Annotated in this window: 63 protein-coding genes (2 of these 63 only partly in view); 29 read left to right on the top strand and 34 right to left on the bottom strand. The window is 59.5% G+C overall.

Annotated features, from left to right (window positions below; genetic code table 11):
* Window positions 1–85, bottom strand: partial view of a DUF6434 domain-containing protein gene (locus tag AC57B6_RS12050; protein ID WP_082094474.1) — the 5' end (the start) only. 119 nt of this gene lie to the left of the window's left edge; the window shows 85 of its 204 coding nt (coding positions 1–85); its start codon is at window positions 83–85; the stop codon falls past the left edge of the window.
* A 344-nt stretch (window positions 86–429) separates the two neighbouring features.
* On the bottom strand, window positions 430–1062 hold the full coding sequence (yfcF, locus tag AC57B6_RS12045; RefSeq protein ID WP_082094561.1) for a glutathione transferase: 633 nt from the start codon (window positions 1060–1062) through the stop codon (window positions 430–432).
* Between the two features lie 361 nt (window positions 1063–1423).
* On the opposite strand from yfcF, the gene AC57B6_RS12040 reads away from it, so the two are divergent.
* On the top strand, window positions 1424–2005 hold the full coding sequence (locus AC57B6_RS12040) for a cysteine hydrolase family protein (protein ID WP_216752483.1): 582 nt from the start codon (window positions 1424–1426) through the stop codon (window positions 2003–2005).
* A 126-nt stretch (window positions 2006–2131) separates the two neighbouring features.
* Window positions 2132–2440, top strand: coding sequence for a DUF4148 domain-containing protein (locus AC57B6_RS12035; protein ID WP_408328603.1), 309 nt, complete (start codon window positions 2132–2134; stop codon window positions 2438–2440).
* A gap of 73 nt (window positions 2441–2513) precedes the next feature.
* Here AC57B6_RS12035 and AC57B6_RS12030 read toward each other — a convergent pair whose 3' ends face one another.
* Complete coding sequence (locus AC57B6_RS12030; RefSeq protein WP_496421411.1) at window positions 2514–2966, bottom strand: GNAT family N-acetyltransferase; 453 nt, start codon at window positions 2964–2966, stop codon at window positions 2514–2516.
* A 137-nt stretch (window positions 2967–3103) separates the two neighbouring features.
* Here AC57B6_RS12030 and AC57B6_RS12025 point away from each other — a divergent pair, with 137 nt between their 5' ends.
* Complete coding sequence (locus tag AC57B6_RS12025) at window positions 3104–3538, top strand: RidA family protein (RefSeq protein ID WP_496421410.1); 435 nt, start codon at window positions 3104–3106, stop codon at window positions 3536–3538.
* A gap of 39 nt (window positions 3539–3577) precedes the next feature.
* Here the strand turns inward: AC57B6_RS12025 and AC57B6_RS12020 are convergent, their stop codons facing one another.
* Together AC57B6_RS12020 and AC57B6_RS12015 are read right to left on the bottom strand one after the other, a co-directional pair.
* Window positions 3578–3934, bottom strand: coding sequence for a cupin domain-containing protein (locus AC57B6_RS12020; RefSeq protein ID WP_028195770.1), 357 nt, complete (start codon window positions 3932–3934; stop codon window positions 3578–3580).
* 162 nt (window positions 3935–4096) lie between these two features.
* Window positions 4097–4654 carry a sugar O-acetyltransferase gene (locus AC57B6_RS12015; protein ID WP_178370671.1) on the bottom strand — a complete coding sequence of 186 codons (558 nt, stop codon included), beginning with the start codon at window positions 4652–4654 and terminating at the stop codon, window positions 4097–4099.
* A gap of 86 nt (window positions 4655–4740) precedes the next feature.
* Between AC57B6_RS12015 and AC57B6_RS12010 the strand changes: the two genes are divergently transcribed.
* Window positions 4741–5382 (top strand): MAPEG family protein, encoded by a 642-nt coding sequence (locus AC57B6_RS12010; RefSeq protein ID WP_496421409.1) that lies wholly within the window; start codon window positions 4741–4743, stop codon window positions 5380–5382.
* A gap of 46 nt (window positions 5383–5428) precedes the next feature.
* Here AC57B6_RS12010 and AC57B6_RS12005 read toward each other — a convergent pair whose 3' ends face one another.
* Window positions 5429–6733 carry an adenylosuccinate synthase gene (locus AC57B6_RS12005; RefSeq protein ID WP_496421408.1) on the bottom strand — a complete coding sequence of 435 codons (1305 nt, stop codon included), beginning with the start codon at window positions 6731–6733 and terminating at the stop codon, window positions 5429–5431.
* Between the two features lie 142 nt (window positions 6734–6875).
* On the opposite strand from AC57B6_RS12005, the gene gcvA reads away from it, so the two are divergent.
* Window positions 6876–7775 carry a transcriptional regulator GcvA gene (gcvA, locus tag AC57B6_RS12000; RefSeq protein WP_028195773.1) on the top strand — a complete coding sequence of 300 codons (900 nt, stop codon included), beginning with the start codon at window positions 6876–6878 and terminating at the stop codon, window positions 7773–7775.
* A gap of 107 nt (window positions 7776–7882) precedes the next feature.
* Here gcvA and AC57B6_RS11995 read toward each other — a convergent pair whose 3' ends face one another.
* A complete protein-coding gene (locus AC57B6_RS11995; protein ID WP_106355806.1) occupies window positions 7883–8767 on the bottom strand; it encodes a LysR family transcriptional regulator in 885 nt (294 codons plus the stop codon).
* Window positions 8768–8894: 127 nt separating this feature from the next.
* Between AC57B6_RS11995 and argC the strand changes: the two genes are divergently transcribed.
* Window positions 8895–9830, top strand: coding sequence for an N-acetyl-gamma-glutamyl-phosphate reductase (gene argC / locus AC57B6_RS11990; RefSeq protein ID WP_496421407.1), 936 nt, complete (start codon window positions 8895–8897; stop codon window positions 9828–9830).
* A gap of 365 nt (window positions 9831–10195) precedes the next feature.
* On the opposite strand, the gene AC57B6_RS11985 is transcribed toward argC, so the two are convergent.
* Window positions 10196–10702, bottom strand: a complete 507-nt coding sequence (locus AC57B6_RS11985) for an NUDIX domain-containing protein (RefSeq protein ID WP_046573175.1) — start codon at window positions 10700–10702, stop codon at window positions 10196–10198.
* Window positions 10703–10970: 268 nt separating this feature from the next.
* Between AC57B6_RS11985 and AC57B6_RS11980 the strand changes: the two genes are divergently transcribed.
* The gene (locus AC57B6_RS11980; protein WP_496421406.1) at window positions 10971–11534 is read left to right on the top strand and encodes an isochorismatase family protein; all 564 of its coding nucleotides are present in this window, start codon (window positions 10971–10973) and stop codon (window positions 11532–11534) included.
* Between the two features lie 89 nt (window positions 11535–11623).
* Here the strand turns inward: AC57B6_RS11980 and AC57B6_RS11975 are convergent, their stop codons facing one another.
* The gene (locus AC57B6_RS11975) at window positions 11624–12385 is read right to left on the bottom strand and encodes a glucose 1-dehydrogenase (protein ID WP_046572220.1); all 762 of its coding nucleotides are present in this window, start codon (window positions 12383–12385) and stop codon (window positions 11624–11626) included.
* A 78-nt stretch (window positions 12386–12463) separates the two neighbouring features.
* The gene (locus AC57B6_RS11970) at window positions 12464–13678 is read right to left on the bottom strand and encodes an MFS transporter (RefSeq protein ID WP_496421405.1); all 1215 of its coding nucleotides are present in this window, start codon (window positions 13676–13678) and stop codon (window positions 12464–12466) included.
* A 135-nt stretch (window positions 13679–13813) separates the two neighbouring features.
* Here AC57B6_RS11970 and AC57B6_RS11965 point away from each other — a divergent pair, with 135 nt between their 5' ends.
* Window positions 13814–14815 carry a LysR substrate-binding domain-containing protein gene (locus AC57B6_RS11965; RefSeq protein ID WP_496421404.1) on the top strand — a complete coding sequence of 334 codons (1002 nt, stop codon included), beginning with the start codon at window positions 13814–13816 and terminating at the stop codon, window positions 14813–14815.
* A gap of 28 nt (window positions 14816–14843) precedes the next feature.
* Here the strand turns inward: AC57B6_RS11965 and AC57B6_RS11960 are convergent, their stop codons facing one another.
* A complete protein-coding gene (locus AC57B6_RS11960; protein WP_496421403.1) occupies window positions 14844–15677 on the bottom strand; it encodes an oxidoreductase in 834 nt (277 codons plus the stop codon).
* A gap of 94 nt (window positions 15678–15771) precedes the next feature.
* On the opposite strand from AC57B6_RS11960, the gene AC57B6_RS11955 reads away from it, so the two are divergent.
* On the top strand, window positions 15772–16743 hold the full coding sequence (locus tag AC57B6_RS11955) for an AraC family transcriptional regulator (protein WP_496421402.1): 972 nt from the start codon (window positions 15772–15774) through the stop codon (window positions 16741–16743).
* Window positions 16744–17013: 270 nt separating this feature from the next.
* On the opposite strand, the gene AC57B6_RS11950 is transcribed toward AC57B6_RS11955, so the two are convergent.
* The 4 genes from AC57B6_RS11950 to AC57B6_RS11935 all read right to left on the bottom strand — a co-directional run bounded on the left by AC57B6_RS11950 (window position 17014) and on the right by AC57B6_RS11935 (window position 20711).
* Entirely contained in the window at window positions 17014–18384 is a 1371-nt protein-coding gene (locus tag AC57B6_RS11950) for an MFS transporter (protein ID WP_496421401.1), read from the bottom strand.
* Between the two features lie 155 nt (window positions 18385–18539).
* Window positions 18540–19151, bottom strand: coding sequence for a pyridoxamine 5'-phosphate oxidase family protein (locus tag AC57B6_RS11945; RefSeq protein ID WP_216752468.1), 612 nt, complete (start codon window positions 19149–19151; stop codon window positions 18540–18542).
* Window positions 19152–19318: 167 nt separating this feature from the next.
* Window positions 19319–19783, bottom strand: coding sequence for a RidA family protein (locus AC57B6_RS11940; protein ID WP_496421400.1), 465 nt, complete (start codon window positions 19781–19783; stop codon window positions 19319–19321).
* A 142-nt stretch (window positions 19784–19925) separates the two neighbouring features.
* Window positions 19926–20711: an AraC family transcriptional regulator gene (locus AC57B6_RS11935; protein ID WP_496421399.1), complete on the bottom strand. Its 786-nt coding sequence runs from the start codon at window positions 20709–20711 to the stop codon at window positions 19926–19928.
* A 128-nt stretch (window positions 20712–20839) separates the two neighbouring features.
* Here AC57B6_RS11935 and AC57B6_RS11930 point away from each other — a divergent pair, with 128 nt between their 5' ends.
* Entirely contained in the window at window positions 20840–21694 is an 855-nt protein-coding gene (locus tag AC57B6_RS11930) for an alpha/beta hydrolase (protein ID WP_028195787.1), read from the top strand.
* Window positions 21695–21974: 280 nt separating this feature from the next.
* Here the strand turns inward: AC57B6_RS11930 and AC57B6_RS11925 are convergent, their stop codons facing one another.
* The gene (locus AC57B6_RS11925; protein ID WP_496421398.1) at window positions 21975–22481 is read right to left on the bottom strand and encodes a GNAT family N-acetyltransferase; all 507 of its coding nucleotides are present in this window, start codon (window positions 22479–22481) and stop codon (window positions 21975–21977) included.
* 300 nt (window positions 22482–22781) lie between these two features.
* Here AC57B6_RS11925 and AC57B6_RS11920 point away from each other — a divergent pair, with 300 nt between their 5' ends.
* Window positions 22782–23315, top strand: a complete 534-nt coding sequence (locus AC57B6_RS11920; protein ID WP_496421397.1) for a cysteine hydrolase family protein — start codon at window positions 22782–22784, stop codon at window positions 23313–23315.
* Between the two features lie 266 nt (window positions 23316–23581).
* Complete coding sequence (locus tag AC57B6_RS11915) at window positions 23582–24247, top strand: glutathione S-transferase family protein (protein WP_496421396.1); 666 nt, start codon at window positions 23582–23584, stop codon at window positions 24245–24247.
* Between the two features lie 367 nt (window positions 24248–24614).
* On the opposite strand, the gene AC57B6_RS11910 is transcribed toward AC57B6_RS11915, so the two are convergent.
* A complete protein-coding gene (locus AC57B6_RS11910) occupies window positions 24615–25508 on the bottom strand; it encodes a LysR substrate-binding domain-containing protein (RefSeq protein WP_496421395.1) in 894 nt (297 codons plus the stop codon).
* Window positions 25509–25673: 165 nt separating this feature from the next.
* On the opposite strand from AC57B6_RS11910, the gene AC57B6_RS11905 reads away from it, so the two are divergent.
* The 4 genes from AC57B6_RS11905 to AC57B6_RS11890 are packed head-to-tail and all read left to right on the top strand — an operon-like array spanning window position 25674 to window position 27927.
* Window positions 25674–26213, top strand: coding sequence for a hypothetical protein (locus AC57B6_RS11905; protein ID WP_028195791.1), 540 nt, complete (start codon window positions 25674–25676; stop codon window positions 26211–26213).
* Between the two features lie 13 nt (window positions 26214–26226).
* The gene (locus tag AC57B6_RS11900) at window positions 26227–26553 is read left to right on the top strand and encodes a hypothetical protein (RefSeq protein ID WP_106355780.1); all 327 of its coding nucleotides are present in this window, start codon (window positions 26227–26229) and stop codon (window positions 26551–26553) included.
* Window positions 26554–26574: 21 nt separating this feature from the next.
* The gene (locus AC57B6_RS11895) at window positions 26575–27420 is read left to right on the top strand and encodes an MBL fold metallo-hydrolase (RefSeq protein ID WP_496421394.1); all 846 of its coding nucleotides are present in this window, start codon (window positions 26575–26577) and stop codon (window positions 27418–27420) included.
* Between the two features lie 30 nt (window positions 27421–27450).
* Window positions 27451–27927: a GFA family protein gene (locus AC57B6_RS11890; RefSeq protein ID WP_278497950.1), complete on the top strand. Its 477-nt coding sequence runs from the start codon at window positions 27451–27453 to the stop codon at window positions 27925–27927.
* Between the two features lie 16 nt (window positions 27928–27943).
* Here AC57B6_RS11890 and AC57B6_RS11885 read toward each other — a convergent pair whose 3' ends face one another.
* Entirely contained in the window at window positions 27944–28237 is a 294-nt protein-coding gene (locus AC57B6_RS11885) for a hypothetical protein (RefSeq protein WP_178370658.1), read from the bottom strand.
* A 401-nt stretch (window positions 28238–28638) separates the two neighbouring features.
* On the opposite strand from AC57B6_RS11885, the gene AC57B6_RS11880 reads away from it, so the two are divergent.
* Window positions 28639–28851 carry a hypothetical protein gene (locus tag AC57B6_RS11880; RefSeq protein ID WP_496421393.1) on the top strand — a complete coding sequence of 71 codons (213 nt, stop codon included), beginning with the start codon at window positions 28639–28641 and terminating at the stop codon, window positions 28849–28851.
* Between the two features lie 327 nt (window positions 28852–29178).
* On the opposite strand, the gene AC57B6_RS11875 is transcribed toward AC57B6_RS11880, so the two are convergent.
* From AC57B6_RS11875 to AC57B6_RS11865, 3 genes are all read right to left on the bottom strand, one after another.
* Window positions 29179–29553: a VOC family protein gene (locus AC57B6_RS11875; protein ID WP_106355771.1), complete on the bottom strand. Its 375-nt coding sequence runs from the start codon at window positions 29551–29553 to the stop codon at window positions 29179–29181.
* A gap of 32 nt (window positions 29554–29585) precedes the next feature.
* Window positions 29586–30305, bottom strand: a complete 720-nt coding sequence (locus AC57B6_RS11870) for a helix-turn-helix transcriptional regulator (protein WP_496421392.1) — start codon at window positions 30303–30305, stop codon at window positions 29586–29588.
* Window positions 30306–30631: 326 nt separating this feature from the next.
* Window positions 30632–31516, bottom strand: coding sequence for an SDR family oxidoreductase (locus tag AC57B6_RS11865; RefSeq protein ID WP_496421391.1), 885 nt, complete (start codon window positions 31514–31516; stop codon window positions 30632–30634).
* A 54-nt stretch (window positions 31517–31570) separates the two neighbouring features.
* Between AC57B6_RS11865 and AC57B6_RS11860 the strand changes: the two genes are divergently transcribed.
* Complete coding sequence (locus tag AC57B6_RS11860) at window positions 31571–32041, top strand: winged helix-turn-helix transcriptional regulator (RefSeq protein ID WP_496421390.1); 471 nt, start codon at window positions 31571–31573, stop codon at window positions 32039–32041.
* On the opposite strand, the gene AC57B6_RS11855 is transcribed toward AC57B6_RS11860, so the two are convergent.
* Complete coding sequence (locus tag AC57B6_RS11855; protein WP_444514147.1) at window positions 31995–32834, bottom strand: helix-turn-helix transcriptional regulator; 840 nt, start codon at window positions 32832–32834, stop codon at window positions 31995–31997. The two genes, AC57B6_RS11860 and AC57B6_RS11855, sit on opposite strands and share 47 nt — an antisense overlap.
* Before the next feature lie 115 nt (window positions 32835–32949).
* Here AC57B6_RS11855 and AC57B6_RS11850 point away from each other — a divergent pair, with 115 nt between their 5' ends.
* Window positions 32950–34029 carry a zinc-binding dehydrogenase gene (locus AC57B6_RS11850; RefSeq protein WP_030099437.1) on the top strand — a complete coding sequence of 360 codons (1080 nt, stop codon included), beginning with the start codon at window positions 32950–32952 and terminating at the stop codon, window positions 34027–34029.
* 139 nt (window positions 34030–34168) lie between these two features.
* On the opposite strand, the gene AC57B6_RS11845 is transcribed toward AC57B6_RS11850, so the two are convergent.
* The 4 genes from AC57B6_RS11845 to AC57B6_RS11830 form a co-directional block, all read right to left on the bottom strand.
* Window positions 34169–34858 carry a type 1 glutamine amidotransferase domain-containing protein gene (locus AC57B6_RS11845; RefSeq protein WP_046572204.1) on the bottom strand — a complete coding sequence of 230 codons (690 nt, stop codon included), beginning with the start codon at window positions 34856–34858 and terminating at the stop codon, window positions 34169–34171.
* Window positions 34859–34924: 66 nt separating this feature from the next.
* Window positions 34925–35392 carry a MerR family transcriptional regulator gene (locus AC57B6_RS11840; RefSeq protein ID WP_281662910.1) on the bottom strand — a complete coding sequence of 156 codons (468 nt, stop codon included), beginning with the start codon at window positions 35390–35392 and terminating at the stop codon, window positions 34925–34927.
* Window positions 35393–35476: 84 nt separating this feature from the next.
* Complete coding sequence (locus AC57B6_RS11835; protein ID WP_406869171.1) at window positions 35477–36376, bottom strand: acetoacetate decarboxylase; 900 nt, start codon at window positions 36374–36376, stop codon at window positions 35477–35479.
* 176 nt (window positions 36377–36552) lie between these two features.
* Window positions 36553–36990: a MerR family transcriptional regulator gene (locus AC57B6_RS11830; protein WP_030099433.1), complete on the bottom strand. Its 438-nt coding sequence runs from the start codon at window positions 36988–36990 to the stop codon at window positions 36553–36555.
* 175 nt (window positions 36991–37165) lie between these two features.
* Between AC57B6_RS11830 and AC57B6_RS11825 the strand changes: the two genes are divergently transcribed.
* The 3 genes from AC57B6_RS11825 (at window position 37166) to AC57B6_RS11815 (ending at window position 40521) form a co-directional block, all read left to right on the top strand.
* Window positions 37166–37999 carry an alpha/beta fold hydrolase gene (locus AC57B6_RS11825; RefSeq protein WP_028195806.1) on the top strand — a complete coding sequence of 278 codons (834 nt, stop codon included), beginning with the start codon at window positions 37166–37168 and terminating at the stop codon, window positions 37997–37999.
* 163 nt (window positions 38000–38162) lie between these two features.
* Window positions 38163–39395, top strand: coding sequence for an NADH:flavin oxidoreductase/NADH oxidase family protein (locus AC57B6_RS11820; RefSeq protein WP_183797198.1), 1233 nt, complete (start codon window positions 38163–38165; stop codon window positions 39393–39395).
* A gap of 238 nt (window positions 39396–39633) precedes the next feature.
* On the top strand, window positions 39634–40521 hold the full coding sequence (locus tag AC57B6_RS11815) for an SDR family oxidoreductase (protein WP_496421389.1): 888 nt from the start codon (window positions 39634–39636) through the stop codon (window positions 40519–40521).
* Here AC57B6_RS11815 and AC57B6_RS11810 read toward each other — a convergent pair.
* The 5 genes from AC57B6_RS11810 to AC57B6_RS11790 all read right to left on the bottom strand — a co-directional run bounded on the left by AC57B6_RS11810 (window position 40499) and on the right by AC57B6_RS11790 (window position 45150).
* Entirely contained in the window at window positions 40499–40708 is a 210-nt protein-coding gene (locus AC57B6_RS11810) for a hypothetical protein (RefSeq protein ID WP_496421388.1), read from the bottom strand. The genes AC57B6_RS11815 and AC57B6_RS11810 overlap by 23 nt on opposite strands.
* 209 nt (window positions 40709–40917) lie before the next feature.
* Window positions 40918–41925: a hypothetical protein gene (locus AC57B6_RS11805; RefSeq protein WP_496421387.1), complete on the bottom strand. Its 1008-nt coding sequence runs from the start codon at window positions 41923–41925 to the stop codon at window positions 40918–40920.
* Between the two features lie 273 nt (window positions 41926–42198).
* A complete protein-coding gene (locus AC57B6_RS11800) occupies window positions 42199–43686 on the bottom strand; it encodes an FAD-dependent monooxygenase (protein WP_496421386.1) in 1488 nt (495 codons plus the stop codon).
* Between the two features lie 193 nt (window positions 43687–43879).
* The gene (locus AC57B6_RS11795) at window positions 43880–44224 is read right to left on the bottom strand and encodes a DoxX family protein (RefSeq protein ID WP_106355754.1); all 345 of its coding nucleotides are present in this window, start codon (window positions 44222–44224) and stop codon (window positions 43880–43882) included.
* Between the two features lie 2 nt (window positions 44225–44226).
* The gene (locus tag AC57B6_RS11790; RefSeq protein WP_496421385.1) at window positions 44227–45150 is read right to left on the bottom strand and encodes an NAD-dependent epimerase/dehydratase family protein; all 924 of its coding nucleotides are present in this window, start codon (window positions 45148–45150) and stop codon (window positions 44227–44229) included.
* A 129-nt stretch (window positions 45151–45279) separates the two neighbouring features.
* Here AC57B6_RS11790 and AC57B6_RS11785 point away from each other — a divergent pair, with 129 nt between their 5' ends.
* A complete protein-coding gene (locus AC57B6_RS11785) occupies window positions 45280–45885 on the top strand; it encodes a TetR/AcrR family transcriptional regulator (RefSeq protein WP_028195812.1) in 606 nt (201 codons plus the stop codon).
* Window positions 45886–45957: 72 nt separating this feature from the next.
* Window positions 45958–46803 (top strand): MBL fold metallo-hydrolase, encoded by an 846-nt coding sequence (locus AC57B6_RS11780; RefSeq protein ID WP_028195813.1) that lies wholly within the window; start codon window positions 45958–45960, stop codon window positions 46801–46803.
* A 61-nt stretch (window positions 46804–46864) separates the two neighbouring features.
* On the opposite strand, the gene AC57B6_RS11775 is transcribed toward AC57B6_RS11780, so the two are convergent.
* On the bottom strand, window positions 46865–47764 hold the full coding sequence (locus AC57B6_RS11775) for a LysR family transcriptional regulator (RefSeq protein WP_406869157.1): 900 nt from the start codon (window positions 47762–47764) through the stop codon (window positions 46865–46867).
* 233 nt (window positions 47765–47997) lie between these two features.
* On the opposite strand from AC57B6_RS11775, the gene AC57B6_RS11770 reads away from it, so the two are divergent.
* Together AC57B6_RS11770 and AC57B6_RS11765 are read left to right on the top strand one after the other, a co-directional pair.
* Entirely contained in the window at window positions 47998–48762 is a 765-nt protein-coding gene (locus AC57B6_RS11770; protein ID WP_030099423.1) for an SDR family oxidoreductase, read from the top strand.
* Window positions 48763–48835: 73 nt separating this feature from the next.
* Window positions 48836–49627 (top strand): SDR family NAD(P)-dependent oxidoreductase, encoded by a 792-nt coding sequence (locus tag AC57B6_RS11765; protein ID WP_496421435.1) that lies wholly within the window; start codon window positions 48836–48838, stop codon window positions 49625–49627.
* 557 nt (window positions 49628–50184) lie between these two features.
* Here AC57B6_RS11765 and AC57B6_RS11760 read toward each other — a convergent pair.
* Window positions 50185–50796 (bottom strand): ATP phosphoribosyltransferase regulatory subunit, encoded by a 612-nt coding sequence (locus AC57B6_RS11760; RefSeq protein ID WP_496421384.1) that lies wholly within the window; start codon window positions 50794–50796, stop codon window positions 50185–50187.
* A 342-nt stretch (window positions 50797–51138) separates the two neighbouring features.
* Window positions 51139–52080, bottom strand: a complete 942-nt coding sequence (locus AC57B6_RS11755) for a LysR family transcriptional regulator (protein WP_496421383.1) — start codon at window positions 52078–52080, stop codon at window positions 51139–51141.
* A gap of 57 nt (window positions 52081–52137) precedes the next feature.
* Between AC57B6_RS11755 and AC57B6_RS11750 the strand changes: the two genes are divergently transcribed.
* The 3 genes from AC57B6_RS11750 to AC57B6_RS11740 form a co-directional block, all read left to right on the top strand.
* Complete coding sequence (locus tag AC57B6_RS11750) at window positions 52138–52728, top strand: hypothetical protein (RefSeq protein ID WP_496421382.1); 591 nt, start codon at window positions 52138–52140, stop codon at window positions 52726–52728.
* Window positions 52729–52998: 270 nt separating this feature from the next.
* Complete coding sequence (locus tag AC57B6_RS11745) at window positions 52999–53799, top strand: SDR family oxidoreductase (RefSeq protein WP_496421434.1); 801 nt, start codon at window positions 52999–53001, stop codon at window positions 53797–53799.
* Window positions 53792–53928: the start of a glycoside hydrolase family 15 protein gene (locus AC57B6_RS11740; protein WP_496421381.1), read on the top strand. It continues 1735 nt past the right edge of the window; the window shows 137 of its 1872 coding nt (coding positions 1–137); it begins with the start codon at window positions 53792–53794; the stop codon falls past the right edge of the window. Before AC57B6_RS11745 ends, AC57B6_RS11740 begins: the two co-directional genes overlap by 8 nt.

Here is a 53928-nt window from a genome sequence, read left to right as displayed (position 1 = left end):
AACGACGTACATTCTGAGTATTTCTGTAGTTCTTGTCGACCAGTGTGGTCCGCGTTATATGCCCGGAATGCCAATCGAAGTTCATCTGGATTCTCCATTCGGTGTCGCTGCATGACTACGAGTCGAGGCGTTGATCATCAACGCCAATACAGATCTTGTGGACGCCTATCCACTGCGCGCGGAAGACTATGCACGCATTGTCGCCGCTGCCGCCCGGCGCGACGCCGGCGTATTCGTCGCGACCCTGTCTCCGCCGCTGGCTGAAAGTTTGAGGAATCGCGGCACGCGAGCGCTGTCTCAAGCAGAATGCACGCGAATCGTGGAAAGGTACGAAGAAGGCTATGCCGACCGACGCTTCACGAATTTCCTTCTTGATGACGCGGCACTCATACCGATACAGACTAGCTCGCCGCAAAAATTTTTGCCCATTCAAAGGGGAGGACGATCCAACTTAACCCATCTTTGCACGGGCGCTCTTTCCCATTGACGCTTAGCGTAATCAACTAACCTGGCAGGTACCGCATCGCCATTCATGATGAGGCGATTCAGCATTAACGCCAGATCGGTATCCGCGATGCTCCACGCCCCGAAGAGATTCTCCGCACCTCGGGGAAGCAAGATTTCAGCCGCATAAAACAGCTTCTGTGCCGCAGCCTCGGCTGCAGGAGTAAGCGCTGCACCCTGTGCCCCATAGAACACAACCTCCGTCGAACGCTCCTGCCGGATGGGCATCAGGTCACTGCGAAGCCATGCTTGCACCTGGCGTGCCCTGGCCCTAAGAAATTTATCTTGTGGATAGACGGGCGTTTCCGGAAATGCATCGTCGAGGTATTCAGTGATTGCCGACGACTCCGACAAGCTAAAGTTGCCATGCACCAACGTGGGAATGCGCTGCGTCAAGGATTTGGCTGCATAACCCGCTTCATGATTGGCATCAGTGCCGAGATCTACTGTAAATAGATCAAACGGCAATCGCTTTTCGGTAAGCGCAACGAAAACCGACATGGCGTAGGGACTTGCAAACTGAGTATCGGCGTATAGACAAAGACGATTTTCCTGCAAGACGCTCTCCTGCGTGTTCAGGTTCGTACGGAGCCTTGATGATATACGCTGAATGACGGCTTTCGGCTGCCAGGGTTGCAGCAAAACAAAATACTTCTCCGGCGATGCTTTGCATGAAGTCGGTCCCTCTAAATCCGCGGAACAGCGATCCCGGCGCCGCTAATAACCTACGTTGCCCCTAACAGAATGGGAGCATCCCGCGCGCTTGTTTATGGCCGGCTAACCGTCGTGACGACATGAAGTATTATTTCCACCGCAGCGAAGCGTCGTTTTGACCGCGGATGCTTCGCTACGCTCAGCGTACGCTCAGCGCTCTGTGGTTGAGAATATGAATCGCGTGTCGAAGAAAGGAGACGGTTAAATGGAGGCAGTAGCGTTGCCAGCGGCAATCACGCCGGCGCACACCGCGCTTATCGTCATGCATTATCAGACCGACATTCTCGGGCTCTTTCCGTCGGTCGCACCCGCGTTGCTCGCCAATACGCGCAAACTATGCGACGCCGCGCGGGCCAAAGGTGTCAGCGTCTATTTCGCCAACCTCCGGTTCAGCCCGGGCTATCCGGAAGTCAGCCCATTGAACAAGAATGGGCAGGGAATCAGGCAACTCGGCCTCTTTGTCGATGACCGAATCTCGCCCGAGTTGGGTCGGCAGGCCCATGAACCGGTCATCATCGCGCATCGCGCCAGCGTGTTCTTCGGCACCGACCTGCAGGTACGGCTTTCCGCACAAGGTATCGATTCGTTGATTATGGTTGGGATTGCGTCGACCGGCGTCATGCTGTCGTCGGTGGCTTATGCGAGCGACGCAGACTTCCGACTGTTCACGGTCAAGGATTGCTGCTACGACCCGGATCAGGTGGTGCATGAACATCTGTTTTCCACCGCATTCGATTCGCGCACCACGGTGCTGTCGCTCGCTGATGCTTTGCAGTTGCTCGCCTAGACGCCCGACGTCTGCTCCGGCGCATACCTGGGCTCGTGGAGTGACCTGGGGTTCGCCGGTTCAGCAGACCGCGTCTGGCCGTTTGCCGCTGTTGTTTTGTGTCGCTTGAATGGAGTGAGACGTAATATGAAGAACCAACCGCGAAAGTGGCTGAGGCTTTCTCCGTTGCTTATATTGCTCGCTGGCTGCGCGGCGGGTGGCGTGCCGCAAAGCACGGCGCATTTGAGTACATTGCAATGCCGCGACCTGGCCGCACTCAGGAACAATGCGCCTCCGACCCCGGAGCGAAATCGCAGCGAACTGGCGGCTCTAAGGCAAGCGGGCTATGACCCGTCAAGGTGGTACGACCCATACTATCCGGGGGATCTGCAGGCGGCACAGCGCCAGGTCGACCGCTGGTTCCAGGCGGAATGCCAGCAGGTGCCACCGGCTTGACGTTAAGCTCGCCGGATCGCGAACACAAACCGGACATCTGGTCACGCCGAACACCGGCAGACATCAGCAACGATCAGTCCAGATGCTTAACCATGAAGACCCGTTTCAAGCCTTTTTCCTCGGCCCGGTGCGTCTCGGTATAGCCGATGCGAGAGTACAGCGCGATATTTTCCGTCATGGTCTCGTGAGTGTAGAGCCGGATGACACGGTAACCTGCCGCTCTCGCTGAGCGCTCGGCAAACTCCAGCAGGCGGCGCCCTATTCCCGTCCCCTTGGCGGAAGGTGCCACGGCTACGTTGTCCAGCAGCATCGCATCCTGTTCCGGGATGAGCACAACAATGCCTTGTATCGTACCTTCCAGATCGACAACATAGACGCTGCCCTTGTCGATCAGGAATTCATAGTCATCCAGCATCGGTCCCGGCGGCCGTCCAATACGACGGATATAAGGCGAGTAGGCATCTCGAATGATTTCCTCGATAGCTTGACGGTCGGCCAGAATGGCAGGGCGGGGATCGGGATGCATATAGTGTCTCGCATGTATTCGGCTGAAGGCATGGCCGCGAATATAGTAGCGCCAAACTGCCGCCATTGCGGCCAATCGGCACTCGCATCCTGGGTGGGGCATCATTTCTACGGACAACTAGCCATAGGAGTTCAGCAATGGTAAATGCAGTGAACCCGACTCATGTCTGGTCGCCGTTCGGCGCATTCTCAATGGCCGTCATCCAGGGCGATGGCCAGATCGTCCACCTGAAGGGGCAGGTGTCACTCGATCGCCACGGGCAAGTCGTCGGGCAAAACGACATGCGGGCGCAGGTACGCAAGGTTCTGGAGAATATTCGTGACGTTCTGGCGCCGATGGGCGGGCAAATGGCAGATGTGATTTCGCTGGTTCACTATGCAACGGACATCGAGGCCTTCATGACCACAGGAGACATCCGGCAAGAGTTTTTTGCCGCGCCCTATCCAGTCACAACGACCGTCCAGATCGCACGTCTATATCGGCAGGAACTGGTGATCGAGATCGCGGCAATCGCTGAAATTCCTCGCTCGCGGTTTCGTCACCCCGAGCAGGACCGACCAGGCGCTACGTGAGCAGCCGCTTTGAGTGGCCGCCACTAGCCGACGGCCAACTCAGGACGATGCTGGCCAACCCCGCGGGGCTTCACACCTGACGGTAGTCGCATCGGTCTTCTCGACCGTCAGATTAACCGAGCGTGCACCGCGCGGCCGCGTGCGATGGCGCATACCTGCAGGCACAGTAAGCAACTGGCCGGACAACAGGTCGACCGATCCATCGTCGAAGTCGATGGTGAGCACGCCTTCGATAACCAGAAATGTTTCATCCGAATCGGGATGCAGGTGCCAGAAATATGGCCCGTCCATGACGCTCAAATGAACGTCGTGGTCGTTCACGCTCGTCAGAATCTGATTTGAATAACCCTGGAGCGTGCCACCCGCGACCGCACCAACGTCGACCGGTTGGATCATGCCGTCTCCCTCAAGTTAGGTTGGACCGCCGCTACACAGCGCGAGCGTGCCCTGCCCCAAGCATAGCCCGGTCTTAAAGCGTTCACCAAAGCAGAAATTCTCGCGAGTATGTGAGCCAAATTAACCGGTCGTTTCGCATAGTGCGCCTCAACAGACGCCCCCTTAGCCAGCAATCGAACGAATGACCCGCGCTGGATTGCCCCCAACAAGCTTATTCGGGGGAACGTCTTTGGTGACGACCGACCCGGCCGCGACGACCGAATTCTCGCCGACCGTTACGCCGCCGATAATGGTCGCCCCCGCCGCGATCCACACACCCTTTCCGATCACAATGGGAGCGCCGATGGTGACGGAGCGTCGCTGCGAGGGATCAAGGGGATGACCCGCCGTGATGATGCTTACGTTCGGCCCGATCATCACATCGTCTGCGATGTCGAGGCCGCCAAGGTCATAGAATGTGCAGTTCTGATTGATGAAGACATTCCGGCCGACGCGGATTTCGTCTCCGCCGGCCGTATAAAACGGCGGGATCAGCAAAAAGCTCTCGTCGACCTTTTTGCCAATCAGTTCGCTGAACAAGGCCCGAACTTCGTCCGCGTCGTTGAACGTCAAACGGTTAAGTCTGGCGGTGAGCGCCGTTGCCCGTTTGACGTTTGCCACCATGGCCGCCGATTCCGGCGTCCTGCCGTAAATTACCCTGGTGCGATCGTCTTTCTGCATTCGTCAGTTTCCTTGGGTTGCAGCCGTATCATCGGCCACGGCAATGACACAATATCGCTGCACGAAAACGCCTGGAGGAAACATCCATGACCGCCCCGGTTCATCCCGCGTCCGACTTTCGCCGGCAGCGTACCGTCGGCATTGCCGGCATCGCGATCGCCTCGCTGTTGGCCTCCGGGCTCTGGCTCGCTGTCGATCATTTTATGTCGCCGCTGCCGGGCATGGACACCCTCGGCGCGCGGATGCTGCTGACGCTGAAATGCTGCTGTGCCGCAGTGTTGTTCTGTCTGGTGACAGGCGTGGAAGCCGTGGCGCACGAACGATTGACCTCGCCCGCGTTCGATCCGCTGGTGGGCTTCGAGACACGCAGGTTACGCATCAATCAACGGTACCTGCAGAACACCGTGGAGCAGATCATCGTGTTTGCGGCGGCGCTGTTTGGCCTGGCCGCCTACTGCCCCGACGGCTCATCCATGCGCGCCGTCGTGGCGACGACCATGCTATGGATCATCGCGCGCGGCGCGTTCTGGATCGGCTATCACCACAGCGCAGCGCTGCGCGGGCTTGGGGCTCCGGGCATGGCGATCAGCATGATCGTGCTGCTTTATGTGACGAGCCGGTTTGGGTATGAGATCGCGGGGACAGCGGGGGCGATTGCGCCACTCGTTGTCTTTTTCGCGATCGAGGCGGTATTGTTCTGGGGCACTCGACCGCTAAAAGAAAGTTGATTCAATAGAGTCCGGCAAGCCGATCGAATTCGCTGGCGTGAGTCGATCAGATTGCCATGCCGTCCGTTTCCGCAAACGGAGATCGCAAGACAATCGCGTCGTCACGCTCAGGGCCCGTAGTGACCACTGACACCGGAATACCCACCTCCTGCTGAATCGCTTCAATCAGCGCCGCGGCCTGGCGCGGCAGATCGCCATAAGAGCGGATACCCCGGGTCGAACCGTCCCAACCCTCAAAACGCCTGAGAACCGGCTGCAGGCGTTGCTGCCCGGCGTTGGTGGACGGCATGTAGTCGATGCGCTTCCCGTCGAGTTCATAGCCTACGCACACGTAGATCGAATCGAAGCCATCGAGCACATCGAGCTTGGTCAGCGCCAGCAGGCTGATGCCGGCGACCTTGCAGCTGTGCCGCAGTTGCACTGTGTCCAGCCAACCGCAGCGACGCGGGCGGCCGGTGTTGACGCCATACTCGCCGCCGCGCTGCCGGAGCACCTCGCCGAGCGTTCCGTCGACTTCAGACGTGAACGGGCCTTCGCCAACACGCGTTGCATAGACCTTGCTGACGCCAAGCACCTGCCCAAGGTACGAGGGCGCGATGCCGGTGCCACTGGCCGCGCCAGCGGCGACAGTGCTCGACGACGTCACATACGGGTAGCTGCCCCAGTCCACGTCGAGCATCACGGCTTGCGAGCCCTCGAACAGCGTGCGCTTGCCCGAGGCATGCGCGTTGTCGAGTTGCTCCCAGACGCGTCCCACGAAGGGCAAGATTCTCGGCGCCATGGCAAGCAGATCGCTCAACATCGGGTCCCGCTGGAAAGGCTCCAGACCGAGGCCGCGGAACCACGCGTTATGGTGTTCAAGCAGTGCATCGAGCTTTTCGGCGAACAGTTCGGGTTCTGCGAGATCGCAAACGCGCAAGCCTCGGCGCCCAACCTTGTCTTCATATGCCGGACCGATACCGCGTAGCGTGGTGCCGATCGGCCTGGCGCGCAAGCGTTCCTGAGCGGCGTCGATCGCACGGTGGAGCGGCAGGACAAGCGTAGCCGTCTCGGCGATCTGCAACACCTCGGGCGTTACGCGAATGCCCAGCGCGGCCATGCGGTCGATCTCCGCAAGCAGCGCCTCCGGGTCAAGGGCAACACCGTTGCCGATCAGACCAGGCTTGCCGCGCACGATACCGCTGGGAAGCAGCGCCAGTTTGTACGTCTGACCGTCCACCACAAGCGTATGCCCGGCGTTGTGGCCACCGTTGTAGCGGGCAACGATGTCCGCCTTCTCGGCAAGCCAATCCACAATCCGGCCTTTCCCCTCATCGCCCCACTGCGCGCCAACCACAACAACATTCGACATACGGTAGTCTTCCTGGTGACTTAATTGAACAGATCGAGAGCCCGATCCGGTGCCAACCAGGTGAATATAGGGGACTACAGTGCTCACGAAAATGCATATAAACTCATCATGCTTGTCAGGAAAAATCACATAGAGATCGGCCATGCCACGTCGTCTGCCGCCATTAAACGCACTGCGCGTCTTCGAAGCCGCCGCCAGGCTCGAGAGCTTTTCAGCCGCCGCCGACGAGCTGTGCGTCACGCACGGGGCCGTTAGCCGGCAAGTAGCGCAATTGGAAACCTGGCTCGGACACAACCTGTTTGAACGCCGCGGCCGAAGGGTCGTACTGACCGCACCGGGGCGCACTTATCTGTCAGAGATATCGGCGGCGCTCGACCGCATCGCGCTGGCCACCAATGAACAGCTCCGGGTCACGCGGCAGCAGATCATCAGGGTGAATGCGCCGACTACTTTCGCGTTGCGATGGCTATTGCCGCAGCTTTCCAACTTCCAGTTGACCAATCCGTCGGTGGAAGTCCGGCTGACTACTTCGGCTGAACCGATCGAAAGGCTACGCGACGAATGCGATGTGGCGATTCGCGGCGGCGAGCAGAAACCGGCAGGGTACGTAGTTAGCGAATTCCTGTCGGAAGTCCGCTTGCCGGTGTGCTCACCCAAGGTGTTGGAGTCTCATCCGATACGCCATGTGTCGGACCTCGCGCATCACACCCTGCTGCACACGGCAACCTATCCGGGCCTTTGGGCCGAATGGCTCGCGGCGTGCGGCAACCCTCAGCTTGCCGCCCGTCATTCGCAGCAGCTGGATCACTTTTATTTGACCCTGCAGGCCGCTATTGACGGCTTAGGTATTGCGATGGGCCCGACCGCGCTTGTAGCGCTCGATGTCGAGGAGGGCCGTCTCGTGTTTCCGTTCGACGGGCCGGCCTTGCCTGCATGGCGCTACTGCAGCTACGTCCACAATGCACGCCTTGAGGACCCCGCCATCAATACCTTTCTGACATGGCTGCGCGAACTGGGGCAGCGTTTCTCACGCAATGCGTAGCGTAGACGCGTACGCGCAAGTCTCGACGCGACTGGGTTACCCGCCTCAACGTCATATCGTCCCAGCGACAACGAACCCAAGCGAACCGAAGCGGCAAATGGCAACGCCTACGCCAATCGCAGCCCCCACAACACATCCAGTACGTGTTGCGTGGAACGCTCAACGTGTCCCGCACGATGCGCAATGCCGAGCCGGCGCCACAACGCCGGGCGCAGCGGACGCATGACAATGCGCCTGTCGGGCAATGGCGTCGTAGCCTCGTGTGGCAACAGCGCTGCGCCGTAACCTGCCGCTACCAAACTCTTGATCGCGTCGTTGTAGTTGAGCTGAATGCGCGGCACAGGATGGTGCCCTCCGGTCGCGAACCACTCCGTGGTCAGACGCGAGAGGCGCGTGGTCGCGTCATTGAGGATGAGAGGCTGAGCGGCGAGCCATTCAGGCGTGACGCGGGCGGGACAGCGCCAATGGGCCGGCACAAAGGCCATTACAGGGTCGCGGCGCCAAGGCTTGATCACGAGCCCGGCCACCGGAGGCTGAGGCAGCGCGACCAGCCCAACATCCAGCGTGCCGTCCACTAATCGTGACAGCGTTTCATGCGACGTGAGCACCGCAATCTGAATGTCGATAGCAGGATGGTGCTGGCGCAGCACCTCAAGCGCTTGTGGCAACAGATGCGCGATCACACCGGTCGACGCACCGAGCCGCGCGCGCCCTTCGAGTCCCTCTACCTGCCGTTGAATATCGTCTAACGCCTGCTCCGCGTCCGCCAGCAGCCGACGCGCGCGCTCCACCAGCACCTCTCCTATCGCCGACGGCTTTACATGTCCGCGCTTGCGTGACAGGAGTGGAGCCCCAATGCGGTCTTCGAGTTCAGCGATGTGGAGGCTGACGGTTGGCGGCGCCAGATGCAATGCACGCGCCGCATCGGCAAATGAGCCATGGTCGGTAATGGCGACCAGGGTGCGCAAGCGGTCCAGACTGATCTCTCGCATGTCGGCGTCCAGATTCAGAAAAACTGAATGTCCACGTTATGAAATTCAACTTTCTCTATTCTAACCGTGCATGGAACATAGGGGCTCGCGCTACTTACTACAACCCAGTCACCGAAGGATTTCACGCATGAGCTCACCCGTTGTTTTCATCGACGGCGACCAAGGCACCACCGGGTTGCAAATCCACGAACGGCTGCGCAACCGGAACGATCTGAAACTGCTCACGCTTCCCGCCGCGGAACGCAAAGATCCGCGGCGTCGCGCAGAGGCCATCAACGCCTGCGACATCGCCATCCTCTGCTTGCCTGACGCCGCCGCACGCGAGGCGGTGGACGCCATCGTTAATCCCGCCGTGAGAGTCATCGACGCAAGTTCCGCCCACCGCACGCAGCCGGGCTGGACATACGGCTTTCCGGAAATGGCGGCGGGACAGGCTGAGCGCATTGCGAACGCACGCCGGGTGACCAATCCCGGTTGCTATCCGACCGGCGCAATTGGCTTGCTGCGTCCGCTGTTGCAGGCCGGGCTCATTCCTAGCAGCTACCCCGTCAGCATTCATGCGGTGTCCGGCTACTCCGGACGTGGGCGCGCCGGCGTGGAAGAGCACGAGGGGCACGATGCCGTCAACGCGTCTTCATACCTGGTGTATGGCCTGGAACTCGCGCACAAGCACACCCCGGAGATCCAGCAGCACGCCGGGCTCATGCAGCGCCCGATCTTCGTCCCTGCGTACGGTTCGTTCCGCCAGGGCATCGTGCTGACAGTGCCCCTGGATTTACGGCTGCTGGCCCCCGGCGTGGATGGCGCTACGTTACACGCGTGCCTTGCACGCCACTATGCCGAGGCGGCTCATGTACATGTCTTGCCGCTGCACGAATCGTGCGCCTTGAAGCAACTGGATCCGCAAGCGTTGAACGGTACTAACGATATGCGCCTAAGCGTGTTTCCTAACATGGAGCACGGGCACGTCCTGTTGTCCGCGGTTTTCGATAATCTCGGTAAAGGCGCATCCGGCGCAGCGGTTCAGAACCTGAACCTGATGCTCACGCAGCAATCTCGATGAGTTTGAATCCGCCGGTGTTGCCTGCGGTCCACTTGAATGATCAACGCTGAGCATGGCGCTGGCTCTGCTCTGATAAGGACTGTACATGCCCGGTCGCTATCGTACCTGGAACGGGTGTCCACGGCAGTGCGCATACGCTTAAAGCGATGCCCGCTCCAGAAACTTCCTGATCTCGAGAGAGTAGGCGCCAGGATGTGAGAACCGGAACATGTGGCCGGTGCGCGGCATGATGACTTCCTGCGAACCCTTTATGCCCTTCAGGAGAATTCCCGCGGCCTCTTCGCCGATCAGCCTGTCTTCCTCGGGAGTGAGGATCAGCGTGGGGACGTCGATCTTCTTCAGCAGCGCTGTATAGTCAGGCCCAACTAACGGCAGAGATCTTTGCGGAGATACGCCGCGACCGGCTCAGTCAGCGCGATGCCGTGCAATTCCTCCGGCGATGCCAGACGCGCGGCGACAATCTCACGATTATCGAGCCGCAGCTCGGGCATGCAATCGAGGTGCAGTTCAAAGAAGTGCACCTGGTCTCGTCTTCCGTCCCAGGAGCCGCAGACGGTGCCCGCGGGGCGCAATGGGTGCGACGGGTGCGACGGGTGCGACGGGAGACCAATCTCCTCCTCCATTTCGCGCTGCGCGGCAGCATCGGGTGTTTCACCGGGCCGGACACTGCCGCCGGGCAAATTCCATTCGGCCCGGTACGATGACTTCACCAGCAACAGCGCCCGCCCGACGTAGATCGCTACTAGCGCTCCCTCGTGGCGAGGCCGCCGGAGGTGCCACCACGCGCGAGCAAGCCGGAATCCGAGGCGAAGCACCACGCGCCAGACATAGTCGATAAGCGTAGCCGGCTGCACTCGCTCAGGGCTCGGCATGAGGTCTCTCCTTTCTTTCATGGTCAGAGATGGTCAGAGGTCTTCCGGCGCGCCGCCAAAGCGGCCGTTCACAATATGTCACCCGCCAGCGTCGGGCGAACGTTCAGCTATCATGCTCCGAGCTTCCGGTTGCAAACTATATAGTCTCCGCTGCCGGTGTTTCCAGATCAATCGCCGCCCGTCCTTCGCCACTCTCTTGCTTGAAGCCGTCGTCTTACCGGCAGCAGATCCGGCTAAGATACTTTCTTTTTCCGGAAGCTACCTGCTCATGACTACGTTAGCCGATCGCCCCAACACCGCGCTTGTCGTTATCGACCTTCAGAATGAAGTCGTCGCGAAAGCATATCGGCGTGATGAGGTGCTCGACACAGTCAACACGCTCATTGCGCGGGCGCGCAGCGCCAAGGTGCCGGTCGTCTGGATCCGTCACGCCGACGAAGGTCTGAAAGCCGGTAGCGAAGCGTGGCAGATCGTTGCCGAACTGGTTCCGGCAGCGGGGGAAGCGATCGTCGAGAAAAGTTATCGCGATGCGTTTGAAGCCACCGATCTCGAACAGGTGCTATCGAGCCTGAGCGTGGGCAAACTCATCGTGACGGGTGCACAGACGGACATGTGCGTCCGCTCGACACTGCATGGCGCAATCGTACGCGGCTATGACGCGCTTCTGGTCGGCGATGCCCATACGACTGAAGACCTGACACAATGGGGCGCGCCGCCGCCGGATGCCGTCATCAGGCACACCAATCTGTACTGGAGCAATCAGCGGGCACCGGGCCGCACTGGCGGGGTCATCGAGAGCAAAGACGTCGATTTCGCATCCGGTAGTTGCTAAGGGCGAGTGATGACGTCGTAGGTCGCGGGTGCGTTCACGCACAGTGTCCACGACAGCGTTTCGGGAAGTTCAGCGCCGCATCCTGTCGCTCACTTGCCGCCAGTGACATCGAGGAAGGTGCCGGTGATGAAGGACGCCTCGGCGCTTGCCAACCATAGAATCGCCTGCGCAACCTCTTCAGGTTGACCGCCTCGCCCCATCGGGATCGAGTCTTTGACGCGATCGACTCGTCCCGGCTCTCCGCCGCTAGCATGCATGTCGGTGTAGATATGCCCAGGGCGAATGCAGTTGACGCGTATGCCATCCCGCGCGACTTCCTTGGCGAAGCCGATGGTGAATGTCTCGAGCGCCCCCTTCGAGGCCGCATAGTCGACATATTCGTTTGGACTGCCAAGCCGTGCCGATGCCGACGAGATGTTGATCACCACGCCGCCGCGGCCATTGTAACGACGCGACATCCGCTTCACCGCCTGCTGTGCGCAGAGGATAGGGCCTATCGCGTTGACCGCGAAGACACGCTGCATCCGCTCGAATTCGAGATCCTCCAGCCGGGACTGCCGCGCAATTATCGCGGCGTTATTCACGAGCACATCGATCCGGCCGAACGTCTGGTCGATCGCGGCGAATAGCTGAGCGACCTGCTCGGGATCTGCGCTGTCTGCGCGCACCGGTAAAGCCCGGCGCCCGGCAGCTTCCACATCGGCCGCCACCGCAAGGGCAGCGGATTCGTCGGAGACGAAGCTTATCGCTACGTCGTAACCCTGTGCGGCAGCAAGCCGTGCAGTCGCCGCCCCTACGCCGCGGCTTCCACCCGTTATCAGAATCAACGGCGCCTGCGGAACAGTGTTCATCTGGTGAGTCTCCACGTGATGGTGAAAAAAATGCATCCTGGGCGAGCCGAATAACAGCGGAGTGCGTCGCTGGCGAGCTCACGTCGTGCGCAGACGAGGACGAAGGGCAAGCGCCAGGGGGAAGATGGTCAGCGCTGTGATCGCAGTCGCAATGGTGGCACCGTCTACGCCGATTCGATCGCCCAGAAAACCGTAAACAATCGGAGAAAGTGCCCCCGAAGCAATGGTACCCGTATAAAAGAGCGCAAACGCTCGCTCGGTACGCTCGACCGAAGTCAGTTCAGGCACCGTGCCATAAAGAACAGACGATGTGCCGTTGAGCATCACGCCAAGCAGTGGCAACAAGATCATGGCGGGCGCCAGTGGCAGGTAAATCACGGCAAGGATCAATGCTGCCGTGCCGCCTTCGGTTGCGAGCACAGTGCCGATCACCCCCACGCGCGCGCCGAGCCAGCCACAAACAAACTTGCCGGCGGCGCCACCGATGAAGACGAGTGCGAGCGCCGTGCCCATCATCGGTTGCGAGATGCCTTTCGTTTTCAGGAGGAATGGCAGGAAGGTCAACAACCCCATGCGCACGGCTGTGTCGAGTACGCCGATCGTGAACAGCAGTGAGAAGCCCGATCGCGAACCGTTGCTGTTCCGGCTCGACGTTTCCTCCAGAGAAGACTCGTCTCTCGGTATCGATGGGAGAAAAAGTGCAATCACGACTGCGACTAAAACGCCGATCGTCGACACGGCCCAAAGCGCATGGCGCCACGGCATGATGGTAATCAGAAGCGAGATAGCCGCGGGAAGCGCGGATTTGCCGAGGTCGCCTGAGAAATTGTAGATGCTGAGCGGCCCTCGAGCGTTGCGTCCATACGCGCGTGAGACCGCGCCTGAAGCCAGCGGATGTTGCGTGCTCGAGCCGCTTCCCGAGATGGCGAGCGCAACGCATAAGCCCAGCAGGCTTCCAGACAGGCCTGCGACGGCATAGCCCAGCGCGGCCAGAAAGGTGCCGAAAGCCAGCGTCGCGCGCGTGCCCAATGTGCGCGCGAGGCGTCCAGCGGGTAATTGCAGCGTCGCCATCGTGCCCGCATAGATGCCGCGCAACATGGCCAAGGCACCGAAACTGAGTCCAAAGTCCGCCTGCCAAACGGGAAGCAACGCGTAGATCATGTCGGTGTACCCGTCGTGCAGCGCGTGCGCCGTACACGAGAGCCACAATACGCGCGTGCGTGATACGGAGGTCGACTGACCGGGTCCGTCGGCTATGCCTGTCGTTGGGGAGGAGAAGGAGAAAAGTCTCATGGTTCAACTGAATCGCAGAAGCGCAGGCCTTGACGAAAGCTTGAGCATTTGTTGCGGGACACCCATAGTCTAGGTTCGTCAAGAACGCGCCACAACTGACGTAAAATTGAGTCAGCCGGGAGAAAAAGTCACCATATGGACACAGACAAACGAGCGGGGAAAGACGCGGAAAAGTTGCCTCCCTTAAATGCGTTGCGGCACTTTGAGGCGGTCGCCCGCCTGGGGAGTTTCGCGGCTGCGGCGAGCGACCTGCACGTCACGCACTGGGCGGTCGGCAAACAGATTCGCTTGCTGGAAGACTGGTTCGGCGTTCCGCTCTTTGAGCGCCGTTCACGCGGCGTCGTTCCTACTGACGAAGGCGCTGCTCTGCTCAACGACGTCAAAGGTGCATTTGCGCGCCTGGGCAGTTCGGTTACCCGGCTGCGTCAGGAATCCATTACGCGCCGTATCACCGGAGTGGTGCGCGTAAATGCGCTGGCAAGCTTCTCTTTATGCTGGCTAATACCGCGCCTGGCGGATTTCCGGGCTCGCTACCCAGACATTGATGTGCGGCTCTCCACAACCTCACGCAAGTTGCGCTATGTCGGCGGTGCATTTGACGTCGGCGTGCGGTCGGGACCCGAGGAGGCGACAGGCCTCGTGTCAACGACGCTGATGCCCGATTTGCGCCTGCCCGCCTGCAATCCAGCGGTGCTGCTAAGCCACCCGATCAGGACGGTCGCCGACCTGCGAAATCACACGCTCCTTCATTCCACGAGCACGCGCACTGCCTGGTCCGACTGGTTACGGGGGGCCGGTGCGCCAGGCCTGCAGGGTGCCCATCATCTCGACTTCGACCACGTTTTTCTCCAGCTGGGCGCAGCGGCCGAAGGCCTCGGCGTGACATTGGCGTCGCTGCCACTTATCGAGCGCGAGATCGCAACCGGGCGTCTCGTGTGCCCGATATCGGAGCCGGTGTTGCGCGGACCGGACTACACCTTGGTCGTGAATACCGATCGCGCGGACGATGACGCCGTCCTTGCATTCAAAGAATGGATCATGGCAACGGCGGCGCAAAATCCGGTAGAACCGGCTCGCAGTGAACCTGCACAAAAAACTCGCCGAGCCAAACCGCACACGACCCGATCGCAGCGCTAGTTGCGATTGCGCCCGACTCCAGCGGTCTTCAGCCATCGGTTGAGACCGTGACAGACTCCCAGTCGCGGATCTCATTTTCCAATGCGGACAACTTACCTCTCACGAGCCCGAGTGCATCGCTACCGAGTAAAAGATGCGTGGGTGGGCAATCCGCGGCGATTGCGGCGAGCATCGCGCGTGCCGCCTTTTGAGGATCGCCCAGTTGCTTGCCGCTCTTCTCCTCACGCGCTGTGCGAATGGGGTCGAAGATAGCGTCGTAATCCGCAATCGAACGGGGTGTTCGCGTCATCGAACGACCCGCCCAATCGGTGCGGAACGAGCCGGGTGCGACGGCTGTGACGGCGATGCCGAAAGGCTTGACCTCTTTGCCGAGCGCCTCGGAAATGCCCTCCAGCGCGAACTTGCTTCCGCAGTAGTACGTGATGCCCGGCATGGTGATGTAGCCGCCCATCGACGTGATATTCAGAATGTGGCCACGTCTGCGTTCGCGCATGAAGGGCAGCACGGCTTTCATCATGGCGACAGCGCCGAACACATTCACATCGAACTGTCTACGCATCTCGGACAAAGGCGATTCTTCCATGATGCCTTCGTGTCCGTAACCGGCGTTGTTGACCAGAACGTCAACCGGTCCGACGGTCGCCTCAATCTCCGCCACGATGCCGCCAACGGCGTCGAAGTCGGTCACGTCAAGTACACGTCCAAAAGCCGCGTTCGCAGACAGCGCCTCGAAATCATGCTTTGCCTGCGCACTTCTCACTGTACCGACGACTTTGTGTCCCGCCGCCAACGCCTCGGCTGCAAGCGCACGGCCGAAACCGCTGCTGACGCCAGTGATAAGTAGAGTTTTGCCGGATGCCATTGAAGCCTCTCCCGAATGTTGTCTGGAAAGTGCATACTAGTCTCAATGACGGGGCTGTCTAAGCCATATTTCGCTATTTTTCTTGCCTAAAACTATGAACGCAAAACGGGCCATCACGGATAATCCGGATCTTTCCGCGGCAACCCGGAAACGCATGGTTGCACTGCTCCTCGCGTTGGCGCCCGACGAGGGCTACAACCTCACGGCGCTGCCGGGCGTGCGCATCTTGCGGTCAAACCGACCTCTGGCACGCACACCGGTTCTCTACGATCCCGGTATCGTGATCGTTTGTCAGGGGCGCAAGCGGGGTTATTTCGGCAACCGGCTTTATCTCTACGACGAACGTCACTACCTGGCCGTAGCCGCGCCCGTTCCGTTCAGCATGGAAACCGAGGCCACCCGGCAGCGCCCGCTGCTTGCGCTGTACCTCCACCTCGATTTCACGTTGGCCGCCGAGCTGGCCGGGCAGATCGACCGTGAAGGCGTAGCGGAACACGTGCAGGCGCCTCAAAGCATGATGTCGACACCGATGGATGACGCGATGCAGGCGTCCGTGCTGCGTTTCCTTGAAGCGATGCATCGGCCGCTTGAAGCCGCTGTATTGGGCCCTGGCCTGCTACGCGAACTTTATTTCCGTGTGCTCACCGGAAAGCAGGGAAGCTCGATGCGCGAAGCTTTGGCGATGCGAGGCCAGTTCGGCCGGATAGGCAGATCGCTACGCCTCATCCACGCCGGCTACGCGCAGCCGCTGGACGTGACGCAGTTGGCAGGAGAAGCGGGAATGAGCGTTCCGAGCTTCCATAGCCACTTCAAGGCAATCACACACGTTTCTCCGATGCAGTACGTGAAGTCAACCCGCTTGCATCAGGCTCGCCTGTTGATGATCCGCGAGGAGTTGACTGCAGACGCCGCGAGCCACGCGGTAGGTTACACGAGCGCATCCCAGTTCAACCGGGAGTTCAAGCGGCTTTTTGGCTTGACGCCGGCGGCGGAGACGAAGCGTATGCGCGAGAGCTTCGCCATTCCGGCAGCGTTCGACGATGCGACGTACGTTTCATCACACTGAGCGTGACACGCTTTGCTCCCGGGGGTAGCACCGACAGTTGACGAGCGATAGTTTCGACGACCTGCTCAACCGAAACGTTAGCTGTGTCGACCACCAGATGCTCGGATTCCCACCCATCATATTGGCGTTCAAGCACGCTCCGCCATGTCGGCAGCGTGTGACCAGGGATATCTGCCCGTCGTCCCTCGACCCTAAGACGGTGCGCCGTCGCATCGGAACAGATCAGTTCGCTCTCGAAGATGCGGACACCGGCTTCGAGAGCCAAGTTTGCTAACCGGACACGTTCTCCAGCGTGCTGCCGCGAGTTTCAATCCCAAAGCGCGTCACCACGAGCGCCGCCACCAGAAAACAGAGGGCACCGAAAACGAATACACCATCATTCTTCCAGACTGGAAGGGTCAGGCCGACCACCGTCGGTCCAATCAGCGCACCAAGCCGTCCAATGAATGAGGCGAAGCCGCACCCCGAAGCCCTCGCTCTCGACGGGTACAACTCGGGCGTGTAGGTGTAGAGCACGGCCCACATGCCAAACGTGAAGAATTGCATCAGTGCGCCGACTGCGATCAGCGCAGACGGGCTCGGACTGAGATGCGCAATGCGGCCAAATGCGAAGATCATCACCGCGGCGCCCACCAGCGTGATGACGCATGTCGGTTTGCGTCCCCATCGCTCGACCGCCCAGGCGGCCCATAGAAAGCCGGGCACGCCGCCTAGCGATACATAGACGGTGAACAGAACCGACTTCGTCACGGCGAGTCCCGATTGTTGAAGGAGCGCGCCCAGCCAGGTGTTCAATCCATAGAATCCAAGAAGTGAAAAGAACCACAACGAACCGACCGTCAGCGTTCTGCTCCGATAAGCCTTCGACCACAACACCTTGAGGCCCTGCTCGCTACGCAACTCGATAGCGACCGGATTAGTCGCCGGCAAACTTTTCAATTGCAGGCGCGACATCACCGATTGCTCGATTCGCGCGACGATTTCCGCCGCCTCCACGTGACGCCCTCGCGATTCAAGCCAGCGCGGCGATTCGGGAACATAGCGGCGGACCACGAACAGAAAGACCGCCGGCATCGATTCGATCAGGAACAAGGTTCTCCAGCCGTGCGCGCCCAGTACATAGTATGAAAGCAGTCCGGCACAGACAAACGCCAGCGGCCAGTTTCCATCCATCATTGCGAGGTAGCGGCCCCGCGACTTTGCCGGAATGAATTCCGACAGCATGGTCTGCGCGAGCGGGAGCTCCATCCCCATTCCAATGCCGAGAACCAGCCGGAAGATACCCAATGAGGTCGCATGCGTAGCGGTCGAGCACAGATAGCTGCCCACGCCCCACACGATCATGCTGATCTGAAACACCGGCTTGCGGCCGAACCGGTCGGCGGCGGCTCCTGAACACAATGCGCCCAGCGCCATCCCGGCGAAGCTGGCGCTACCCAGCATTCCAGCCTGCGCGCTGCTCAGGCCAAACTCGCTCTTGATGGAGCCGAGAACAAAGGTCATCGTGGCGAGGTCGACGTTGTCGAAGAAAAATGCCAGCGCGATGACTACGAACAGCATGCGGTGGTAGCCGCAAACAGGTAACCGTTCCAACCGGCTGGCCGCGTTGCCGCCCGCCACTTCCATCCCTGTCATCTTCATGCGTGCCTCCTGTTCTCATGGGTCGAATCGAAAAGTACGGACACCGCATCGAACGGTGCCTGCAAATCACTATCGGACTCCAAAAGAACAGCGGCTCACGTGAAGATGCCGTCGGGTATCGCGTCTACGCCAACTTGGGAACGGCTGCGGCCGGCTTACTTGAAGCGGTTCTTGTCGAACGCGTCTGCCGGCAAGCCGGACAGGGCCGCGCCCGCGGCAAACGGGTACCGGACATAGGGGGCCTCAGGTTGACCAGGCGGAGAATATTGACCGTCCGCGAGAATGCGTTTCTTGGCCGTCATCTCGTCGATCACGCATCGCATCGCGATGATCTGATTGGCCGCGCCGTCCTCGATCGGCGTGTAGTCTTTCTCCGGTCGAAATTTGTCGAGCGCCTGGTTCTGGTGCGCGATCACGTCATTCGTCAGATGCGTGATTTGTGCCCGGCAGCGAGCGATCACACTGTAGTACTCGAGACTGGTGTTTTGCCCTTTGGGCGCTTTAAGCAGCGCCACCGGTCGATCGATTTCAATAATCAGATGCGGGTTGGCATGGATCGCCGCAGCAAATTTTCCGAATCGCGAGCAGTGAATCAGGAACGCATCGCCGACGAACGTAAAGCTTTGCGCCGTGATGTACGGATACGGCGAGTCGTGAACCGCGGCGCGGCAGATCAGTTCGTCTTTCAGAAATTTTTCGATGGCGGGCCAGTCAGTCCACGCGAGATCGGTCCGGCGCATGTCGGCGCACAAGTAGGTGGGAGTCATATCGGCGTAAAAGTGAAGGAGTGAATTGAATGTTGTCGGCGCGACCCGGGCCAACCTCGGCGCCGACTCGAGACACGACGGTCATCTTCGGCTGACAGGATGGCGCGCGACTGCATCGCGGTGCGCGCTCCCCTGCGCATACGGGCAGTCCGCCCGTCGCGCCCAGTTCATCCCGCCAGTGCAAACGTCGCTTCGACTTCCGCCGGCGCATTGAGGGGCAAGCTTGCCACGCCTATCGCGATTCTTGCGTGCGAGCCTCGCTCACCGAAAATCTGGGTGACAAGCTCGGACGCCGCATTGATAACGGCAGGGGCATCGGCGAAACCGTCCGACGTCGCGACAAACCCGCCGAGTCGCAATACCTTCCTGATCAGGTTCAGATCGCCTTCCGTAGCATGGTGTGCCCACGCCAGGATGTTGACCACGCAAAGTCGCGCCGCACTCTGAGCATCTGCGACCGACACCACGTCAGGCACTTTGCCGGTAAACAGTGCCTTTCCGTCCCGCACCGGCAATTGTCCTGAAACGATCAGTTGATTATCTAAAAGAACGTAGGGACGGAATGCAGCGGCGGGAATAGCGGGTGTCGGAAGCGTTATTCCCGCTTCGCGAATGCGATCGTAAATTGTCATTACAGCTCCTGTGTTTGCCGCCCACGCGGCCTTCACGATCACTATGAACAATTAGCGCACAGCGGACGCTCGCGATAGCGCCACGATTCGTCGCGTTGACGCCATTCTGGCGATCAATAAAAGGCGGGATACGCGACACGCCTCAGTCTGCGTCAGTACGCCGGAAATACTCCGTGGGGCTGCTTCCCAACGCTTTGCGGAACATCGCGCTGAACGCGCTAGGACTGTCGTAGCCGAGATCCGTGGCGATTTCGGTGACAGGGCGGTCGTTAGCGAGCATCTGCACGGCCGCGAGCAAACGGGCCTGCTGCCTCCAGCGCGTGAACGTCATGCCGGTTTCTTCGGGGAACAGTCTAATGATCGTGCGTTCACTCGCACCAACCACCTTGCTCCAGGAGGTAACGGACGTCTCCTCGGCCGGATTCGCGACGATCCAGCGGCAAATACGCGCGATGCGTGCATCGTTCGGCATCGGCAGATGCAGCGGCTCGATCTGCAGCGGTTTGATCTCCTGAAACAGCAGCTCGACCACGAGGCCATCGCGCCCGTGTTCGTCGTAGTCAACCGGCATCTTGACGACAGACGCGATCAACTCGCGCAGCAGCGGCGATATGGAAACCACGCAACATGCGGTCGAGGCGAGCGGCGTGTGTTCCGGATCGAAGTAGAGCGTGCGCATTTCAATGCGCCCGATTGCCTGCATGCAATGGCGTACCCGAGGCGGCACCCACACGGCGCGCAGCGGCGGCACGACCCACGAACCGCCTTCAGCAGTGACGAGAATCGACCCCGCGGACGCGTAGATCAGCTGGCCGCGCCGATGTTCGTGATAGTCGATGAAGAACCGGTCGGGTAGATCGCGGGCCATTCCGCCGACTCGCTGCTGGATGAGTTGGTAGTCGTCCCGGTTTTCGCTCTTGCCGAACATGGCGTGTCCTCAATCAATGTTGTCACTTGCGCGCGAGCGTGCCAGCCCGCAGCACCTGTAATTTACGGAGTGACGCGGACGCCCGAATGTTCGCTTACTCCTTCAACGCACTTTCAATGAGGTACAGGATGCCGGTTTACCGTTCGTTTAATCAAGAGGCTTTGGATCAACAATACAATGTTCGCGCCGGAATCCCCGACCATCTGGAGATATTCGCCCGCTGGTCGCAGACGAGCGCCCAGTTTCGTCGCGACCACACGGTGAACGAAAATGTGCGCTATGGCGCGGACGAAAAACAAACGCTCGATTTCTTCCCCGCGAAGGACAAGGGGCGTCCGGTCCTCATCTTCATCCACGGCGGCTACTGGCAATCGCTCGATAAATCCGACTTCAGCACGGTGGCGCTTCCCTATCTGGAAGCGAACATCAACGTGGCGGTCGTGAACTATCGACTCGCACCCTCAGTGCGAATGGGGGACATCGTCCTGGACAACATCCAGGCGATTGCTCATCTTTATCGAAATGCACAGGCACTCGGCCTCGACCGCGACGCAATCTACGTGTCCGGAAGCTCGGCGGGCGGCCACTTGACTGCGATTCTGGCCGGCACCGACTGGACGAAGCATGATCTTCCCGCAAACGTTGTGAAGGGTGCTTGCGCAATCAGCGGTCTTTACGATCTGGAACCGATCCGGCTGTGCTATCTCAACAACGCCGTCAAACTCGATGAGCGGGAGGTGGCTGATTTCAGCCCCAAGTTCCATCTGCCCTCGACAGTTCTGCCGTTCATCCTGACCGTCGGCGGCGATGAGTCCGATGAGTTCCACAGGTTGCAGGCGGAATACCAGACGCTCCTGAATAACCATGGTCTCGACGTGCGGATCGTACGTCAACGGGACGGGCACCATTTCGATGCCGTCGACAGGCTTGGAGAGGTGGGCGGAGCGTTGTCGCAGGCCGTCATCGATATGATGCGTGCCTGATCTGGAGAATCTTGCACGGGCGAGTCGGCCGTTAATATCGGGCCTCCAGCTTCGGAGGCCCCCTCATGCAATCGCCGCCCAAACTTCGGCTCGACCGCCAGTACGTAACGCTACCCGGCGGTGTGCGAGCAAAGCTGATCGCGGTACTTCAGTTTTCAAACCCCAACCGTGTCTACGATGCCCCCCAACATTGCGTGTGTTCCGGGGGTACGGCGATTCGCGGTCTGGCAGGCATTTTCGCCCCGTTGTCGCCAATAGCGTCCCGCACAACCAGTGAAAGTTAGTCAGCCGATTTCTCGTATAGCGACCAGACGTAGCCATCGGGTTCGGGCTCCGGGTACAGGCCTACGCGGATAAAACCAAGCGACTCGTAGTAGGCGCATAGTTTCTCGTTGTGGACGGCGCAGTCGAGTCGAACAAAACGCCGGTTCAGGCCGCTCACCTTGTTAGCGCACCAATCAAGCATAAAACTCCCGAGTCCACGTCCGTTAAAGCCTTTCCGCACAGAAAGGCCATGCACATAACCAGCGATCGGTTCTTGAGGTCCCCAGTGTCTTTCATCGTCCAGATCGAACGAGAACGTTCCAGCCGGCGTACCATCCAGTTCAACGACATACACTTCTTTCTGCGAGACGTTGTTTCGCACCCACTGCTCGGAAAATCCGTCTCCCTCCTTGCCCCACGCATAGTCGCTATGAGCCACCTTCTTTGCATGCGCATCGTTCCGGATCTGTGTAAGAACGGCCACGTCCTCTGCGGTCGCTCTGCGGATGCTTTTCGAGGTCATCGTTCATATCTCCGTTGAAGAGTCTCCGTGAAGACAAAACCGCTCATTTCTATTCACGGGCCAGGTTGTTGGAGGAGAAAGGTGCGCAGGATACATCCATCCCGCGCGCTCATGGGATGTTGACGATCCAGGCGCCTTAGTCAAGTGTCTCGTCCTCGCCGCATCAAACCGGGCAACTTCCGCGAGTGCGAACTTGCGGCCGACTTGCGATAAAGTCCTGAATCGAATCGCTTCGCGACAACGTCCGCTTACGCAGGGAAAAAAATGACTGCCTTGCCACGCCCGGCCGGCGCCGTGCTTATGCTCGTGGATCTTCAGAAAGCCATCGACCACCCAAGCTGGGGACGCAGAAACAACCCGCTTGCCGAGCTTCAGATTGCACGTTTGCTCGACCACTGGCGGCGGCGTGGCTGGCCGGTATGGCACATTCGGCACGACTCGACCGAACCCGGCTCGCATTATCGACCGGGCCAAAGCGGACACGACTTCAAACCGGAGGCCGCACCTGTCGCCGGCGAGCCGGTCATTCCGAAACGGACCAACAATGCGTTCATAGGTACGAATCTGGAAGCCCAACTTCGCGCACAAGGCCATCACACACTGGTGATAGCCGGCGTCATCACCAATAACTCTGTCGAAGCGACGGTCCGTATGGCCGGCAACCTGGGCTTCGCAACCTACCTCGTAGCCGATTGCTGTTTCACGTTTGATCGAAAGGACTGGAACGGCAACCTGCGAAGCGCGGAAGACGTGCACGCAATGTCGCTTGCCAATCTGGACGTAGAGTATTGCAGCGTCATCACCGCTGAGACCTTGCTGGATACTGACAAGTGAGCTGACCCGCTGCGGATAGTGCCGGGGAATTCCGACAGATTATGGCCCGCATGCATACGATCCGAATTCGTACCTGGGGCTTTCAACAGAATGGCGAAGACCGGTCTCGTGCCCGGATGATGTCGTTCTGGACACCGATTGACCCAATCCCTGAGAAAAAATTAGTTCGAGGATGTCGATTTAGCCCTATCGCGAACGTCTGATAGATAAGCGCCGGAGTGACGTCTCCGGCACTCGACGAGACATCCAGCAAAGGAGAAATCACCATGCCCCCGCCACTGATCCCCGTTATCACCGTCTTTGAACGATCGCCCGATCGCGGCAAGGGACTGGCGCGTGACATGCGGGTTCGCTGGGCGCTTGAAGAAGCCGGCCAAGCTTACGAGGTTCGCCTTGTTTCTTTCAGCGCAATGAAGGAACCCGCGCATCGAGCACTTCATCCCTTTGGGCAGATCCCGACCTATGAAGAAGGCGCGCTGACCCTGTTCGAATCGGGAGCCATCGTGTTCCATATCGCAGAGCACCATACAGGCCTGCTACCTGACGATGCGAATGCCCGCGCACGCGCGATCACATGGATGTTTGCGGCGCTCAACACGGTCGAGCCGCCGATCCTCGATCTCCAGACCACCAGGTTTCAGGAGGCGGACAAGGCCTGGTACGAGCAGCGCCTGCCTATCGTCGAAGATCGCATCCGTGACCGGTTGCGTGAGCTTTCCGATCGCCTTGGCAACGCCGACTGGCTCGATGGTGCGTTCAGCGCGGGCGACCTGATGATGGTGTCGGTGCTGCTCAGGCTGAAAGCATCGGGTTTGCTGGGCGAATACCCGAACCTCTCCGCCTATGTCGCCCGCGGCGAAGCGCGGCCCGCCTACAAACGCGCTTTCGACGCTCAATTGGCGGTTTTCACTGGCAAGCCGCCGACCGGCTGATGAAGATAAGCGCTGGCTCGAACTGGGCCGCTCGTCATCACGCTGAGTCCGGCCAAAACCGTGTGAAAATACAAAGTAACCGGTTTTCGGGTGTCGCTTCACCCTTCCCTAGTTGCTGCCAGGCCAATACGGCGCGTCAAGAGCATAACCGAGGGGCGTTTCACGATGCCTGACCAAAGCGGTAGTCAAGCTGTCACGAGGTCTCACCGGGCCGGTAGCCAATCTGCATTGGGTCAAGTCGCGGCGTTGAGGCGGACACTGCTCTTTCGGCCCCGGTCACAACCTCAGGGCAGGTAAGCAGAATCGTCGACCATCGCGAGGAAAACGGCGGAGGCCAGGCTGGTTTTGATGAGCGTCAGGCCCTGCTTTAAGCCATTAAACCCCGGGCTTCCTGAAGCATCCATTTCGCAAATGCCTGCAGTGGCGCTTCACTCAACTCGATCGGCTCAGGAAGAACGAGGCAGAAGTTTTTGGCAATCGCTTTGCCGTCCGGCCAGGGCGCAACCAAACGGCCTTGTTCAAGTTCTGCCCCCACGTAAAGACGCGGCACCAACGCAACCCCCAGGCCGGCTAGCGCCGCCTCGATCAACATGGAATGGAGATCGTACCGTGCGCCGACCGCCGAATTGGTCAGCACGATGCCGGCCTCCTGTGCGTATAGCTGCCCTGCGTCCGGGTTCTGACGCCGGTGAAGGCGTGGCAGTTCATCGAGCGAAAGGTTCGCACCGGCGCTTGCGAGCAGCGCCGGACTACAGACCGGCACTAGCACCTCCTCCAGCAGCCGATGCAAATGCATACCCGCCCACGCCGGATGCTCAAAATGGATCGCTGCGTCGAAACCGCTACCGGCAAGAATGAAGGGGTCCATACGCTCGGCAATGTGCACGGTAATGTGCGGATGCCGATCTTGAAAGCGTTTCAGTCGAGGGATCAACCAACGAGTGGCAAAGGTCGGAATCGCGGCAATATCAATGCTCGCGCCCTCGATGGGCTGTCCCATCAGATACAGGCTGTCCCGTTCCAGCCGATCCAGAATCTCGCGAACCTGCGCCGCGTATCGCGTGCCGTTGGGCGCAAGCCGTACCCGGTTTCCAACGCGCTCGAACAGCGCGACGCCCAAAAATGCCTCCAGTCGACCGATCTGACGACTAACGGCGCCCTCAGTCAGCGCTAACTCCTCGGCCGCGCGAGCGAAGCTGCCGTGTCGAGCCGCGGCCTCAAAAGCCATGAGCGCGGAATTGCTTGGAATCTTACGTCGCATTGGGGTCTCGCCGGTTGATATACGCCGACGCCAGCTTGAGCAAATGTCACTGAAGGCTGACTATATATCGATATGTGTGCGGGAAATCACAGATTAGCATTACGTTAATGCAATGAACATGGATCGTTCGCTGCAACATGCTCCCCCGTCACGAAGGATAGTCTGATGATCTACACCGTGGAATGCAGCTTCGCCGATCCCAACAGCGAAGCGGAATGGAACGACTTCTACAGCCTTGAAAAACTGCCCGCCCTCATCTCGGTCACGGGCTTCCACACGTCGCAGCGCTTCAAGTCACTAAGCGATGGCTGCCCGCTCTACCTCGCCATCCACACGATTGACAGTCTCGACGTCCTGACGGGAGAGGAATATCGCCAGAAAGGCGGCGGCAATTTTGCAAGGTGGCAGCAACACATCACCGACTGGCACCGAAATCTCTACAGCGATATCGGCATTGCGCCGGCAGTCAATGCCGATGAACTCCTGGTGCTTTGCGCAAGCGGCCCCGAACCTCTGATCCAGATGGGCCTCACACCGTTGGCGATGCAAGCAGTCGCGCTGGAGAAGTTTCCGGACCGCCGCTGGCTCGCAAAACTGCCCCGGCGAAACGCTCAGCTTGTCGAGAGCATGTCGGCAGGCATTCATCTTTATTCGCCGATGACAGCACAACTGACGCGTTCCCACGCCGTTTCGGTCGAACAGTAAAAGCAGGTCCGCGATGCCTAATGTCACTTTCTATATTGCTACGGGGCAAATGCCGTCTGATGAGACGCTTGCCGAGCTTTCCAGCGAATGCATCGAACTCTGTACGAGTGTCCTTGGAGCCGCACTCAAAAACGTTCATGTCATCTATGTCGACGTTCGGCATGGACACGGACATCCCGTCTTCGCGGAAATCCAATATCGCCTTGAGACATTTCGCACACCCCCGGTGATGAACCTGTTCATGGAAGCGCTGGACGACGCCATCGCGCGCCACACGGGTCTCACGGCACGCATCCGTTGTTTTGGGTATACCGCATCGACCATTCACGCCCGAAATTAGAAAGTCTTCCGGAGAAGAACCGTGTCCACCTTTAGCTTTCCAAGTCAACGAGTCGGGGATTTCACGATCACCGCAATCAGCGACGGCTACCTCACCGCCAGCCTCGACTTTCTCTCGAACATCGATCCGTCCGAGGCCTCCAGAATGCAAAGTGATGCAGGGCAGAAGGAGCCTTCCGCCGTCCATATCAACTGCTACGTAGTGCGCGGAGCGGGCCGCTCGATTCTCATCGACGGTGGGGCTGGAGGCATCAAACAATGGGGCGGTCGACTGAGAACCAATTTATCGCTTGCTGACGTCGAACCGTCCGAGATCGACACGATCCTGCTCACACATGCCCATCCCGATCATGTCGGCGGCCTAGTGGACACAGCCGGACACATTAGCTTTCCGAATGCGGAGCTTATTGCTCATCAGCAAGAGGTCAAGTTCTGGCAGGACGATGGAAATCTAAGTCGCGCCAGCGAGCGTGCCCGAGGTAACTTCCTGATAGCACGTCAAGTGTTCGACGGCTACCGCGACAGGCTTCGCACGTTCAATGAGGGAGAAGTACTTCCCGGTATCCGGGCGATGCCGCTACCGGGACACACAGATGGGCACTCCGGATATCTTCTCGAATCCCACGATCAAGGCCTGCTTGTTTGGGGCGATATTGTTCATTTTCCTCACATTCAGGTTAAACGGCCAGACGTATCGATTGCATTCGATCAAGACCCTTCGCTCGCCGCCGTCACACGATCACGGCTCCTGGACATGGCCAGTTCGGAGGGGCTGTTGATCGCCGGGATGCATTTGGGGGAACTCGGTTTCGCACGCATAAAACGAACGAGCGGGAGTTACGGTCTGCTTTACGAGGCCGAAGCATGACGAGTGCATCTCAATCCATAGGAGCACCCAATGCTGCGGACATATCGAGGAGGTTGCCATTGCCAATCCGTGAGGTTCGAAGCTCAGATCGATTTCAGCGAGGGCACAACGAAATGCAATTGCACCTTCTGCAGCAAAACGCGGCTCTGGCTCGTCAATGTTCGCCTAGAAGCGTTCCGCCTTCTTACCGATGAGAATGCACTGACGGTTTATCGGGGCAAAAATCCGTTTGCACATCATCCGTTCTGCAAGCGTTGCGGTGTCCACGTATTTAAATTGGAGCAACCCGCCATCGGAAACCCGGCATCTTTGATTCTGTCGATCCCCAATGATCTCGGTCGCAGTGTCGAACCACCGAAGCTGGCAGACCGCAGCCAGACGGCGACCGTCCCAGTTCGGCCCGTTTTAGGGAGAAATAAAAAAACCGCTATCCGTGAGGACAGCGGCTTTTCTTGTGACGACTGGCGAATGAGAGGCGCTTGTTTGCTGTGCGCTTACGCCGGGTGATCGTCATTAAGTGCCGTTATTTGGGAGCAGGCGACATCGTGGTCGGGGTTGCCAGCGTGTTATTGGTCCCATAAGCCGGCGTGTCGGATGTCGAGCCATTGTTCGTGCTCTTCTGCGGGCGCGAGTTCAGCGACCCGGTGCCCACGCCGCTGTCCGAGTTGGTGGCGCCGGGCGTGCCGTAGCCGCTCGTTGCATTGGCGGCCGGTGACACCGTGGTCGGAGTCGCCAGCGTGTTGTTCTGCGCATAAACACCGCCCGACAGCGCGAGCGCGGCAACGGCCGCGATTGATGTGCTAATTACCTTGCTCATGATCCGTCTCTCCTTGATTGGACTGGAATATCGACGCAGACGATCGCCCCTGCCTAACCACGAATTGCGTAATCATCGAATTTCACGAGATCGTGATAATTGGCGGCTACAACTACATGTCCGCTTCGATATCGAGAACAGTGTAAAACATCTGATCAAATGATGTTTTGAAGCTGCCCAGTCGGTCGTCGAAGCACTCGGGCCATGGCGAACAGGTGTCGCGGATTCATTCAGAACGACATACTGGACGCCGCAGGTAGAGGGGCGGTTCGACAATGATTAAGGAACCAGGCGGCGGTCATTCGGGAAGCTGGCGAGAAAGCCGATAGGGACGCAAATCTTACAAATATCTGAGATCATTCCGGATCGTCAGACGTGAAATACAAGTAAAAAGCGGACAGATGGACAATCTACACAAGGAAGTACAGCAGGAAGCGCTTGAGGATCAGGGGATTCGCACGTTCAGCAGGAACCGTAATGCCCCTAAACGCAAAAAGCGCAGGGCGACGCTCACCGAGCGTATCTGCTATTTCCTGACTTTCCTGTGCGCGCTGGGACTAATCGGAATAGTGGTAGTCCATTTCATGCCGGATCCTCCAGCCGATATCCAGTAGGTCGCGTCAAGGGGAAGTCGTGGCCAATCACATCACGAACAACGATCCCGACCATACCGGGCACGCGGCCGGGATCAAACGAATATCTCCCGCGTCGTGACGGAACGGGAGACGGTTAGCGCGAGCACGAATCCACATTTCGCTCCACACCAAAACGTTCGCCTGCGGGGCACTTGCCTGGTAGTCGGCATAAGCGCCTTCGAAGGACCTGGGCGGCAGCCTGTTCCTCAACTCGCAATTGTCGCGACGGTTTGCTACGCCGCGGCGGCTATACGTCCGCATGGCTGGGAATGGGTCAGGCAAGAGTCCTTGCCGGCGTTGTCTCTCTCAGCGCCTGGGTCGAGAAAATACGTTGATGAGATTCCCGTCCGGGTCGCGCAGCAACAGCGAGCGATTGCCCCACGGCATCAACGTCGCCGGCATAACGATGTCGGTCCCCAACGCATTCATCCGTTCGAACACTGCATCAACGTCCTCCACCTCAAACTCGAGGATCGCCGACCGATTCGCGGCCGCAGTGGCGGCGCCGGCATTGAAAAGCTTGATCAGGTGCTCAGACGAAATCGCCAGCACCGCCCCTTCGAATTGTATTTCCGCGAACCCATCAGCCGGCCGTGCAGCTTCGAGACCGGAAAGCTTCTGGTAAAACTCGACCAGACCTTCGATATGCCGAGTAACAACACGAACAGACGCAAACTTCATTTTGAGCTCCTGGCCAAGAAAGGAAGCTCAGTCTACGAGAGCATACTGTCAGATTCTGGCAGTATCGTGCGGCTAGCCAGATGATTGACTTTGCGCCATTCACGAAGCAGCGTTGAGCGTCTCCTGGGATAGCGCTCCATTTCCTCGATGTTCAGGATGCGGTCCGAACGGAAATTCCGGAAATCTGCGCGAAACTCACACCAACACATCAGCACGCGGGCCTGGTCGAAATACACCAACGCAAATGGCCAAACGATGCGCTGCGATTCAGCACCACTGGCGTCCACATAAGTAATATTGAGCTTTCGCTCTGCCCGGACTGCCGCACGCAGAAGATCCGACGAGACTTTGTAGGCGTGCCTCTTCAACGGCGCACCGACTAGCAGCGACGATTCCTCCAGTTCGCGGCGCAGTTCCGCCGGCAATACGGCCGCCATCTTCGCAAGCGCGCTCAGCGCACCGTCCGATAGCGTCCTGTCGCAGCGATCAGCCACCCAGCGCATGCCAAGAACCAAAGCGTCGAGTTCTTCGGAGCGAAACATCATGGGCGGCAGCATGAAACCCGGTTTCATCAGGTAACCAACGCCCGGCTCCCCCTCGATCATTGCTCCTTGCGCCTGCAAACTGGCGATGTCGCGGTATAGCGTGCGGATGCTCACACCGAGCTCCTCGGCCAAGGCTTGACCACGCACGGGACGTCGATAGCGCCGTAACACTTGCAGGAGACTAAGAAGACGTTCAGAGCGAGCCATACGTTGATCCTGATATCGGCACTCAAGTAAATCGACGACGCTGTCGGTTACTTCGAGCTGAATGCAACAGGTTGCTTCCAGCTAGATATCGCATTGTTGACGATCTGTGTGGCTCTGTCGAACGTATCAACCTGCGCGAACCCGCACGCTCGTTGGCGGTCGACGGTCGACCTTGCAGACGCAACCGCGAGCTTTCCGTCTTTACGCTGATGCACGCCTGCGATCCCCGCGCTTCCTTCGTCAGAAATTGTGCTGCATTCGAGTCTCTCGGATACGAAGTCGCGCGAGGCCTTACGTACGGTTGCGGCCGCATTTCGGGAACATCGTCAAATCGCGTAGCTCGCTCTGGCCTCTTGCAGATAATCCGCAAGCCGCTTTGGCGTGCGGCCGATCAGCGATTCGAGATGGTCCGTGACAATGGAAAGATGGCCAGCCCGAACCTCCGCCTCAATCGACATCAATAGCGAAACAAAACCATCAGCAACACCGGCCGCCTTCAGCCCCGTCGCGAATTGCTCGTCAGTCACATGGACGACGGCAAGAGGCTTGCCAGTAGCACGGCGCACGAGGTCGGCGATTTCTTCGCTGGACAGCGCCTCAGTACCTGTGAGCGTGTAGGTCCGGCTCCCGGAGGTCGACGTGGCCAGCGCGGCGGCAATCGCTTCAGCCATCTCCTCTCGTCCGGCGCTCGACGTTCTCCCATCTGCAGTTGCCGAATACCATTGGCCGCTTTTCAGCGCATCAGGGAGCGACCTGAGCAAATTTTCGTGATACCAGCCGTTTCGAAAAATCACGTGCGGCAAACCTGTGGCCTGGATGGTTCGCTCAGTTTCCAGATGGTCCCGTGCGAAGGTCAGAAACGAGCTGGCCGGATTGGGCATCGACGTATAGGCGAGTCGCTTGACCCCAGCCTCAGCGGCCGACAGTACCGCATTGCGATGCTGCTTCAATCGTCTGTCGGCTCCATCCACGGCATCGGTTGAAACGATGAGGGCAGTACCGACGCCTTTGAACGCTTCGGCCAGACCTTGCGGGTCTTCGAAGTCCGCCTGGCGAACCTCGATGCCCGCTGCCGCAAGGTCAGCCAGCTTTTCGGGGCTACGGGTGCCGGCGATGATACGGTTCGGCGTCACGCCTCGTGCAAGCAGATGCTTGATAACCAGTTGACCGAGTTGACCGGATGCACCGGTGACGAAAATGGTGTCGCTCATGGACCAGCCTCATTCTGAGTGTTACTCTCATTTTGAGAGCACCTCGATATTCAGGTGTCCGCGCTCTTCCGTAAAGAAGGCAGTTTTTCAGGAGATAGTTACCAGATGGGAACCACCAAGGCGGTGCCCGGCGCGCTCAAAACGAGGCTTGACGAGGCCCGGGCAAAATACGGTGCGTTTACGAATTGCCCGGTACGCGACGTCATGGATGTCATCGGCGGGCGGTGGAGTTCGTTGCTGATGATGGCGCTGGCCGAGCGCCCACATCGATTCGGTGAGCTTCGCCGGTTGGTATCGGACATTTCGCAGCGCATGCTCACGCAGACACTTCATGAGTTACAACGCGACGGCTACGTACATCGTGAAGTCTTTCCTACGAAGCCACCGGGTGTTGAATACAGCCTGACCGACCTCGGTCGTTCGATGTTCGACGCGTTGAACGTCCTGATTCAGTGGGCCGACGAAAATCATGCCGCGGTCACTGCGGCTCGCCTGAACTTTGATGGCGGGAGGGAATCTGCGTAAGCGGCATCGCGGCATCGGCGCTAACCCGCGTATAGATCGCGAGTTTTAGCGCGGGGTCATCGTTCGACTGAAACGTCGCGTACTCGTAGCGCTGCGTTGCGTGCTGCGCATGCACGAATACTTTCTGCCCCGACACGCCGCTGCGCACGTCGTGTGTGCTCCACCACTGCGCGAACTCGCCGCTGTTCGCGCGCAGACGCTCCACTAGTGCGACGAACGCTGGGTCGCCCGCATACAGATCGTGGCTCACGCGAAACAGGGCGATCATGCGGCGCGCCTCGTCGGACCAGCTTGCGGCAAAGAGCCGACGCGCTTCGGGCTCGACGAACATGTAGATCAGGATGTTACGGTCCGCTTCGGCGAGGCAATCGAAGCCGAACAGGTCCGCCGCGGCAGCATTCCACGCAAGGAGATCCCAGCGCCGGCCTGTCACATAAGCCGGGTGGTCGAGACTTGCAATGAGTCGTTCGACGGTGGGCGGCACGCTCTCCCGCACGAACTCGCGTGGTTCGTCGCGCCGCGCGAGTGCGCGCAGGTGGGCCGCTTCGGCCTTGTCGAGCCGCAACGCCTGCGCAAGCGCATCGAGCGTCGACTCCGAAGGGCTGACGACGCGCCCCTGCTCCATCCGCACATACCAATCGACACCGATGCCGGCCAGTTCCGCGACCTCTTCGCGCCGCAGCCCGGGCGTGCGGCGGCGCCGCCCGTTGTTCAGGCCTGCCGCATCCGGTGTCAGCTTCTTGCGCCGGGAGCGTAGAAAATCGCCGAACTGAGTTCGAGTCGTGGCGGTCATCGCTTGTGTTTCGTGCAGGGTGGTATCGGGCAATCCTGGGAGTGGAGCGGGCCTTGTTGCCAATTTTACGCCTGCCAGAATCGTCCTGTTCCCCACCCATCGGACGGAAAACACTATGAAAGCCGCAATTTTGAAAACGCTCGGTAGGCCGCTCGAGATCGAGGCAATCGCGGATCCTTCGGTCGGCACTGGAGAGGTCATCGTGGACGTCGTCGCGACGCCGGTTTTGTCCTATGCGCAGGAAGTGTTCAGCGGCGAGCGCCGCTACCCGATCGAGCTGCCGATCGTGCCCGGCTGCGGCGCGATTGGCCGCGTCAGGACGACCGGTCCGGACGCGACGCGCCTACAACCGGGCGACTGGGTATTCTGCGATCCGACCGTGCGCTCGCGCGACGATGCACTGATGCCCGACATCGTGCTGCAAGGCTGGAGTTCGCGCGGCGAAGGTGGCAAGCAATTGCAGCGCTACTTTCACGATGGCCCGTTCGCCGAGCGCTTGCGTGTGCCGACCGAGAACGCGGTGCGCATCGGCGACCTTGAGCCGGCCGACGCAGCCCGCTGGTGTGCGCTCAACACGCTCCTCGTGCCGTATGGCGGGCTGCTCGCGTCCGATCTGCGCGCGGGCGAGATCCTGCTCGTGAGCGGCGCGACCGGCAACTTCGGCAGCGCATGCATCGCGGTGGCGCTGGCGATGGGCGCGCGATGCGTGGTCGCGCCAGGCCGCAACGCAAAGGCGCTCGCCGATCTCAAGCGCCGCTTCGGCGACCGCGTACGCACCGTGGCACTAACCGGCGACGAAGCCACGGATCGCGAACACATGCAGCAGGCGGCACCAGGACCGATCGACTGCGTGATGGATCTGATGCCGCCGTCGGTGTCCGCGACAGCGGTGCGCGCCGCGGTGATGGCCGTTCGTCCATATGGGCGCGTGGTGCTGATGGGCGGAGTCGGCATGTTGGGCGGTCCGGGGCTCGAACTGCCCTATCCGTGGATCATGCGCAACGACATCACGCTACGCGGCAAGTGGATGTATCCGAAGGAAGCGGTGACGTTGATGACGGGTCTGATCCGCGGAGGGCTGCTGGACCTGGGACATTTCGATGTGACGACTTTTGCACTCGATGATGCGAACGAGGCCGTCGCGCATGCTGCAAAAAACGGCGGACCGTTCAGGATGACCGTGATCGCGCCATAGCCTGGTTGCAGCATTTCAGGAGGCGATTCCGGAGATTTTCCACAAGCGAACTCCCCGCACGGCTCAGCGGCTGACGCTCAAGGAGAGCCTGCGCGTTGGCGCAGTGAACGGGTTCCAGATAGAGGTCGAAGTCCTGACTTCAGTTATCAAGAAGCGCTGCAACCTGGCTTGCCGTCGCCTTGGCCGATTGCGGATTCTGACCGGTCACGAGGCGACCGTCGGTGACCACTTTCGAGACGAACGGCAGCAACGCCTTCTCGTACAACGCGCCGCGGCGGACCATTTCCTGCTCAGCGTTGTAGGGCACCTTGCTGGCAACTCCCGCGAGTACTTCTTCGACCCAGGAATAGCCGGTAAGCCTGCGTCCGGCGACCAGCAGCGCGCCGTTTGAAAGCCTGGTGTTCAGCAGACCGCAATAGCCATGACAGACGGACGAGACGATTCCGCCACGCTCGTAGATGTCGCGCGTGATTCGCTGCAGAGGCTCGTTGTCCGGAAAGTCCCACATGACGGCGTGGCCGCCTGTGAAATAGATCGCGTCGAAGTCCGCCGGATCGATCTGGTCGGGACGGCTGGTTGCCGAAAGCAGCGCCTGCCGGCTTCCGTCGTTGAGCCATTCCTTCACCGAAGCATCGGCGAGGGGCCACTTAAGCGAGCGCGGCTCGAGCGGCGAAACTCCGCCTTTCGGACTGACTATCTGCTGATCGTAGCCCTTCTCGCCGAAGACGTGCCACGCATGCGTCAACTCCGACAGCCACAAGCCAGTAGGCTCGGCCTGGTCGGCATAATTGGCGACGTTGCTGACGACGTGCAGTATGCGTTTTGTCATGTTCAAACATCCTTTTATTGTTCCCGTGCGGACATCGCAGACACTTACCTGGCGGGACCTTACCAGTCACCGGCGATTCGCCTTCCCGAGCGCCTTCACATCGCCGGATGCGAGGATGGGGCTTGCCATTTCGCCCCGGCGCATTCGCGACAGCACTCTCTTCGCGTTAGTCGTGCAATCGATCTCGACCGGCTTGGCTTCAATCTCCGCGATCAGCGAGACGAGATGCGTTTTGCTCTGCGCCAGTCGCGCTTCCAACGCTTCGATGTCCTGCACCTTGAGGCGGAGCGTTTCGAGCAACTTGCCGTGTTGCCACTGCGTCGGATCGGGCGGCAGCAGCATGCCAATTTCATCGAGGCTGAAGCCGGCCTTCTGCGCGGTCGCAACCAGATCGAGCACCAGCACGGCCTCGGTGGGGTAGGTCCGATACCCATTGGGCTGGCGTTGGACGGCCTTCAGCAACCCAATGCGCTCGTAGAAGCGGATACGTGACGGGGTCAGTCCGGTGCGCTCCGAAAGTTCTCCGATCTTCATAGACTCGATACTCCACCGTTATTCCAGAATCCGCGCCCGCGTGACGCTCGTGGCGGATCCGCAGACCTGCCTATTGCTTCAAGCTTAATCAAAGGCCGTCAGACGTGTGGGCAGGTTCAGAACTACTTGCGCATCCTTGACTACGTCGAAGCGAACAATTGTCGAGACACCCAGTCCATCGAGAAGCTGGCTCAACGGGCCGCCGCTACGCACCAGTTTTACGTTCCGGGGAAGAATGCGTTGAGCGAACGACAACGTGTTGGTCTGAACCGAAGTCTGATGCCATTGACCGTCGACCACGTGCACCATTGTCGACGTCCCCATCTGAGATTGCGGCGCAGCGCTGTGTAGCACGGGCAGCGGCGCGTTCAGCGCCAGGTCCGGCCTTCCGTCGAGGGACGATATACCGGCTTTGACGCCCGCACCGAGATCGACGGTGATTGCCGCGAGCCATTTGGGTAACTGGTAGCCATACACCCCACGCACTCTCGCTATTTCGGTGGAAACCGGGAGCGCAAGGACGTGCGCGAAAAAGCTTCGACGCCGCATTGAATCGAGCAGTTCGAGCAGATGCGACCCGCGCGCGCCAGGTCGGCGGATAACGACGGCAACCGAGACCTCGTCGTACGGATCGTTATCGCAAACGGCGTACGAAAAGAATGTCAGCGCCACCAAGCCGTAGCCGGGCAATGCGTGCAACGGCTCAAGAGGCGTCGGCAGCGCGGCGCGCAATCGCGCCAACGGGGCTAGCATCAGGACCTGGACACTGCTGGTGCGGTAGTAGAAATTCGGCGCCCAGATCGGGCCGACCCGTGACTCGACCTGATGCTTCGGTATTCTGCGGAAAAAGTCGATGTTCCCGACAGCGGGGTCCCGCGCCACCTCGTCGAGGTTCGGATTCATGCGGAAACGGTCGTAGTATCCGCCCTCGATAACTTCAACCTTGTGTGATCCAAACTCGACCTGTGTGAACCGCCTGTCCATATCCGTTGACCTTCCTAGATGGTTGCCTGCAGGCCGTCGTAGCAAACAGATCGCTTCCTGCAGGACATACTCTAAGATTCAACTCAACTTTAAGGTCAAGCATTTCGGCACGGCTAATTCATCACGACCTCAGGAAAGCCGACAATTGTCAGGTGGTGAAACTTCGCGCCCGGGGATCAGCGCGAGCCCTTCTTCCGTTCCGACACAACCCCGTTTTCGCGGAGACGTCCCAACACCCACTCTTTTCTGTCTGAACAATCCAGATTTGCCGGTCTGTTTTCGATGCTCTCAATGGCTATGAGTAGTTGCGCCCGATTCTGATTCAGGCGCTCCTGCATCGCTTCGATTTCGGTCACTTTCTGCTTCAGCGCTTCGACTAACGATTCATGTTGCCACGAGCCCTGATCCGTTGGCAGCAGATGCCGGATCTGTTCAAGAGAGAAACCTGCGCGCTGGGCAATGGCAATAATCTCGAGTATCGTCAACGCCTCCGAAGGGTAGTCGCGATAGCCGTTCGCCGTCCGCTCGACCGCCTTGATCACGCCGCTTGCTTCGTAGAAGCGGATACGAGACGCGCTCAGGCCGCTGAGTTCCGCCAGTTTTCCGATCTTCATATGGCACTTTTAAAAAGTATTGACCCTAAAGTTCACTTTAATCCTACAGTTAAAAGACGGTCAAGCAAGGCGTCCACAGGCTCCATCCGACAGACGGAGCAGTACGTCAGCCTGACCGGCCGCGATCAGACGCATCGCACCGATTGACTGCTAACTCATCACCGGAGAAGCAAAAATGGGATTTGTCACAACGAAGGATGGCGTCGATATTTTCTATAAGGACTGGGGCCCGCGTGACGCGCAGGTCATTTTCTTTCATCACGGATGGCCGCTCAGTGCAGATGATTGGGATGCCCAGATGCTCTTCTTTCTGGCCAAGGGTTTCCGGGTCGTCGCGCATGACCGGCGCGGACATGGAAGGTCGAGTCAGGTGTGGGACGGCCATGATATGGATCATTACGCCGACGACGTTGCGGCGGTCGTGAACCATCTCGGCGTGCAGAAGGCGGTACACGTGGGCCATTCCACGGGCGGCGGCGAGGTGATCCACTATGTCGCTCGCCATGGCGAAGACCGCGTTGCCAAGGCGGTCCTGATCAGCGCTGTGCCGCCGATCATGGTCAAGACGGAGAGCAACCCGGGCGGCCTGCCCAAGCAGGTGTTCGACGATCTTCAGGCACAGCTCGCGGCCAACCGCGCGCAGTTTTACCGCGACATTCCTGCCGGCCCGTTCTACGGTTACAACCGGCCCAATGCAAAGCCGTCCGAGGGCATCATCCAGAACTGGTGGCGGCAGGGCATGATGGGTAGCGCGAAGGCCCACTATGACGGCATCGTCGCCTTCTCGCAGACGGATTTCACCGAAGACCTGAAAAGCACCACCATTCCCGTTCTGGTCATGCATGGCGACGACGACCAGATTGTTCCCTATGCGGATTCGGGACCGCTCTCGGCGAAGCTGGCGAGGAACAGTACGCTGAAAACCTACGCTGGTTTTCCTCACGGCATGCCGACGACCAACGCCGACACGATCAATGCTGATCTGCTCGCGTTCATCAAAGAGTCATAAAGCCGTCAACGGCGCGCGATCGCGCCGCTGCTGACGTATGCAGGCAAGTCAACGAGCTACCCACGGGTGGCTCGTTCCGTTTTGAGCCCATCGTCAAAAAAATGCTTGACCTTAAACTTGACTTCAAACTTAGAGTTGCAACACGATCAATCGAGGTGTTCCTATGAACGTGTTCGACAAACTGACTCTCCCTAACGGTTCGGTCATCCCCAACCGTATCGCCAAAGCCGCCATGGAAGAAAACATGGCGGATGCCAGCCAGGGTCCATCAGAGAAACTGATGCGACTCTACGAGGCGTGGGCCAACGGCGGCGCCGGCCTGCTGATAACGGGCAATGTAATGGTCGACAGCCGCGCCATGACGGGCCCCGGCGGCGTGGTCCTGGAGGACGATACGCAACTGGCGAAGTTCGCGCGCTGGGCGCAGATCGGCCGATCCAAAGGCGCACAGTTCTGGCTGCAGATCAATCATCCGGGTCGTCAGATGCAAGCCAATCTTGGCCAGCCGACATGGGCGCCTTCTGCGGTACCGCTCGACTTGGGCAAGTTGTCCAAACGTTTCAATACGCCCCTCGCCATGACGCAGGAAATCATCGACGACGTGATCGCGCGATTTGCCCGTACCGCGCAACTCGCGGAGCGGGCGGGATTCACGGGCGTGGAAATTCACGCGGCCCATGGCTATCTGTTGAGCCAGTTTCTTTCGCCGCTCGCGAACCGGAGAACGGATGAATGGGGAGGATCGCTCGCGAACCGCGCGCGTCTGCTGCTGGAGGTTGTCAAAGCGGTTCGTGCCGTGGTTTCTCCGCAGTTCTCCGTTGCCGTCAAGCTGAACTCAGCCGACTTCCAGCGCGGCGGCTTCACTGCCGACGACGCCCGGCAAGTCGTCAAACTGCTCAACGGTTTGAAAGTGGATCTGGTCGAACTGTCCGGCGGCAGCTACGAAGCACCTGCCATGCAGGGCGAAGCTCGTGACGGTCGCACGTTGGCGCGCGAAGCCTATTTCGTGGAGTTCGCACGCGACATCCGGAAGGTGGCGGAGATGCCGGTCATGGTCACCGGAGGGATCCGCCGTCGGCAAATCGCCGAACAGGTGGTCAAGAGCGGCGTGGACATGGTCGGCGTGGGCACCGCTCTCGCGATCGAACCCAGTTTGCCCCGAGCGTGGCAAGGCGGAAAAGACACTGCGCCCCAACTTTCGCCGATCACCTGGAAGAACAAGACGCTGGCTTCGCTTGCGAACATGGCGACCGTCAAGTTCCAGTTGCGCAAGCTGAGCCTGGGCATGAAAACCGATCCTAAGGTGTCACCGCTGCGCGCGTTGATTCTGCAGCAAACAACTGACGCATGCCGAACTCGCAAGTACAAACGCCTGATGGCGCAGCGGGCAACGTGATTGGGGGTGGCCGGACCTATTGATACCCGTTGTACTGCACGGCGGCTCGGCTCACACGCTACCAGATGGCAACGGGTCTTCCGGGCTTCGCGTGGGTCCAGCCCGCTGCCGTAGGGCTAAGTGGGCGTGTCGATCGGCCTAGGCAGCCTGTTAGTGATCTTAATATGATGATCTCACTACTTTAAAGGCATGGGAAATGGCCGGATAGTTAGCCTCTGACCACCAGGGAGGCTTCAGCATGCGTATTTTTCTTACGGGCGCGACAGGATTCATCGGTTCGGCTCTCGTTCCCGAGCTCATCCAGGCAGGCCATCATGTAATCGGCATGACCCGCTCGGACGACGGAGCCCGAGCACTGGATGCCGCCGGGGTCGAGGTGCATCGCGGAACCCTTGAATATCCCGAAAGCTTGCGCAGCGGCGCCGCGAAGGCAGACGGGGTCATCCACACCGCCTTTGACCACGATTTCTCGAGATTCGTCGAGAATTGCGAAAAGGACAAGCGCGCCATCGCCGCACTCGGTGCCGCACTCGCAGGCTCCGACCGGCCCTTGATCATTACCTCGGGGACGGGAATGGGCAGCGGCCAACATGGCGAGCCGGCCACCGAAGACGTCTTCGATACCAGCCATCCGAATCCGCGCATCGCATCCGAACTGGCTGGGAATGCGCTACTGGAGGCGGGTATCAACGTGTCCGTGGTCCGACTGCCGCAGGTTCACAACCCGTTCAAGCAAGGTCTGATTTCACCGCTCATCGGGTTCGCTCGCGAAAAAGGCGCCGTGGCCTATGTGGGAGAGGGCCGCAACCGCTGGCCGGCGGGTCACCTTTCCGATGTCGTGCGCCTCTACAGGCTCGCCGTGGAAGCGCGTGAACGAGGCGCACGTTATCACGCGGTTGGCGAAGAAGGCGTCAGCAGTCGGGACATCGCTGAGGCGCTTGGTCGAGGCCTGAACTTGCCCGTCGTTTCGATCGCCCCAGAGGACGCAGCGGCACATTACGGATGGATGGCGATGTTCGTCGGTCTCGATATGCCGGCTTCCAGCGCCCGCACACAGGCGCGATTGAACTGGCATCCCACGGGTCCGACGCTTATCGCCGACCTCAACGAAGCGCGTTACGCTTGATCATCTTCGCTGGCGCGGCGGCCGGCTGGTTTGCGAAATGCGCATGGTTCAACCGCAACGTCCTGGTCGTCGCCCATCCCATGATAGCCACCCTGAAATATGACGGTCGCGTGATGAGGGTTATCTGCACGATAGACGTTGCATAGATTGAGGTGGCCACGATGCCCGCGCCGAAGTTGAATTTCATGTCCCTATCGATTTTCCCGTTTTTGATGTCGATGAGACGCAAACGAACCATCGACAAGGAACAATCGTCCGAAGACTGATACACACCTGGCAGCAAGTGGTTCTTCGTGTGATACCACGTGGGTATTTCAACAGTGCCGGCCCAGAAGAGTCCTTAACAACAAAACGAAAGCGGTCATTCCACGCGACAACCAGCCCGCCGAACGTCTCTCACCGGCTTTGCGCCGACGCGACGGCGAATGCGCCCTGGGGATAAGATTCCAACGGTGTCTCGTCGGCGCAGTATGGAAAATGGCTCTTAACACGCTGATCGTCGCCATATATCCTGGACAGTACTTCACACATCCTCTTCGGATGAAGGCTAACCACGCCGAACGGTGGCGCGCCACTCTGTACGTACTTCCCCATAAGTTTAACGATCGGCGCTACATGGTCCTTTGCCGTTTCGCCTGAAAAGTAGATTCCCCACGCTAGCTCATAGAGTCGATCGCGGGTCGCCAATGGAATGGGCTTGTCGTCAGGGACCGTGGCGAGAAGTTGATTCATGAGAGACTCTATCCGTGATAGCGCCTCCGGATGTCCTCCGGCGGCTGCAACTTGGGCTGCGCCAGTGCCAATAGAGCTTTCGCTGGAAATTTGTACAAAAGCGGTACTCGCGTAACGCGCAGAATCGTGCCCAAACCCTGCCAATACAGTCCTCGCAATCGGCCGAATATCGCCCTTGACCTGCCCATCAATACCGTCGTCGATGACCGGCCGCTGATCGAACGCCACTTGCGCCACCGCATCTACGACTTCGTCGGGTGGAGATTGCATACGCGAGGCCAATTCCACTTCATAGAGGTCAAACCTGCCTTTGATAGGCTTTCCTGCGAACGCCGCAGCAACACGGGCATATATCGCTGGCGGACTACACACCCTCGGGCCGAGACGACCTGGGCTGCTGCGATATAGGTCTTGGCTGAGAGCGCGCTTGGCACCGATGGCGAGCCAGTCAGAGGAATGCGGTGCGACATGTTCGAGAGTCGAAGCGGCGATTTCGAAGTACTCGTTTTCTTTGATATCTGCTGAAACGCATTGGGGATTCTTCCAGATGGGGATGGCAGGCATCGCCCTTAGCGTGCGGGGAGCCGTACTCTGGGCTGCCCCATGATGTCCCATCCAGAAGCCTGCAAGGAACGTCAGTACGAATCCAACCAGCATATTTCTGCGGTTCATTTCCCCGTTGCTCCGACAATTGTTAGCTTTCGTATTTGGAGTTCGGTCCAGCGCAATTGACGTCCGTGACAGACCGTGCAACTTTTTTCTGCTCGTGTGACCGGGCGTAGCTGCACGCGGCCTGCGAGTCGCATTGTCAATGATTCGAGTGTTGAAGTCGACTGGCCGTCCCTAGCCGGGCACCGCCAGATACCGAACGGCTCAGTTCGCTCGCGGCAGTCACGCGCACCTCTTCAAAGCAGTCGTCCGATGCGCGGCCCACATTTATTCGTCTCACGGTCCGAACCAGGTGTTCATCGCCTCGTGCAGGCCATCCTGCATTCTGTCGCCCACCCACGCCACATATCCATCAGGCCGGATTAATACTGTGGTGGGAGCGGAGACCGAGCCTAGCGCAGGCAGTTGCCATGGCCCGTCGTATTTTGCATGAACCAACTTAATGCGGTCTGACCACGGTGTGATGTCGAAGCTGCCAGGCGCGCCGAGATTCAAGAGCACGGGCCGCGCATTGTGAAGGAGCGTAAAGATACGCATAGGACCATCAGACGTGACCAGATCGAGGTCGGGCATGCGGCGGCCGAGCAATGGATGCCCCTCGCCGAGGTCGTAATGGATCCCCAGGCCAGACATCTCGGCGGCGATCCGTTTGCGAGCTTCCTCGATGCCGAGCAACTCCAATACAACTTCACGCAAGGCTTCAGTGCGCTCATCAGTACGCTGCAATGCAACCTGTGCCATTGTCGTGCGCAACACGCGGGCCGCAACCGGATGCCGCTCAGCGTGATAGGTGTCGAGCAAACTTTCCGGCGATGTTTCTTTCACCACCTGGGCCAACTTCCAACCCAGATTAACCGCGTCCTGCACACCAATATTGAGGCCTTTTCCACCCACCGGAGAATGCACATGTGCGGCATCGCCAGCCAGCAGAACCCGGCCCTTTCGGTAAGCCGCCGCCTGCCGCGACATATCGGTGAACCTGGAAATCCAGGTTGGGCTATGGATGCCGTAATCTGTTCCACATTGGGCAATGAGCGCTTCGCGGAGATCGTCCAGCGTCGGCTCGGCCTTCGCGCCGACACTCTTTTCAGTCACCATGACGCCTATGGGACCTTCCGTGGCAAAGACTACTTTGCCGTCGCGAATTTCGTACTCTTCCCTGCCGAAGGCATGCATACCAAGTGCCGTACGATGGACGCCCAATGGCGGCTCCTGCGTCATCTCGGCCTCGGCCAGAATGCTGCTGGTCGTCGCATCCCAACCTGGAAACTCAATACCGGCAGTCTTGCGGACCAGACTTCGCCCTCCGTCGCACCCGACAAGATAGCGTGCCCGCAGCGATGCGCCATCGGACAGTTCGATGGTGACGCCGGTGGCGTCCTGCGTGAAACCCATTAATTCGCGGCCGCGATAGATCGGCACCGCCAACTCGCTGACCCAACCAGCGAGAATGCGCTCGATATGCTTTTGCCTTAGCGCCAGCCCATAATTGTGCCGCGTCGGAAAATCGCTGATGTCCAAACGCGTGACCGCGAATCCCGTGACCTGGGCTATTTGTCCTTCAGCGAGGAACCGGTCGACAATGCCGCGCTGATCGAAAATCTCGAGCGTGCGTGAAAGCAGACCACCGGCACACGAACCGGCAAGTTCCTGGTTCGGACGACGTTCGACAATGGCTACGTCGACGCCCGCCAACGCCAACTCGCCGGCTAGCATCAGGCCCGTTGGGCCTCCTCCGGCAATCACGACTGCATGTTCTGTCATCCGCAAACTCCTCCTGGAAGTTCCGACCGTTCCGACGCTACATCTCAGCGTTCTGAACCGAGCATCCGCACCCTGTCTCGGTGCGCAGCTTTTTCTCTGTGCTCGAACGCTCGGTCGATTGGCCGTAGTTTTCCGAGTCACCATGCGCGTCTCTCGGGCAGAGAAGCCTCACCTCAAAACCGCCGTCCTTGCCTCACACGCGGAGCGCCACAGTAGCCACAACGAGAGCCGAGAAGACCAGCGCCGGGGCGAGATGCCCAAACGGCTCCCGGTTGCGCAGCAACGTGAAGAGCGCGCCGACCATGATCGCGCCGGCCAGTATCAGACCAAAAACTCTGGTTTGCTGTCCAAAAAGAAGTGCCGCGGACAACAGTTCAAGCGCGCCGCAGAGCAAACGAAACCATGCCGGATAACCCCAGCGTGCGAAGTCGCGCTTCGCCGCGCCAAGTCCTGCGAGATTGACCACGCCGGCAATCGTGAACAGAACCGCTACGATCATCGCGAGAATCGACTCGAAAGATGCACTATTCCAGGCCATGGTCATGCTCCGTCGATTGGCTGAAAGTGCTCTTTTGCAGACAAATCTGCAATCAGGCCGGGGCCATGGGGCTGCCACGCAAGAACTCGCCGGGCATGCTGCCCGCTTATTGTCTGATCGAGCGCCAATGCATCAGCGAACGGTCCAAGCAATTTGCGAGCATCGTCGAGCGGCCAGACTTCGACGCGATCAGCGCCGACCGAGGCCCGAATCGCTTCACCCATTTCGGCGACGGCAACAGCATCTTCCGCGACCACGTTGAAGATCTGTCCCACGACCCGATCGTCCCCGCTTGCTGCCCGCTCCACCGCGCTCAGGTAGGCCGTAGCGAGATCGTCGACGTGAACGGCAGGCCAGTGGTTACGACCATCGCCGACGATCCTCACACTGCCCGTCTGGCGGGCCATGCCGGCAAGCATGCCGAACACGCCACCGCCGTAGCCGTGCACCATTGCCGGCCTGAGGATCACTGCCCCAATCGAGCGGCGCGCTGCTAGCGCCAGTACCTGTTGCTCCACTGCGGGCCGCCACGCGATGAGTGGTGTCGGGTTCAGCGCCGATGCTTCAGTCGCGGGCTCCCCCTCCGTGTTGCCGTAGACCCAGGTGCCCGACGTATAGACAAACGCCGCGCCCGGACGCAACTGCGAAAGCATCGCTACCGCCGCGGCCTCATCCGCGGCACCGGCGGAAGCATCGTTGGTCGACGCGGTGTGCACCACGCCATCAGCGGCACCGGCAGCCGCATCGAAAGACTGTGGCTCGCGCAGATCGCCGCAATGCAGTGTCGCACCGAGACGCGCTAACGCGCTGGCGGCCGCCGAACTGTCGTCGCGCACTAGCGCCGTCACCTGATGACCGAGGCTGCTTGCCTTACGCGCGACGGCGTGCCCGATGAAGCCAGTCCCACCTGTAATGAACAGTTTCAAAGCGTTCTCCAAGAGATTGGATGTGAAATTGAATCGTCGCACAAACGAGACCCATCAGTCTCGTTTTGGCAAATCTAAACGAGACTGCTCAGTCTTGTCAACTACTCGACGATCTGTTATTTATTTCGTATGGACACTTTTTCTCTTGCGGGCCTGAGCCCGCTGCAATGCCGCAAGCGGTCAGCCATCCTCGATGGCGCCAGAACCGTTTTTTTACGCGACGGCTTCGGTCTGGCAACGATGGACGATGTCGCCGCAGCCGCCGGCGTCGGCAAACAGACGGTCTACCGCCACTTCAAGTCAAAGGAGGCGCTGTTTGTCGGTCTGGTGAGCGTGATGTGCGCTCAGGTGGGCGCGCTGCTTGCAAGCGCTCAGAGCGAGCAATCCGATGGCGCACCCGAAGTCGAGTTGCGCGAGTTGGGATGGGTGCTGGCACGAAGCCTCATCACGCCGGATAGTCTGGGGCTTTACCGTGCCATCGTTGCTGAGGCCGCGCGTTTTCCGGAACTCGGCGAGGTGTTTTACGAAAATGGTGCAAAGGTCGTGCGCGCGTTCGCCGCAAAAATTCTGCGAAGGCGATTTGACGAATCGACCGCGGCATTGCGCTCAGCGACATTCGTTCAGTTGGTGCTAGGCGACGCGCATCTGGAACTGACACTTGGCTACACGGTGCCCGATGTTGACTCACGCTTTGCGATGCAGATTGACGAGGCGGTAGGCGCGGCGCTTCGCTAGCGCACCCCGATTCTCAATCGCGCAAAGATGCTATCTTTGAACCGTCTACCCAATATCAGCCGGGAGCGCGCTATGGCGGAGGACAAAGGTGACGTCGACGATCGTTGGCATGTGAGCGCAGCCTGCTTCAACTGCGGCGCGGTTCGAACGGCCGCTCCCAATCTGTTCATCGAACGAAACGGCGCTTCGGCGTTTGCGCACCAGCCTGCCAGTGAACAGGAAACGGAAGATGCGTGGCGCGGCGTCCTCATCTGTCCAGCGGCTGCTGTTCGGCCGCCGAAAGGATTGAAGATGCCGGCAGGCCTCTTCCCGCAAGCCCTAGCTCCCGGCGTTTGGAGGCTCGGCTATAACGCCCGCTCTTCGTACGGCGCTCACAGCTACATCACGCTTGCAGGCGGCCTGCGTCTGATGATCGACGGGCCGCGCTGGGCCAGCCACATCGAGCGCTGGATCGCGGAAGCCGGAGGATTGGATCATATCTTGCTGACCCACCGCGACGATGTCGCGGACGCGGGCATCTATGCGAAGCGCTTTGGCGCCCGCGTCTGGATACATGAAAACGACGCCGATGGCGCACCGTTCGTCACCGACGTAATCACAGGTACTCTCGCGCATGAGCTGTTGCCGGGCGTTCGGGTCATTCCGATGGAGGGACATACACGGGGAAGCGTCATGTTCCTCATCGGCCACGCCCTTTTCTCTGGAGACTCACTGTGCTGGGATTTCCGCAAGCGTGCTCTGCATGCCTTTCGAGACGCCTGCTGGTACGACTGGCCCACCCAGCTTCGCTCCCTCGAACGGCTCGTTGACGAAAACTTCAGTAGCGTGTTCGCCGGACATGGCGGGAGCATCGCTCTGGATGCAACCACCATGCAGCGCGAACTACGAGCGTTTCTCGATACGGTAAAAACGGACTGAGTCGGTCGTCGTCGGACGAGGTCTGGCCACTTTTTGCCTTACCTCGTGTAACCCGGGAGCGTTAAGTCGCATCCCAGTATGGTGGGCTTCCGAACGCTTCGCGCAGCCAGTCCGCCAGCGCACGAAGCTTCATCGAAGGATGCTGGCCATCTGGGTGCGCGATGTAGATGAACTCCGTTTCCGCCTCGATGCCAATATCGACGGGTATAAGGACACCGGACTTGAGCGCATCGCCCACGATGAACGTCGGCAGCAACGCGATACCCAGGCCGGCGATGGCGGCATCGCGCATCATGTCGCCGTTGTTCAGCACCAGGCCGAATCGACCGTGTACCACGGTAATCCGTCCTTGTTGGACGAAGCGCCAATCCGCCCCTCCCCGGTTCATGTAAAAAATGCCACGGTGTCCTTCCAGTTCGGCAGGAGAAGTCGGCAGTCCAAATTGGGCAACGTAGGAGGGAGCAGCCACCAGCACACGCCTGCTAGTCGCAAGTCGCCAGGCCACCAGGTAGGAATCGGGTATTGGTCCGTGCCGGATTACTGCGTCGAAACCATCCGCGCTCGCGTCCACCCGCCGGTCGTCAAGGTCCAGGGTGAGCCGTATCTCAGGATGGCGATTCAGGAAAGGGTAAAGCGCCGGCCCCAGATGCATACGACCAAAGGTCACGGGCGCAGAAATACGCAGCGGGCCGCTCAGAGACGCTCTGCGTTCGGCCAGATCGGCAGTTGCCTCCTCTACCTCCCGCATGATGCGGATCGCTCTTGCGAGGAAAGCCTTACCGTCTTCGGTCACCGTCAGCTTGCGAGTCGTCCGCTGCAACAGGCTGGCACCCAGCGTCCTCTCCAGCTCCATCAACCGTTCGCTGACCACGGACCGCGATACGCGCAGCCGACGTGCCGCCTCACTGAGTGAGCCGCCCTCCACCACCGACACAAAAGTCGCAATACCCTCGAGCTTCATGATTGTCCGGATTTTCCGAAATGCTGATGCGGGAATTGAAGGGTACTCCGGAAAATTGCGCAAGCCCATACTTCTGGCATTCCCACGGGTAGCCAGCGATGATCAGGTGATCATCCCCCGCCGGGTCGTGCGCTCATCATGTTCAGGCAGCGCGCAGTCTTCTCGATAGCCCTGGCTCTGGCTTTGCCAGCAGTGGCCAAGGTCCAGCCGTTATTTTTAAATGGAGAATCATCATGGGACGTTTGACCAACAAAGTCGCGCTCGTCACTGGCGCCAGCTCGGGCATCGGTCGTGCCACCGCCAGGTTGTTCGCCGCTGAAGGCGCGAAGGTCGTAGTCGGCGCACGCCGCCTGAACGAATTGACTACACTCGTGGCAGAAATTGAAGCTGCGGGTGGCGAGGCAATCGCCCTGGCTGGAGATGTGCAATCCGAAGACTATGCTAAAGCGCTCGTCGCGCTGGCCGTAGAGAAGTACGGCCGCCTCGACGTTGCCTACAACAATGCCGGTACGCTGGGCGAGATGGGCCCGTCCACCGGTATTTCAGAAGCTGGCTGGAACGCCGCGCTTGCGACCAATCTGACGAGTGCCTTCCTGGGAGCGAAGCATCAGATTCCCGAAATGCTGAAGCACGGCGGTGGATCTATCATCTTCACGTCGACCTTCGTCGGCTACTCGTTCGCGTTTCCCGGCACCGCGGCCTATGCGGCGAGCAAGGCCGGGCTGATTGGTCTGACGCAGGCGCTCGCTGCCGAGTACGGCGCACAAGGCGTGCGAGTCAACGCGGTGTTGCCGGGTGCGGTGGACACGGAGATGTATCGCGGCATGAACGACAGCAACGAATCGCAGGCGTTCGTGATTGGGCTGCATGCGCTCAAGCGCGTCGCAAAACCAGAGGAATTGGCACGTTCGGTGCTGTATCTCGCGTCGGACGATTCGTCCTTCGTGACCGGCACCGCATCGCTTGTCGATGGGGGCGCATCGATTACCCGTACGTGACCTTCCTGGCGGCATCCGACGTACAGGACCCGATGTCGCCATTTTTGCTTCATCCATTGAAAGGAAATCACTCATGGACCTGAATCTGACAGGCAAACTCGCGCTGGTGAGCGGCAGCACAGCCGGCATCGGTCTCGCTATCGCCAGCACGTTGGCGCAGGAAGGCGCTCGTGTGATCGTGAACGGCCGCTCGCAGTCATCCGTGGATGACGTGGTCACACGGATGAAAGCGGAGACAGGCAGCGACGTGCAGGGATTTGCGGGCGATCTCAGTACAGCCGCTTCAGCGGAAGAGCTCGCGCGACGCTATCCGGACGTGGAAATTCTGGTCAACAACCTCGGCATCTTCGAGCCCAAGCCGTTTGAAGATATTCCCGACGCGGACTGGCAGCGGTTCTTCGACGTCAATGTCTTGAGCGGGGTACGCCTTGCTCGCCTGTTTTTGCCTGCGATGAGGCGGGCCAACTGGGGGCGCATCATTTTCATTTCGAGCGAAAGCGCGGTGCAGATTCCGGCTGAAATGATCCACTACGGGATGACGAAAACCGCGCAACTGGCGGTCTCGCGCGGGCTCGCCGAAGCTGTTGCCGGCACCGGCATCACAGTCAACAGTGTGCTGCCGGGGCCAACGAAATCGCGAGGAGTAGGTGAATTCGTGGAGACCCTTGCGAAGGCCGACGGCAAATCGTTCGAGGCGTTTGAAAAGGAGTTCTTCGAGAAGGTCCGACCCACATCGCTCGTCAAGCGATTTGAGTCGCCGCAGGAGATCGCGTCGCTCGTGGCCTATATCGCCAGCCCGCTTTCGTCAGCCACGACGGGAGCAGCGTTGCGAGCCGACGGAGGCGTTATAAAGAGCGCCTTCTAGACCCACGCCGGTCTTGGGCCGGCGTGTCTCCACCTGTTTCCCCGCTTAAGGCACGTTGCCAGGCCCGATGATTGCGTAGCTCATTGCGATCGCCGAGTGGTGAAAGCAGTGGCATTGCAAAAATCGTGGTGATGGCAATGCTTGCGCTGTAGAGCGCCAAGTCATGCGCGCCGCCCCGGTGAACGATCCACCAAGGGAGCGTGATATAGCCGACCATTTCTGCCAGGATCCTCATCAGATCGCTAAGAAGGAGACTGGCAAGAGGGACGTCGATTGAGTTTATGCGAGCTCTGATTTCCCGAAACACCGTCCCCCCCTGTTCAGTTCGACTGATGCTATCTCAACATATTGGTCGCCGTTTAGATGCACATCTCCAAAGGCCGGCGTTTCATTAGTGGATGCGGTACACGGCCGATTCGCGGCTGACGGCGCGCGATCCGGAAAGGACTGTTGAGGCTGCGGAAGCGGACGTTCGCGCCATCGCCTGAATACGTGTAGCTGGCGATATGCAGCTTGCGACTGCCCAGAGCCGCAAGCCGCGACGGCATTGGAGTCCGCTACACAAGCCCTTGAACGGTCATCGCCAACAATAGCCGTTCAGCGCCGATGCCGAAACCGGCCCCCTCCTGATATGCGCCGCCACCAACGACTTGCTGCTGTGCCCCGAGTTCTCTACAGCGCATTTCGAAGCCCCTACCGTTCAGATAGTAGCTGAGGCCTCTGCGGGCCGAATCGTCGATTTCGTAGCGCAGGCCGAGCGAATCGAAGAAGCCGATCGCTACCTCCTGGCTACGTTTGACCGCGGATTCCGGGTTGGGGCAGAGATACTCAAACCCGAGTTGTGAGAATTCGCGGTAACGACCGGCTTGAGGTCTTTCATAGCGGTAGCATCGAGCGATGTAAAACAACATCCGCTCCCGTTGTCGGCCCAGCAGTTCGCTGCAGCGCTCCTGAAATAGTGCCGTTGCCTCAGGAATCAGGCAGCACGCGCGTCCTTTCTTATCGGGAAAGGCCCACATCTGGCCGATGATCTCGCTGCCGCCGGCCTTTTGAATGAATGTATCCTGCGACCACAACGCGGGAACAATCGCCTCCTCGGCTCCCACGTTAATGAAGGTAGCTCCGGAATTGGGTTTCCAGAGCGCGAATTTGCGCAGCTTCCTTGCCAACGATGAAGCGTGTTCCGCGAATCATGGTCATGGCAGTCCTCCTCGGGGTAGAAAATAAAAAAGGCGCCGTAGGCGCCTTGGTCGTTGGTACAGGAAGGGGGAGCTACAATCCCCGATGTCCTGCTATGGACGTAACGAACCACGGCGCATCGGATGACGACCGTGATGATGACGAGATTGGTTCGGGACGTTACGGAGTTCCATGCCAGCCATATTGGCACATTAAGTTTGATTTGTGAACGGGCCCACATCTCTTGGAGGCCCATGACCGATACCAATGGTCCGGATTGATCGGCATGGCCTTCGTATCCCGTTCTGCCCTTTGCACATCCGAGCTAGCGCCTATGCCATGGGAACTGTCAGGGTGAGAGCGTCGATGGCCAACTGCAGTCGTCCCGGAATCGTTGGCGTCGTTACCCAAAAAAGGTTGATGTCGCGCTGGCGAACCGGCAGATCGGGCAGCAACTGAAGAAGCCTTCCCGATTCGAGTTCGTCTTCGATCAGCCAGTCGGGCAACCAGGCGATGCCTCGCCCTGAAATCGCAGCATCCATGATGACCCCGAGGTCTGCCGCGCGAATGCGGGAAGTTGGCTCGATGAGTGTCATACGTCCGCCATCATCCGGAAAAGTCCAACGCTCGCTCCAGTTGTCGCGGTGATAGACCAGTGCGTCATATCGGTCGAGGTCGCCAAGAGAACTCGGCATGCCTAACCTTTCGATCAGCGAAGGAGCGGCGCAGAGCAAGGTGGCATGTTTCCCGATTGCACAAGACGACAAGCCAACCGTTGTCTCGCTCGGGCCGATTCTGACCGCTAGATCAAAGCCTTCGTCCACCAGAGATACTCGACGGTCTCTGAGGTCGAGTTCGATAGTCAACTCCGGGTGTTCATCGGTAAGGCGCATCAGCAGCGGCGCAACTTTTAGCCGGCCGTACAGGACGGGCATTGTCACCCGCAGCAAGCCCCGCACCTTAGACCGCCCGGCCTCTATCAGAGCCGCGCCCTCACGCAATTCTTCGGTTGCTCTAACGCAGCGGGCGAGAAAAGCACGTCCTTCGTCGGTCAATAACTGCGCCCGCGTCGTCCGGTTGAAGAGCCGTACTCCGAGCCGTGCCTCGATGCGCGCAATGGCCTTCCCCACCGCCGAGCGCGAGAGATGAAGCTTTCGTCCTGCAGCGGCAAAGCTCCCCGCTTCGGCGGCCGCCACGAAAGCTGGAACATCGTTGAAAAGGTCGATCACGATTGTATCTTTCAAAGCGACATTAAGCCGAAATAATATCGCCATCGACTCCCATTGGGAAACTATTGGTTTTCAACTAAAGTTTGTGACAAGGAGCGCGACATGAAAATCGACTGCATTTCGAAATACGGAATCCGAATTCTGACGGCCACGCTGGCGCTTCAGACGCTGCCAGCGGCAGCCGAACCCAATTCCATCGACCACGCGGCGCCGGAAGTGACTGCTCTCGGCGCGGAGACTGGCGCGTGGACCGTGTCTGATACGTTCTGGGAACACCCCGGAGCAACACCTGTTTTGAGTAATGGGCTGATCGCCGATCGACGCATGGTGGGCACGCTCCTTGAGGAGACGATGCACGCTCAAGGCTCCATTCGGCCCCTAAGAATCGACTATCTCAGCTATGACCCGATCGCTGGGCAATGGCGTTACGTCTCGATCGAGGCGCGAATTCCTGTCGCCCCGATGTCGGCTGCAAGTTTCGAGCGAGATTCGCCGGACCGTATCACTCTGCGTTTCGATCCATTCGCTGCGCCACCGATTGCGCCCGGCTGGTCAGGGCGGGTGCTCCGTATGGAGGAAGTCATCACTCAAGATGGTCCCGACCACGAAACAAAGGATCAATACTTTGTTCTTGCGGACGGTACTGCAACACGTTGGCTCGCGCATCGATACGACTATCGACGCAATAAATAAGGATGACAAAATATTAAGTCTTACCAGGTACAGTCTGGTGGTGGAACATAGGCAACGCCGACCGGCATGACAAACATGCTTGGCGCCGATCTGTCACCTGTGCGCATAACCCACCGACACCATATAAGCAACGCTGAGCTTCCGCGGAAAGAAGAAAGGGAGACCGGGATACGCCACTGCAATGCCGCGCCGGGACCGGGCATTTTGCTTGCTGCTGTTGCGGCGTGCCCGGTACCACCCCATTTTGAACATTTCCGCCCGGAGACTCCCATGCCCCTCACTCTTCATGACCAGGTCGCGATCGTCACCGGCGCCAGCTCCGGAATCGGATACGGCGTGGCCAAAGCGCTTGCAGACGCCGGCGCGTCCGTCGTTATCAATTACCACTCGGAGCCTGCACCGGCCGAGGCGCTGGCCAGTCAGATTAACCACGCGGGCGGCCATGCGATCGCGGTAAAAGCGGACGTGTCGAACGAATCCGACGTCGACAGGCTTTTCCAGGCGAGTCAGGAACGTTTCGGCGGCGTCGACATTGTCGTGGCTAATTCCGGCGTGCAAAAGGATCACCCGTTTGTAGACATGCCGCTCGATGACTGGCGACGGGTCCTCGACGTAAATCTGACCGGGCAATTTCTTACCGCGCAGCGCGCCGTTCGCGAATTCGCCAGACGTGGCCCGCGTCCGGTTTCGAAAGCATTGGGTAAGCTCATTTTGATGAGCTCGGTTCACGACGTGATTCCGTGGGCAGGTCACGTGAACTATGCGGCGTCCAAGGGTGGCATCCAGATGATGATGAAATCGCTTGCGCAGGAAGTCGCACCGCAACGCATCCGCGTCAACGCAATTGCGCCCGGCGCGATCAAGACCCTTATCAACCGCGCCGCCTGGGAGACCGAGGAGGCGCTCGAGCGGCTGCTCAAGCTGATCCCCTATGGGCGTGTCGGCGAACCCGAAGACATCGGCAAAGCCGCCGTGTGGCTCGCTTCGGACGAAAGCGATTACGTCACCGGTACGACCCTCTACGTCGATGGCGGCATGACCCTCTATCCGGAGTTCGCCAACAATGGGTGACCGACAGCACGTACGGCCGTCGAAGACCGGGCTGCCCATCGACGCCCGCGGCATTGTGGGCAATATGAAGACGACCGCGCTGATCTCGATCGAAGGCGTGGTGGACTTCATGTGCTTTCCGCGCATCGA

It is taken from the genome of Paraburkholderia sp. BGA-UO-ETr-F12 (assembly GCF_059567945.1).
This window is presented reverse-complemented; position numbering and strand designations above follow the sequence as displayed.

Bases quoted from the DNA above. Each gene is read 5' to 3' on its own strand.
- AC57B6_RS11850 (WP_030099437.1), top strand. From the start codon at position 32,950: ATGAAAGCCGCAATTTTGAAAACGCTCGGTAGGCCGCTCGAGATCGAG.
- AC57B6_RS11995 (WP_106355806.1), bottom strand. From the start codon at position 8,767: ATGCGAGAGATCAGTCTGGACCGCTTGCGCACCCTGGTCGCCATTACC.
- AC57B6_RS11890 (WP_278497950.1), top strand. From the start codon at position 27,451: ATGCTGCGGACATATCGAGGAGGTTGCCATTGCCAATCCGTGAGGTTC.
- AC57B6_RS11820 (WP_183797198.1), top strand. From the start codon at position 38,163: ATGAACGTGTTCGACAAACTGACTCTCCCTAACGGTTCGGTCATCCCC.
- AC57B6_RS11920 (WP_496421397.1), top strand. From the start codon at position 22,782: ATGCTCGTGGATCTTCAGAAAGCCATCGACCACCCAAGCTGGGGACGC.
- AC57B6_RS11745 (WP_496421434.1), top strand. From the start codon at position 52,999: ATGCCCCTCACTCTTCATGACCAGGTCGCGATCGTCACCGGCGCCAGC.
- AC57B6_RS11915 (WP_496421396.1), top strand. From the start codon at position 23,582: ATGCCCCCGCCACTGATCCCCGTTATCACCGTCTTTGAACGATCGCCC.
- AC57B6_RS11805 (WP_496421387.1), bottom strand. From the start codon at position 41,925: ATGAACCGCAGAAATATGCTGGTTGGATTCGTACTGACGTTCCTTGCA.
- AC57B6_RS11770 (WP_030099423.1), top strand. From the start codon at position 47,998: ATGGGACGTTTGACCAACAAAGTCGCGCTCGTCACTGGCGCCAGCTCG.
- AC57B6_RS11985 (WP_046573175.1), bottom strand. From the start codon at position 10,702: ATGCCGAGCCCTGAGCGAGTGCAGCCGGCTACGCTTATCGACTATGTC.
- AC57B6_RS11810 (WP_496421388.1), bottom strand. From the start codon at position 40,708: ATGAAATTCAACTTCGGCGCGGGCATCGTGGCCACCTCAATCTATGCA.
- AC57B6_RS11785 (WP_028195812.1), top strand. From the start codon at position 45,280: ATGGACACTTTTTCTCTTGCGGGCCTGAGCCCGCTGCAATGCCGCAAG.
- AC57B6_RS11825 (WP_028195806.1), top strand. From the start codon at position 37,166: ATGGGATTTGTCACAACGAAGGATGGCGTCGATATTTTCTATAAGGAC.
- AC57B6_RS11930 (WP_028195787.1), top strand. From the start codon at position 20,840: ATGCCGGTTTACCGTTCGTTTAATCAAGAGGCTTTGGATCAACAATAC.
- AC57B6_RS11775 (WP_406869157.1), bottom strand. From the start codon at position 47,764: ATGAAGCTCGAGGGTATTGCGACTTTTGTGTCGGTGGTGGAGGGCGGC.
- gcvA (WP_028195773.1), top strand. From the start codon at position 6,876: ATGCCACGTCGTCTGCCGCCATTAAACGCACTGCGCGTCTTCGAAGCC.
- AC57B6_RS11955 (WP_496421402.1), top strand. From the start codon at position 15,772: ATGAACGCAAAACGGGCCATCACGGATAATCCGGATCTTTCCGCGGCA.
- AC57B6_RS11980 (WP_496421406.1), top strand. From the start codon at position 10,971: ATGACTACGTTAGCCGATCGCCCCAACACCGCGCTTGTCGTTATCGAC.
- AC57B6_RS11905 (WP_028195791.1), top strand. From the start codon at position 25,674: ATGATCTACACCGTGGAATGCAGCTTCGCCGATCCCAACAGCGAAGCG.
- AC57B6_RS12020 (WP_028195770.1), bottom strand. From the start codon at position 3,934: ATGATCCAACCGGTCGACGTTGGTGCGGTCGCGGGTGGCACGCTCCAG.
- AC57B6_RS11910 (WP_496421395.1), bottom strand. From the start codon at position 25,508: ATGCGACGTAAGATTCCAAGCAATTCCGCGCTCATGGCTTTTGAGGCC.
- AC57B6_RS11765 (WP_496421435.1), top strand. From the start codon at position 48,836: ATGGACCTGAATCTGACAGGCAAACTCGCGCTGGTGAGCGGCAGCACA.
- AC57B6_RS11795 (WP_106355754.1), bottom strand. From the start codon at position 44,224: ATGGCCTGGAATAGTGCATCTTTCGAGTCGATTCTCGCGATGATCGTA.
- AC57B6_RS11925 (WP_496421398.1), bottom strand. From the start codon at position 22,481: ATGACCTCGAAAAGCATCCGCAGAGCGACCGCAGAGGACGTGGCCGTT.
- AC57B6_RS11780 (WP_028195813.1), top strand. From the start codon at position 45,958: ATGGCGGAGGACAAAGGTGACGTCGACGATCGTTGGCATGTGAGCGCA.
- AC57B6_RS12030 (WP_496421411.1), bottom strand. From the start codon at position 2,966: ATGCATCCCGATCCCCGCCCTGCCATTCTGGCCGACCGTCAAGCTATC.
- AC57B6_RS12025 (WP_496421410.1), top strand. From the start codon at position 3,104: ATGGTAAATGCAGTGAACCCGACTCATGTCTGGTCGCCGTTCGGCGCA.
- AC57B6_RS11865 (WP_496421391.1), bottom strand. From the start codon at position 31,516: ATGAGCGACACCATTTTCGTCACCGGTGCATCCGGTCAACTCGGTCAA.
- AC57B6_RS12015 (WP_178370671.1), bottom strand. From the start codon at position 4,654: ATGCAGAAAGACGATCGCACCAGGGTAATTTACGGCAGGACGCCGGAA.
- AC57B6_RS11750 (WP_496421382.1), top strand. From the start codon at position 52,138: ATGAAAATCGACTGCATTTCGAAATACGGAATCCGAATTCTGACGGCC.
- AC57B6_RS11950 (WP_496421401.1), bottom strand. From the start codon at position 18,384: ATGAAGATGACAGGGATGGAAGTGGCGGGCGGCAACGCGGCCAGCCGG.
- AC57B6_RS11815 (WP_496421389.1), top strand. From the start codon at position 39,634: ATGCGTATTTTTCTTACGGGCGCGACAGGATTCATCGGTTCGGCTCTC.
- argC (WP_496421407.1), top strand. From the start codon at position 8,895: ATGAGCTCACCCGTTGTTTTCATCGACGGCGACCAAGGCACCACCGGG.
- AC57B6_RS11880 (WP_496421393.1), top strand. From the start codon at position 28,639: ATGGACAATCTACACAAGGAAGTACAGCAGGAAGCGCTTGAGGATCAG.
- AC57B6_RS11940 (WP_496421400.1), bottom strand. From the start codon at position 19,783: ATGACAATTTACGATCGCATTCGCGAAGCGGGAATAACGCTTCCGACA.
- AC57B6_RS11755 (WP_496421383.1), bottom strand. From the start codon at position 52,080: ATGGCGATATTATTTCGGCTTAATGTCGCTTTGAAAGATACAATCGTG.
- AC57B6_RS11900 (WP_106355780.1), top strand. From the start codon at position 26,227: ATGCCTAATGTCACTTTCTATATTGCTACGGGGCAAATGCCGTCTGAT.
- AC57B6_RS11830 (WP_030099433.1), bottom strand. From the start codon at position 36,990: ATGAAGATCGGAAAACTGGCGGAACTCAGCGGCCTGAGCGCGTCTCGT.
- AC57B6_RS11800 (WP_496421386.1), bottom strand. From the start codon at position 43,686: ATGACAGAACATGCAGTCGTGATTGCCGGAGGAGGCCCAACGGGCCTG.
- AC57B6_RS12040 (WP_216752483.1), top strand. From the start codon at position 1,424: ATGGAGGCAGTAGCGTTGCCAGCGGCAATCACGCCGGCGCACACCGCG.
- AC57B6_RS11960 (WP_496421403.1), bottom strand. From the start codon at position 15,677: ATGGCATCCGGCAAAACTCTACTTATCACTGGCGTCAGCAGCGGTTTC.
- AC57B6_RS11970 (WP_496421405.1), bottom strand. From the start codon at position 13,678: ATGAGACTTTTCTCCTTCTCCTCCCCAACGACAGGCATAGCCGACGGA.
- AC57B6_RS12005 (WP_496421408.1), bottom strand. From the start codon at position 6,733: ATGTCGAATGTTGTTGTGGTTGGCGCGCAGTGGGGCGATGAGGGGAAA.
- AC57B6_RS11965 (WP_496421404.1), top strand. From the start codon at position 13,814: ATGGACACAGACAAACGAGCGGGGAAAGACGCGGAAAAGTTGCCTCCC.
- AC57B6_RS11840 (WP_281662910.1), bottom strand. From the start codon at position 35,392: ATGAAGATCGGAGAACTTTCGGAGCGCACCGGACTGACCCCGTCACGT.
- AC57B6_RS11975 (WP_046572220.1), bottom strand. From the start codon at position 12,385: ATGAACACTGTTCCGCAGGCGCCGTTGATTCTGATAACGGGTGGAAGC.
- AC57B6_RS12035 (WP_408328603.1), top strand. From the start codon at position 2,132: ATGAAGAACCAACCGCGAAAGTGGCTGAGGCTTTCTCCGTTGCTTATA.
- AC57B6_RS11845 (WP_046572204.1), bottom strand. From the start codon at position 34,858: ATGACAAAACGCATACTGCACGTCGTCAGCAACGTCGCCAATTATGCC.
- AC57B6_RS11855 (WP_444514147.1), bottom strand. From the start codon at position 32,834: ATGACCGCCACGACTCGAACTCAGTTCGGCGATTTTCTACGCTCCCGG.
- AC57B6_RS11835 (WP_406869171.1), bottom strand. From the start codon at position 36,376: ATGGACAGGCGGTTCACACAGGTCGAGTTTGGATCACACAAGGTTGAA.
- AC57B6_RS12010 (WP_496421409.1), top strand. From the start codon at position 4,741: ATGACCGCCCCGGTTCATCCCGCGTCCGACTTTCGCCGGCAGCGTACC.
- AC57B6_RS11875 (WP_106355771.1), bottom strand. From the start codon at position 29,553: ATGAAGTTTGCGTCTGTTCGTGTTGTTACTCGGCATATCGAAGGTCTG.
- AC57B6_RS11870 (WP_496421392.1), bottom strand. From the start codon at position 30,305: ATGGCTCGCTCTGAACGTCTTCTTAGTCTCCTGCAAGTGTTACGGCGC.
- AC57B6_RS11885 (WP_178370658.1), bottom strand. From the start codon at position 28,237: ATGAGCAAGGTAATTAGCACATCAATCGCGGCCGTTGCCGCGCTCGCG.
- AC57B6_RS11935 (WP_496421399.1), bottom strand. From the start codon at position 20,711: ATGTTCGGCAAGAGCGAAAACCGGGACGACTACCAACTCATCCAGCAG.
- AC57B6_RS11945 (WP_216752468.1), bottom strand. From the start codon at position 19,151: ATGACTCCCACCTACTTGTGCGCCGACATGCGCCGGACCGATCTCGCG.